Raw genomic sequence first — 47,273 nt, 5'->3', positions numbered from 1 at the left:
CGACGGCTGGCAGACCCTCGCCAGCAAGCCCATTGCTCAGCCGGTTGATCTTGCCGCCTGAGCAGATATCATCCGTTCACCGGAGACTCGCGACGGACAAATTCCAACCAAGTTCGCGACGGCACCCCTGCTCTGCCAATCCGGGGTTTTCACGTCTCTGATCCAGCAATTGCAGATAGTCCACCACCACCAGGGTGCCGCGAGCCGCTGTCGCCAACATCCTTGTGATGTAATCGGCACTTATCGCGTCGGAGCAGTCGAGCTCGAACAGTCCGTCGAACCGCGCGTACTCCGCCCCGATTGCCTGGAAGCGATCCAGAACGTCTTTTTCCGTATATTCCAGCGTGAAGAACACGGCGCGATTGCCGGCTTTCATGGCTTCGACGGCGAGCTCAAGACTCATCAGCGTCTTGCCTTGGCCCGGGCGCGCGCCCACCAGCACCAGGTCACCAGGCTTCAATCGCGCAAGCAGCTTGCCAGCAGGCCTGGACGCGGACAGCTTCGCCGCAAGCAGGCTCCAATCGCTATAGCCTTCCTGAAGGGCTATGCGATTCAGCGCGACATGGAGTGGAATACCTTCCCCGCGGGATAGTCGTTTGGCTTTGTGCTTCAAATGGTAAATCGGCGCAGACAGCTTCATCGGCAACCTCCTATTGCGAGCAATCTTCGCAATCCCTCCTTATGCTTGGCGCTCGAACAGTCGGTTCGATGATCAGGTGGCCCGGTATGAGTGATACTTTCCCGATCGGAGGGGGGAGGCGTGGGCCGCGCTCGAATCGGATGATAGCTTAATCCGTGGGGGACGGAAATCGCATGCGGCCGGTCCGGCGAACGCGGTTGGCTCGCGATCAATCGTCGGCAAGCGCGGCTTCGGCACTCTGTGGCGATTAGCGTTCGCCACAGATCTGTCCTAAAATTGGCACCTGTTGTAATGAATCCGACCGTAACCGGGAGCCAGATGCTGTATCGTCGATCGTCATTTCTTATCGCCTGCTTCGCGACAATTTCTACACTTGTGGCCGCGCCATCAACGGCAAGTGCCGAGGTGGCTTCCGATACGGCGCAAAGCGTGCTCTTGGATCAGACAACGGTCAGAAAGGTGATCGGCGGCATCGCTGTCGAGTTGCGCGAGGGTTATGTGTTCCCGGATGTGGGCATGCAGGCGGCGGATGCGCTAGAGAAGGCATTGAGAACGAACGCCTATGCCGGCGTAACCGATCCAGCTCAGTTTGCGCTGCAACTGACCGAGCAACTCCGTGCGATCACCAACGACAGCCATATGAGGGTGATCTTTGGCTCGCCGTTCCGTAACCAGCCTCCGCCGACCACGCCGCAGGATGCCGGCTTTGAGGTGAAACGATTAGACGGCAATATCGGATACATCCACTTGGCGCGGTTCGTTCCGCCCGAGGTCTTTAATCCGGCAGCCGACGACGCCATGCGTAACCTGTCGGACACCGCCGCGCTCATCATCGACATGCGGGACAATGGCGGCGGACATCCGGCGTCTGTAGCCTACCTTGTCAGTTTCTTCCTCGATCCCGGCAAGCGTGTTCATATCAACGACCTCATCTGGCGCAATCGTGGGACTTCGACTTTCAGAACGGAGTCGTTTTGGAGTTCATCGACGCCGGTGCACTATCTTGGCAAGCCCGTCTATGTGCTGGTTGGCCCAAAGACTTATTCGGCGGGTGAGGAGTTTGCCTACGACCTGCAAATGCTCAAGCGCGCAACTGTGGTTGGCGCAACAACACGCGGAGGAGCGAATCCAGGCGGTCTGAATGAACTAGGTTCCGACCTCTTCGTTGTCGTGCCGACTGGCAGGGCTGAAAATCCGATCACGCACAGCAACTGGGGAGGCGTCGGCGTGCGCCCTGACGTTCAGGCTGCGCTTGAGGCCACTCAACAAACCGCCGTAGCTCTGGCGAAGGGCCAGCCAGCGACGCCGTTGGCAAGATAGGGGAATGGCGTTGCCCTTTGGGCCGCGCTCTCGGCTCCGCCGGAATCACGCCTGCGGCGCGTTTCCGCCATTCGACTTCAATCGCCATATGGCGGAGAGAGTGGGATTCGAACCCACGGTACGGTTTCCCGCACACACGCTTTCCAAGCGTGCGCCTTAAGCCACTCGGCCATCTCTCCGGAAGCGCCCTCTCTTGAAGGGATGGGGCTGATTTTGCAAGGGAGAGAGGGGGCGGAAGCTGAAATTTCCTTAAGTTTTTGGAACAACTTGGGTTTTTGGCGGGTTGCCGGTCGGGATCGGGGCGCGGGTTCGGCCTGTTGAACCCGAATCCTTGCCGTGCCGACGACCGCAAGGCAAATCAGTGGTGGAGGGCGGCGTGAAGCGGACAATTGCAATTCTCGGCCTGGTCGTGGCGGCTATCGCGGGCGCCGGTCCGGCGCTGGCGCAGAGCTGCACCAAGGCGGGGACGGATGTGAGCTGCGACGACGGGCGGCGCGGGGTGCTTTCGGGCGATACCATCATCTGGAGCGACGGCACGCGCTCGAGCCTGACCTCGCCGCATCCGAGCGTGATCGTCGGCAACTGGTCCTCGGTCAGGGTCGGGCCAGGCGTGTTCGTCGGCAAGGGCAGCGGCGTCGTGCCGATGGAGAATCCAAGCGACCCGCGGCGGGCGCGCTGCCCGGTGCTCGATGGCGTGCCGTATTGCTATTGATCGGGTCGTCTATCCGCGCCGGCGCTGACGCGACCTGGGCATGAACGCCTCACCCCGAGAAGCCGCGTAAGGGGCGTCTTGAGGGATAGGTCGCGCGCCCCACGCCCGTCATTCCGCGGCATCGCGACGGGATGAGCCCGGAATCCATTTCGCCTCGCAGGGCGCGAAGCAATTAAGCTTGAACATACCAGTCATCAAAATACGAATGTTCGGTTAGCACCGTCTTATATCCGTGCGACGTCAAGAGGCCCTGTATTTTCTCCCTCCGGTCCGAATAGTTGTGCTCGCAGGTTATGCAGCCAAAGGACCAAAGGGAGAAGTCAAGCGCACTGAGAATATCGTGTTCGCTGCCTTCGGTGTCGATGGAAAGATAATCAATATGAGCTGGAGCACCATGTTTGAGCAGAAGGTCATGCAACGAAATCGTCGGGACGTTGTAGCATTTGCCTGATCGTCTACGACCGGAGTGAAAGTCGGAGTTTTCAAAAGCAGAGGCGGTGGAAAGCTCACCGTCCGGCGTCTCTTTGAATGAGATGGTCTCACCGCTTCGGCTCCATACGCACGCCGTCTCAATAACGGAACTTGGCCTGTTCCGGATCAGGCTACGATGCCAGACGCGCGCCGGCTCGGCGAGAATACCAGACCATCCGAGGCATGTTTCCAGTAAATGGCTGTTGTTGCGGTTAATTCCGTCTGTTGCTCCAAAGTCAACGAAGTACCCATCTCTCTTGTATTTGCTCGCATGAGCAGCGAAGAGATCTTGTCCTATCTGCGATTTGGCGTGTCTGATGAGAGCAAGAGCTGATGACAGCTCTTCTTTATCGAAGTTGGAAACAAGCTCTACGTAGTGCCGGAGCCGATGATAGGCCTCGGCATCTTCAATGGCTGTATTGATGAAGTTGGAATTGCCAATCTTCAATCCCAGGGATTCTAAGGCGCTCTTAGCGGTTCTTTTGGCAAATGAAAGCATCGAAGTGCCCTCAGAACGCTTTGACTGTACAGCGTTATTCTCGGGCATCAAGCTTTGTTTTCCATCGCGGATAACGGCAAGAGATTTGATCGAGTGAGAAGGGAGCTGCTTCAGTGTTACACCACGAGATCGCTTAAAGCAGCGGCAGCCGTAACAGCTTTTCCTGTTTAGGGCAGCAGCGCGGCGGCGAAGGCCGTGATCAGAACTGTCGATACGTTCAGGACTGTAAGAAAAACGCGTCCTGCGAAGGCGAAGAAACGCCACGCTGGCGCTGACGCGACCGGGCATGAACGCCTCATCCCGAGAAGCCGCGCAATGGGCCTCTGAGGGATAGTCGCGCCTTGCCGGTCATTGCCGGGCATCGCGAAGCGATGAACCCGGAATCCATTTCGCCTCATACGCAAGTGGACGAATGGATTGTTGCGAAGCCGTCGCACCACGGAATGACGGTGGAGAAAAATTCGCCAGCGTTTCCAAAGCGATTTGCCCCGTCCAGCCCTCGCGCGAAAAACACTCCGCTTTCGCTGTCGGGCAAATCAGTGATTTAACTCCCCGCGTCTCACCCGAATGAGGGGCGGCTCGCGATCGTCACGAACGTTGCGGTGAGATGCGGTGGACGTGGATGTCACGACTGACGAGCGTGGCATCAGCGGACGGCGAAGTCGTGTGGTCCTGGCGCCCCGACGCTGGCGCTAAGTTTTTTGCGCGAAGAAGTTCGCGCTTGAGATGACGGTGGCAAGAAAGCCCGGTCACCGGGGAGAGCACGAAATAAGCCGTAACACCATCGCGCAGGGAAAGCCGGAATGCTTCGGTTGAACCTGTGGTCCTACCCCCGTGCTTTTTGTTGCACGGGACCCATGGGTGCAACCGGCACCCGGCTTTCCCTGCGCCCTCTGATCGAGAAGAGGGTGAAACGAGACGCAAAGCTCGGACGCAATGCGCCGCGAGAATGCGGACTCACATCCTCACGCTGTTTGAAATTTGAATCAGAACCAGCCACGTAATTGCGAGCGGAGCGAAGCAATCCATCGCGCCACTTGCGGAGACATGGATTGCTTCGCTCCGCTCGCAATGACGGCGTCGTCCTGGCGAAGGCCAGGACCCATAACCCCAGGCGCTTGTCCTATGCTCCGCTGCGACCGCTTGCTCGCGCCACAACACCTCCCTGTGGTTGGGTCCCGGCTTTCGCCGGGACGACGGAGATGTGCCAAGAAGAGCGGCTAATGAATGCGTGCGCTGCGATAGGGCCAGTGCGTGGCTTCGGCCAGTGGCGGCGAGCGCTCGGGCTTTTCGTCGGCGCCGGTGTCCTGCAGCGCCTCGACGAAATTGGCGAACCATTGCTGGATGGTGCCCGTGCAGATCTTCTCCATCATCGCTTCCCAGCGCAGCCGTCGCTCGGCGAGCGGCATCGAAAGCGCGGTGGCAATGGTGCGCGCCATGCCGTCGACGTCGTGCGGGTTGACGATGAGGGCAGCCTCAAGCTCGTTGGCGGCACCGGCGAATTTCGACAGCACCAGCACGCCGGGATCGGCCGCGTTCTGGGCGGCGACATACTCCTTGGCGACAAGGTTCATGCCGTCCTGCAGCGGCGTCACCACGCCGACCTGCGCGGTGCGGTAGAGACCGGCGAGCACCGCCTGGCTGAATCCCTTGTTGAGGTAGCGGATCGGCGTCCAGTCGACCTCGCCATGGATGCCGTTGACGTCGGAGACGAGTTTTGCGACCTCGCTCTGCAGATTGCCGTAGGCCTCGATGCCGCCACGCGATGGCGTTGCGATCTGCAGCAGCGAGATCGTGCGCTTCAGCGAGGGATGCATCGTCCACATCCGGTCGAAAGCCTTGACGCGGTTGATCAGGCCCTTCGAATAGTCGAGCCGGTCGACGCCGATCGCGAGCCGCTCGCCGTTCAGGCTGCGGCGCAATCGCGAGACGTCGGGATGGGTCATCGCCTTGGTGGCCTGCTGCGCGAATTTGTCCGGATCGATGCCGATCGGGAAGACCGCTGCGCGGCTGCGTCCGTAACGCGACGTCACGCTGCCGTCCCGCACGACGAGCCCGAGATCGGCTTCGACGTAGCCGAGGAAATTCTCGCAATCCTCCTCGGTCTGGAAGCCGATGAGATCGTAGGCAAGCATCGCCTCGATCAGCTCGCGATGATGCGGGACGCCTTCGATCACCGCGCGCGTCGGCCACGGCGTGTGCAGGAAAAAGCCGATCGGCTTGTCGATGCCGAGATCGCGCAGCTCCGCGCCGAGCGCGAGGAAATGGTAGTCCTGAATCCAGAACACCGAATCGTCCTTGCGGAAGCGCAGCAGCGCACGCGCCATGAACGCGTTCACCTCGCGGTAACTGGCATAATCCTCCTCCGAGGCGCGGATCAGGTCGGCGCGCGAATGCAGCGCCGGCCACAGCGCGGAGTTGGCAAAGCCTTCGTAGTAGCCTCCGTAATGCGCGGCCGGCAGATCGAGCATCGCCAGCGCACCGGCGCCAAGCGCTTCCACCTCCGCGAAAGGTTCCTTCTGGTTCCCATCGCGGACACGGCCGCTGGAGCCGACCCAGATCGCGCCGGACTTCTCGACAACAGGCAAAAGAGCGGCGGCCAGGCCGCCCGTCATGGGTTCATTGGGTTTTCCACGCGCTACGCGGTTCGACACGACAACGAGGTTCAAATGGTCCCCTCCCGTTGGGCATTCGCGTATTAACAACCATTCATCAATATGGTTCCTGGCCACGCTTTCTCCGAATTGAAACCAAATTCAGGCAGTCCCGCATGGAACCGGGGTGTCAACTCACAAAAAGAAAATTTTTTGCGAGGGAGCTGCCACCCGCAGCAGGAACTGCGGTTATTCCGCGCCAATTTGCGGTTGAGGTTTCGGCTAAGGCGCGGCGATTTCGCGCTCGTCATCGAGCAGATGCGCAAGGAATTCGCGCACGTCGCTCGGCGCGTCGAAATGACCGGCCACTCCCTTGGCGCGTCGGCCGACCGAGAAAGCGAGCCCTTCGAGCTCGGGCATGATCGCAAAAACCGTCTCGTCGGTGACGTCATCGCCGATGAAGAACGGCTTGCGGCCCTTGAACGGCGGATGCTTCATCAGTTCGAGCACGCCGGTGGCCTTGGTGAAGCCGGCGAGCTTGATCTCGCAGACCTGCTTGCCCGGCAGCACCTCGATCGGCGCCTCAGGCAGATCGGCGCGGATCAGCGACACGGCCTCATAGATCGCCCTTTCCGCATGCGGCGCAAGGCGATAGTGCAGCGCGAGCGAATAGCCCTTGTCCTCGAGCAGAATGCCCGGGCTCAATCTGGCGATGGCGGCCAGACGCCGCTTCAGCTCCTTGTCAAGCTGCAGCGCGTGGCCCGCATCGCCATCGCCCTGCGGATCGAGCCGCATCTCCGCGCCGTGGCCGCCGACCGCAGGGAAGACATCGGGGGCGAAAATCAGGTCAAGATCATTCACCGAACGGCCGCTGACCAGCGCCAATGCGCCATTGGTGCGTTCGAGCAGACGGTGGAGTGTTTTCGCCAGCCCCGGCGGCACCCAGACCTCGCGCGGTGTCGGCGCGAAGTCGAGCAAGGTGCCGTCGACGTCGAGCAGGACCGCGGTCTCGCTCAGATGCCCGACCAGCGCGCTCGGCACCGGCACGGTTTCCGGCGCGGCTTCATCTTCCGGCGAAAAGTCTTCGTCCAGCGGCATGTCAGCCAGTTCCTCAGTCATCTCATTCTACTCCACAACAGCAAGCGGCCGTGCGACAGATTCGAGCGATTTTCGCTCGGCGGCGACGGCATAGCGCCACGCGACCAAGGCCGCGACGATCATGAGCACCGACCCCAGGAGGTAGCCGGCGAAAACGGAATTGCGCGATCCGGTATCGATCAGCACGCCGAACAATGCAGGTCCGATCACGCCGCCGATGCCCGTGCCGATCGCGTAGAACAGCGCGATGGCGAGCGCCCGCACCTCGAGCGGAAACGTCTCGCTCACGGTGAGATAGGCGGCGCTCGCGGCGGGCGAGGCAAAGAAGAAGATCACCATCCACGCGATCGTCTGGCCTTGCGCGCTCAGCGCGCCGATCGAGAACAGATAGCCCGAGAGCGCCAGCAGCACGCCCGACACGCCATAGGTCAGCGTGATCATGACGCGGCGTCCCAGCGTATCGAACAGCCGGCCGAGCACGAGGGGCCCCAGGAAGTTGCCAGCGGCAAAGGGCAGGATGTACCAGCCGACATGGCTGGCGGGAATGCCGAAGAAGTCGGTCAGCACCAGCGCGAAGGTGAAGAAGATCGCGTTGTAGAAGAACGCCTGCGCGCTCATCAAGACGAGCCCGACCACCGCGCGCTGGCGATAGGTAACCAGCAGCGTATGCGCCACTTCGCGCAGCGGCGTATGGTCGCGCATCCGCAGCTTGATCTTCGGCAACGCCTGCGATTGCGCCTCGACATGACCGATCACCGAGCGCTCGATGTCGTCGACGATTTGGTGCGCTTCCTCGGGGCGGCCGTGGATCATCAGCCAGCGCGGGCTTTCCGGAATCCACATCCGCATCACGAACACGACGAGGCCAAGACAGGCGCCGGTGAGATACGCAAGCCGCCAGCCGAGATCGGGATTGATCACGGCGGGATCGAGCAGGACGATGGCGCTGACGGCGCCGATCGCAGCACCGATCCAGAAGCTGCCGTTGATGACGAGATCGGTCCAGCCGCGATAGCGCGCCGGCACCAGTTCCTGGATGGTCGAATTGATCGCGGTATATTCGCCGCCGATACCGGCACCGGTCAGGAAGCGAAACAGCGCGTAGCTTGCGACATTCCACGACAGCGCGGTCGCGGCGGTGGCGCTGAGATAGACCGCGAGCGTGATGAAGAACAGTTTCTTGCGGCCAATGCGGTCGGTGAGCCAGCCGAACCCGATCGCGCCCAGCACGGCGCCGGCGAGATAGGCGCTGTTGGCGAAGCCGACATCGAAGTTGGAGAATTTAAGCGTCGGACTGTCCTTCAGCGCGCCCGCCAGCGCACCGGCGAGCGTGACTTCAAGCCCGTCGAGGATCCAGGTGATGCCGAGCGCGGTCACCACGCGGGTGTGAAAACCGCTCCAGGTGAGACTATCGAGACGCGCGGGGATCGACGTCTCGATGATGCGGTCATGATCCGGCGGCGCGTCAGCGTCACGCGTTGCGGAAGCAGTTGCAGGACTGGGCTGGATCGGCTGCAAATCCATCACGGAACCAATAAGAAATCACCCCGGAACGCAGCTTACCCCAAGGTGCTCATCCCCAAAATTTGCGGCAAACGGATGCCCGCCACGCACGACAACGTCCGCGAAGGCACCTGGTTCCCGCATCGCGGCATAGGAACCCGGACGGATTTGCCGATGTTGCTAGCTGAAAACAGGAGCTTGCAATGGCACCACGTCGCAAAACCAGCGCACGAAAGACCACGGCACGAAAGGGCACGAGAAGAAAAGCAACCACCACGCGGCGAAAGAGCGGCACGCGCAAGACGTCATCGCGGCGCTGGTCGCAGCGGGTGACCGAGCGGAGCGATGCGCTCGATCTCGACCGCGGCGTGTTCAAGCAGACCAGCGCGAAGAAGATCGCGGTATCGCTGAAGCGCTCCGCCGAGCGAAGCAAGCGCCGCGAGGCCGGCGCCTACCGCTCGGCGCTGTCGATGCTGACCTTCTACATCAACCGTGCCGGCAAGACGCTGCCGCAGGCGCAACGTGCCCGGCTCGAACGCGCGAAGCTGGAGCTGAAGCACCAGTTCGGAAGGGAGTGACGGCGCGGCGTCACGCAGCCCGGATGTTCGCCATGAAGCGGTCGAGTTCGTCGCGCAGGCGCGTGCTTTCGGACGACAGCGAGCGTGCCGAGTTCAGCACCTCCTCGGACGCCGAGCCGGTCTCGGTGGCGCCGCGGTTGACGAGGGTGACGCTGGTGGCGGCCTCCTGCGTGCCCTGGGCGACATTCTGCACGCTGCGGGCGATCTCCTGCGTCGCCGTGCTCTGCTGCTCGACTGCGCCGGCGATGTTGGCGGCGATCTCGGAGATCTGGCCGATGGTGCCGCCGATCTCCTTGATGGCGGCAACGGATTCCTGCGTCGCCGACTGCATGCCCGAGATGTGAGTGGAAATCTCCTCGGTCGCCCGCGCGGTCTGGCTGGCGAGCGATTTCACCTCGGAGGCAACCACCGCAAAACCGCGGCCGGCATCGCCGGCGCGTGCCGCTTCGATCGTCGCGTTCAGCGCCAGGTTGGTCTGCTCGGCGATCGCGGTGATCAGCTTGACCACGTCGCCGATCTGTTGCGCGGCGAGCGAGAGCTTGCCGATGCGGGCGTCGGTCTGTTCGGCCTGCTGCACCGCAGCATCGGCGATCCGGCTGGACTCCTTCACGCGGCGTCCGATCTCATCGACGGAGGCCGACAATTCTTCAGTGGCGGAAGCCACCGACTGCATGTTGCTGGACGCCTCCTCGGAGGCACCTGCCACCTGGCTTGAAAGGTTCTGCGTGGTTTCCGCAGTCCGCGTCAGCGTGCCCGCCGCGGTCTCGAGCTGCACCGCCGAGGCCGAGACGTTGGCGACGATCGAGCCGACCGCCGTCTCGAACTCGTCGGCAAAGCGGATCAATTCGCCGCGCCGCGCCGCGGCGCTCGCCTTGTTCTGCGCCTCCTGGCTTGCGGCATCGCGCTCGGCCTTGGCGATCGCCTGGAGCTTGAATTCCTCCACCGCGCCGGCCATCTCGCCGAGTTCGTCCTTGCGGCCGAGCCCCGGCAGCACGACGTCGAAATTGCCGGCCGCAAGCTCGCGCATCGCGGCGCACATCGCCCGGATCGGGCGGGAAATGCCGGTTCCGAGCAGGAAGGCGAGAACAGCGCCGAGCACGAAGCCACCGGCGGCGAGCACCAGAATGAACCGCTCGGTCGCGCCGATCGCGGCGTCCGACTCGGTTTCCATGCGCTTCTGGTCGGCGAGCAGGTCCGATTTCATCACGCCGGAGCCCTGGTTGATGGCGGCCGCGGATTCCGTCATCTCGAGGGTCAGCTCGTCGATCGATTTCGAGTTCTCGATCAGTTTCGAGAGCGCCTCCCGATACTCTTCGAGCATCTTCGTCAGCTCTTTCAGCGCAGCGACGACCTTCTCGTCGGTCGAGGAAATCGCCTTCAGCGAGTTCTCGACGAATTTCAGTCGCGCCAGCCCGCTCGTGGCGGTGATCTTGTCGGAATTGACCACGAAGGTACTGGCGAGCGCGGCCGCCGCCTGGAACTGCGAGGCGACCTGCTTGGCACCCATCTCGACGGCGGACAGTCCGGCTTCGGCCGCGTTGGAGGCGAGATCGTCGAGTTTGTAGCGCAGCGAGTTGCCGCCGCGGGCGAGCTGGTTCTGCGCGAGCAGCCCGCTCTCTTCCTTGACCTTGAGGATCTCGGCAAAGATCTTGGTGAAGGCGCGGAACTCACGCTCGAGCTTGGTCACCTGCTCGACCCGCGCGGGGTCGGTGGTGCCCTTCATCGCCTGGAGGATGGCCTCTTTGAGGCTGGCCTCCGCCGCGAGCGCTGCCTTGCCGTCCTCTTCCTTGCCGGTCGCCACATAGTAGCGCGCCAGCGAACGGTAGGAGATCAGCTCACGGTCGATATTGCGCGCCAGATCGGCCTCCCGGACGCTCGCGCGGTAGGCGGCGACGCCGGCCGAGACACGCTCAAAGCCAAGATAGGCAAAGCCCATGCTGGCCGCCGTAATCGCCAGCACCGCGGCAAAGCCCAGGATGATTTTCGCACGAAATCGAAGGGTCGGCATTCGCGACCCCACACGCCCCAGTAGTCCCACCCCAACCCCCGTCTTCATTCTGAAAACAAGTGGCGTCCGGAAATCGTTGCCCGGACCCGACGCGCAAAGCTAAGGCAGAATGGATAAGAGCTAGTAAATTCAGCAGACATTTCGGAGAAGTTGTGGAGTCCCCCTCCGGGAAGCGCAGCTCGTCGCTGTCACCGATGTCATGGCCGTGACAAAGGTGGCCAAAATCGTAGTTGCCAAGTTCCTCGCCGCTGTTTCTAATTGGAATAATTAAAAGCATCCGGAGGAACGACGCGTGTCTACAGTCAAGCTGACGGTGAACGGCAAAGCGGTATCCGTCGACGTCGAGGACCGAACCCTCCTCGTCCATCTCCTGCGCGAAAACCTGAACCTGACCGGAACCCATGTCGGCTGCGATACCAGCCAATGCGGCGCCTGCGTCGTCCATATCGACGGGCGGGCAGTGAAGTCCTGCACCGTGCTGGCGGGCCAGGCGGCGGGTTCGAACGTCACCACCATCGAAGGCATCTCCAAGGGCGACGAATTGCACCCGATGCAGGCGGCGTTCCGGGACAATCACGGCCTGCAGTGCGGCTACTGCACGCCGGGGATGATCATGTCGGCGATCGACATCGTCCACCGCTATGGCGGCGAGCTCGACGAGGCGACCGTTCGCCACGAGCTGGAAGGCAATATCTGCCGCTGCACCGGCTACCACAACATCGTCAAGGCGGTGCTGGACGCCGCCGGGCGCATGAAGGTCGCGCAGGCGGCGGAATAGCCGCCGCCACATCTCGTCAAAAGCCGCCGGGCTTCGATGGAAGCGGCGGAACATCACATCTCCGGTCGGGAGGAATTCACAATGGGCATCGAAGGCATTGGCGCAAGCGTCGTCCGCAAGGAAGACCGCCGTTTCATCACCGGCAAAGGCCGCTACGTCGACGACATCAAACTGGTGGGCATGACCTATGCCCAGTTCATCCGCAGCCCGCACGCCCACGCCAAGGTAAAGAGCATCGATTCGAGCGAGGCCCTGAAAAAGCCCGGCGTGATCGCGGTGCTCACGGGCCAAGAGCTCGTCGACGACAAGATCGGCAACCTGATCTGCGGCTGGGCCATCACGTCGAAGGATGGCTCGCCGATGAAGATGGGCGCATGGCCGGCGATGGCGCCGGAGATAGTGCGCTTCGTCGGACAGGCGGTCGCCGTCGTGATCGCCGAGACCAAGAACCAGGCCCGCGACGCCGCGGAAGCCGTGGTGGTCGATTATGAAGAGCTGCCGGCGGTGCCCGATATCAAGGCCGCGATCAAGCCGGGCGCGCCGCAGCTTCACCCGGAAGCGCCGGGCAATGTGGTCTATGACTGGCATCTCGGTGACGAGGCCGCGGTCAAGGACGCCTTCAGCAAGGCGGCGAATGTGGTGACGCTGGACCTCACCAACAACCGCCTGGTACCGAACGCGATGGAGCCGCGCTCGGCGGTCGCCGACTATGACGCGGCCGAAGAGCATTTCACGCTCTATACGACCTCGCAGAACCCGCATGTCGCCCGTCTCGTGCTGTCAGCCTTCTACAATATCGCGCCCGAGCACAAGCTGCGCGTGATCGCGCCCGACGTCGGCGGCGGCTTCGGCTCCAAGATCTACATCTACCCCGAGGAGATGGTGGCGCTGTGGGCCTCCAAGAAGGTCGGCCGCCCGGTGAAGTGGACCGGGGACCGCACGGAGGCTTTCCTCACCGACGCGCATGGCCGCGACCATGTCTCGAAGGCTGAATTGGCGTTCGACAAGGACAACAAGATCCTCGGCCTCCGGGTGAAGACCCACGCCAATTTCGGCGCCTACATGTCGCTGTTCTCCTCGGCGGTGCCGACCTATCTCTATGCGACGCTGTTGTCGGGGCAATACGTCATCCCCGCGATCTATGCGGAGGTGGTAGGCGTCTATACCAACACCACGCCGGTCGACGCCTATCGCGGCGCGGGCCGTCCCGAGGCGAGCTATCTGATCGAGCGGATGATGGAGACCGCGGCGCGGCAGTTGAAGGTCGATCCGACGGAGCTGAGGAAGAAGAATTTCATCACCCAGTTTCCGTACCAGACGCCGGTGATCATGGCCTACGATACCGGCGACTTCCATGCCTCGATCGACGCCGCAATGAAGGCGATCGACTATGCCGGCTTCCCGGCGCGCAAGGCGAAGGCCAAAGCGGACGGCAAGCTGCGCGGCATCGGGGTATCCTGCTACATCGAAGCCTGCGGGATTGCGCCGTCAAAGGCGGTCGGCAGCTTGGGCGCCGGCGTCGGCCTGTGGGAATCGGCCGAAGTGCGCGTCAATCCGGTCGGCACGATCGAGATCCTCACCGGCTCGCACAGCCACGGCCAGGGTCATGAGACCACGTTCTGCCAGATCATCGCGGAGCGCCTGGGGGTTCCGATCAGCCAGGTCTCGATCGTCCATGGCGATACCGACAAGGTGCAGTTCGGCATGGGCACTTACGGCTCGCGCTCGATCGCAGTCGGTGGCGCGGCCATCGTGAAGGCGATGGAAAAGGTCGAGTCCAAGGCAAAGAAGATCGCCGCGCACGCGCTGGAGGCGTCCGAGAACGACATCGTGATCGAGAACGGCGAGTTCAAGGTCACCGGCACCGACAAGTCGATCGCGCTGCCGATGGTCGCGCTCGCCGCCTATACCGCACACAATCTGCCTGATGGCATGGAGCCGGGATTGAAGGAGACGGCATTCTACGATCCCACCAACTTCACCTTCCCGGCCGGCGCGTATATCTGCGAGCTTGAGGTCGATCCCACGACCGGCAAGACCTCATTCGTCAACTTCGTGGCGGCGGATGATTTCGGCCGGCTCATCAACCCGATGATTGTCGCGGGACAGGTCCATGGCGGCCTCGCCCAGGGCATCGGCCAGGCGCTGCTCGAAGGCGCGGTTTACGACAGCAACGGCCAGCCGGTCACGGCATCCTTCATGGACTACACCATGCCGCGCGCCGACGATCTGCCGTCGTTCCAGATCTCGCACACCACGACGCTGTGCCCGGGCAATCCGCTCGGCGTCAAGGGTTGCGGCGAGGCCGGTGCGATCGGTGCATCGGCCGCGGTGATCAACGCGATCACGGATGCGATTGGCAACAACAAGCTTGAAATGCCGGCGACACCCGATCGCGTCTGGCACACCATTCACGGCTAACGAGGAGCGTGAGCCATGTACGAGACCATTTATCATCGCGCTTCATCGGTCGACGAAGCCGCTGCCCTGTTCGCCAAAGGTGAGGAGCCGAAATATCTCGCCGGCGGCCACACGCTGATCCCCGTGATGAAGCAGCGGCTCGCTTCGCCGTCTGACGTCATCGACCTCGGCAAGATCAAGGAATTGATCGGCGTGGACGCGACGGCCGACGCGCTGACGATCAAGGCGGCGACGCCACATTGTGACGTGGCGCAGAGCAGCGCAGCGCAAAAGGCGATCCCCGCGGTCGCCTATCTCGCCTCACTGATCGGCGACCCCGCCGTGCGCCATCGCGGCACGATCGGCGGCTCGCTCGCCAACAACGATCCTGCCGCCGATTACCCGGCCGCGGTGCTGGCCCTCGGCGCCACAATCAAGACCAACAAGCGCACGATCGCGGCCGAAGACTTCTTCCAGGGCCTGTTCAGTACCGCCCTCGAAGACGGCGAGATCATCACGGCCGTGTCGTTCCCGATACCGGCCAAGGCGGGCTACGCCAAATTTCCGCACCCCGCCTCGCGCTTTGCGCTGACCGGCGTGTTCGTCGCCAAGACCAGGGACGGCGATGTCCGCGTCGCCGCGACCGGCGCGTCGCAAAGCGGCGTCATGCGCGTCAGCCCGATCGAAGCGGCGCTGAAGGCGAACTGGTCGGCGGCCGCGCTCGACAGCGTCCAAATTCCGTCCGCCGGATTGCTCAGCGATATCCACGGCTCCCCCGACTACCGCGCCAACCTCATCAAGGTGATGGCGCAGCGCGCGGTGACGGCGGCAGGCTGATCCGGCGGCAGGCCGATCCAGAACATGCTACCTACGCTTATGACAACGGCGCGCAGCGATGCGCGCCGTTCATGCGCTCGGCGAGGCGCTTTCCGAAAAAGGCGCTTGCCACGCAACGCGTATGGCGAGACAATTTAGCTAATCGGCTAATTAAAACACGGATGGAAACGTGCTCGATAAACCCGCCCCTCAGTCCGCTGTCCGCGCCTCCGGCCCGCTCGCCGGCACCCGCATCGTCGAATTCGCAGGCATCGGCCCCGGCCCATTCGCCTGCATGATGCTGGCAGATATGGGCGCCGAGGTCATCACCCTCGATCGCGTCGGCGCTGGCAAGAATCTCAAGGGCGTTTCGACGCGCGGGCGCAAGGTCGTCGAGCTCGACCTCAAGGACAAGGCCGCGGTCGCGCAGGTGCTCGATCTCCTCGCCAATGCCGATGCGCTGATCGAAGGCTTTCGTCCCGGCGTGATGGAGCGGCTTGGCCTCGGGCCTGACGTCGTGCTCGCGCGCAATCCGAAGCTGGTCTACGGCCGCATGACCGGCTGGGGCCAGGAGGGCCCGCTCGCGAACGCCGCCGGCCACGACATCAACTACATCTCGATCACCGGCGCGCTGGCCGCGATCGGCACCAAAGAGAAGCCGGTGCCGCCGCTCAACCTGGTCGGCGATTTCGGCGGCGGCGCGCTCTACCTCGTGGTCGGCGTGCTCGCAGCCCTCCTGGAAGCATCAAAATCCGGCAAGGGCCAGGTGGTCGATACCGCGATGTGCGATGGCGCGGCGTCGCTGATGTCGATGTTCTTTGACCTGGCCGCAAGCGGCCGCTGGGTGGAAGGACGCGACCAGAATATGCTCGACGGCGGCGCGCATTTCTACGGCGTCTACGAATGCGCCTGCGGCCATTTCGTCTCGATCGGTTCGATCGAGCCGCAATTCTACGCCCTATTGCGCAAGCACGCCGGCCTCACCGACGCCGAGTTCGACGCCCAGATGGACCGCAAGGCCTGGCCCGCGCTGAAAGAAAAACTCACCGAGATATTCAAGAGCAAGACGCGCGAGGAGTGGTGCAAGATCATGGAAGGCACCGACATCTGCTTCGCGCCGATCCTGACCATGGCGGAAGCCCCGAAACATCCGCATATGGCCGCGCGAAAGGTGTTCGTCGAACGCCATGGCGTCACACAGCCGGCGCCCGCGCCGCGCTTCTCGCGGACCCCGTCGGCGATCAGGGAGCCGGTGACGGCCGAGCTTGGCGATGTGCTGAGCGCGTGGAAGTCACGCGAATAGCTCCACACTCGTCATTGCGAGGAGCGCAAGCGACGAAGCAATCCATGCCTCCGCAAGCGGAAAGATGGATTGCTTCGCTTCGCTCGCAATGACGGGTTCCGTTACGCCGCGTGGTCCACCTTCAGCACGCCGCGGCGGATCTGGTCTTCCTCGATCGATTCGAACAGGGCCTTGAAGTTGCCTTCGCCGAATCCGTCGTCGCCCTTGCGCTGGATGAATTCGAAGAAGATCGGCCCGATCGCATTGGCCGAGAAGATCTGCAGCAGCACCTTGGTCTGGCCGCCATGAACCACGCCCTCGCCGTCGATCAGGATGCCGTTCTTCTGCAGCCGTGGCACGTGCTCGCCATGCCCGGGCAGGCGCTGGTCGATCTTCTCGAAATAGGTATCGGGCGGTGACGGCATGAACGGCAGGCCGGCCGCGCGCAGCGTCTCGATGGTCCGATGGATATCGCGCGCGCCGCAGGCGATGTGCTGGATGCCCTCGCCGCGATAGAGGTTGAGATATTCCTCGATCTGCCCGGAATCACCGGCATCCTCGTTGATCGGAATCCGGATCTTGCCATCAGGGCTTGTCAGGGCGCGCGAGAACAGGCCCGAGGCGCGGCCCTCGATGTCGAAGAAACGGATCTGACGGAAGTTGAACAGCTTGGCGTAGAAGCCGGTCCAGACATCCATGCGGCCGCGATGGACGTTATGGGTGAGGTGATCGATGTAATAAAGCCCCGAGCCCTCCGGCCGCGGGTCTTTCTCGCCGAGCCATTCGAATTCGAGATCATAGGCCGAGCCCTTCGCGCCGTAGCGATCGACCAGATAGAGCAGGCTGCCGCCGATGCCCTTGATCGCGGGGACATCGAGCGTCATCTGCACGGCAATATCGGCCGGCTCCGCGCCGAGCGACAGCGCGCGCTCATAGGCGCGCGTGGCATCGACCACGCGGAACGCCATCGACGGCGCGCACGGCCCATGTGCGGCGACGAAGTCATGGCCATGGGTGCCCGGCTCCTCATTGACGAGATAGTTGATGTCGCCCTGGCGATAGAGCGTGATCTGCTTCGTCTTGTGGCGGGCCACCGGCACATAGCCCATCAGCTTGAACAGGCGGTGCAGCTCTTCCGGATTCGGATGGGCATACTCGACGAACTCGAAACCATCAGTACCCATCGGATTGTCGGCGCTGATTTCGGCCGGCGGCTCATCGTGCGGAAACGGACCCATTGCGATTCTCCCTACTTGATTCACGAATCTCCGCCGACCGGCCCGCAAGGTGCATGCAAAATGGCGCGCGATGGGCTAGCATCTTGCACAATCCGTGCATCATAACGGCAAATGGCGCATGATTCAGTTAGACACGTTCGATCTCAAGCTGCTGGCCGCATTGCAGGACGACGGCCGGCTGACCAACCAACAGCTCGCCGATCTCATTGGTCTGTCGGCCTCGCAATGCTCGCGGCGGCGGATGCGGCTGGAGGAGGAGAAGGTGATCTCGGGCTATCACGCCGACCTCGCCGGCGAGGCGCTCGGCTTCGAGCTGATCGCCTTCATCCAGATCACGCTGGCGACGCACTCGCCCGACAACGCGAAGAAATTCCGGGAGCTGGTCAACCGTGTCGATGCGATCCAGGAAGCCTATTCGCTGACCGGAGACGCCGACTATCTGCTGAAGGCGGTGCTGCGCGACCTCAAGAGCCTGTCCGACATCGTCAACAATGTGCTGATGCCGCACCAGAGCGTCGCCCATGTGCGCTCTTCGATCGTGCTGGACAGGCTGAAGGAGAGCGCGAAATTGCCGTTGAAGGCGCTGCAGCGAGCATGATCCGGAAAAGTGGGAATCGGTTTTCCCTCGCGACAAACGCGGAGCGTTTGCGCGGAGATCATGCTCAAACAGAGTGTGGCGCAAATCGAGGGAATTCCGTCATTCGAATTGCACTGCGACTTTGCGATGATCCGTCCCGCTTCACCCTGAGAAACGACCATGGCGCTGCAACTGCGACCGAACTGCGAGTATTGCGACAAGGATCTGCCGCCGAACGCGACGGAGGCGATGATCTGCTCCTATGAATGCACCTTCTGTGCCGATTGCGTGGAGCACAAACTGTTCAACGTCTGCCCGAACTGCGGCGGCGGCTTCGCGCCGCGGCCGATAAGACCGTCGCAGGAATGGCGCGTCGGCGTGTGCGTGGTCAAGCAAACGCCGTCGGAGAAGCGGATGCATTTGAAGTACAGTCTCGAGGATGTCGCGGCGCATTCGGCGAAGCTACGCGGCATTCCGCCGGAGGAACGCTGACTGTCCTGTTGCCGTGAGCTGCGTAGGGTGGGCAAAGCGCAGCGTGCCCACCATCACGAGCGGAGTGCTTGAAGGTCGGCACGCTTCGCTTTGCCCACCCTACATGCTCCTCCGTCACTCCGCCGCGACGATCGTGCCTTCGACCTCGCCGAAGCCGATGCGGTAGCCGTCGCCCTGGCACCAGCCGCGCATGACGAGCGAATCGCCGTCTTCGAGGAAGGAGCGCTTGATGCCGCCGGCGAGTTCGACCGGCTCGGTGCCGTTCCAGCTTATTTCCAAGAGGCTGCCGCGCTGGTCTTTCTCTGGCCCCGAGATCGTGCCCGAGCCTAAGAGATCGCCGACATTCATGGCGCAGCCGGAGGACGCGTGGTGCACCAATTGCTGCACCGAGGACCAGTACATGTGTTTGAAATTGGTGCGGCAGATCCGCGCCGGCTCGTTCATCGCGCCTGCGCGCAAGGCGACGTCGAGCGTCAGGTCATAATTGTTCGGCTGGGTCTGGCGCAGATAGGGCAGCGGCACCGGCTCCTGTGTCGGCCCCTGCAGGCGGAATGGCTCCAGCGCCTCGCGCGTCACGACCCATGGGCTGATCGAGGTCGCGAAGGCCTTGGCCTGGAATGGACCGAGCGGGACATACTCCCATTGCTGGATGTCGCGCGCGCTCCAGTCGTTCAGGATCACGAAGCCGAAGATCATCTCCTCGGCCTGTTGCTCGCTCAGCATCTCGCCCATCGCTGACGGCTGGCCGACCACGACGCCCATCTCGAGCTCGAAATCGAGCCGCTTGCACGGACCGAAGCTCGGCGCCTCCACGTTTGGCGGCTTCAACTGGCCGCGCGGCCGGCGCACTTTCGTACCGCTCACGACGACGGTCGAAGCGCGGCCGTTATAGCCGATCGGCATGTGCAGCCAGTTCGGCTGCAGCGCATTGTCCTTGCCGCGGAACATGACGCCGACATTGGTGGCGTGCTCCTTCGACGAATAGAAATCGGTGTAGCCGGCGACCGTGATCGGCAGATGCAGCTTCACGTCGGCCATCGGCACCAGCGCACGTTGGCGCAGATGTTCATTGTCGCGCAGCTCGGGATGGTCGTGGCGCAGCAGTTCGCTGATCCGTGCGCGGGTGCGCGACCAGACCTTTGGACCAAGAGCCATGAACGGATTGAGCGAGGACGCGGCGAACACTGCGGGTTCGACGACATCGATGCGGCAGTCCTGCGCGAGCTGCCAGAGATCGAGCACGTAGTCGCCGATCGCAACGCCGATGCGCGGAGCAAGGCCGTCCTTGGCCGAGAACACGCCGTAGGGAAGATTCTGGATCGGGAAATCGGACGCAGGATCGACGTCGATGAAGGAGCGGAGCTTTGGGTCGTTGGGGTGGGACATGGTTTCCTGCCGAATGTTTCGACGCGCTATCCTTCGTCATTCCGGGATGCGCCGCAAGGCGCAGGCCCGGAATCCATTTCACCACGGGAGCCGGCGGAAAAATGGATTCCGGGGTCGCGCTTCGCGCGCCCCGGAATGACGGAGCGAGCTTATACTACGGCCTGCCCGGATCGAACCGCTTCTCCAGTCCCTTCCAGCAATCGGCATAGTCGTCCTGCAGCGTCGCGGACTTCGCCGCGAATTCGGTGACGCGCTGCGGGAAGCGGGTCTCGAACATGAAGGCCATGGTGCCCGTGAGCTTCACCGGTTTCAACTCGCTGTTGCTGGCGTGATCGAACGCCTCGCGGTCGGGACCGTGCGGCAGCATGCAGTTGTGCAGCGAGATGCCGCCGGGGACGAAGCCCTGCGGCTTGGCGTCGTAGACGCCGTAGATCAGGCCCATGAACTCCGACATGATGTTCATGTGGTACCACGGCGGCCGGAACGTGTTGTCCGCCACCATCCAGCGCTCCGGGAAGATGACGAAATCGATATTCGCGGTGCCCGCCGTCTCCGATGGCGAAGTCAGGACCGTGAAGATCGAGGGGTCGGGATGATCGAACGCGATAGCGCCGACCGGCGAGAAGGTGCGCAGATCGTATTTGTATGGCGCGTAATTGCCGTGCCATGCGACCACGTCGATCGGCGAATGCGGCAGCGTGGTCTTCCAGAGCACGCCGCCCCATTTCACATAGAGCTCGGTCGGCGTGTCCTTGTCCTCGTAGCTGGCGACCGGCGTCAGAAAGTCGCGCGAATTGGCCAGGCAATTGGCGCCGATCGGGCCGCGCTCCGGCAGCGTGAAGGCGCCGCCGTAATTCTCGCAGAGATAGCCGCGCGCGGGGCCGTTCGGGATCTCGGCGCGGAATTTCACGCCGCGCGGGATCACCACGATCTCGCCAGGCTCGGCATCGATGCGGCCGAACTCGGTGACGAGGCGCAGATTGCCCTCTTGCAACACGAACATCATCTCGCCGTCGGCATTGTAGAAATGCTGGTCGACCATCGATTTGGTAATCAGATAGACATGCGCGGCCATGCCGGCCTGCGTGTTCGCATCGCCAGCCGTGGTCATGGTCTGCACGCCCTGCAGAAAAGTCTGTTCCTGCGTCGGGATCGGAGCCGGATCCCAGCGGAGCTGCGCGATCGGCATTTCGTATTCGTGGCAGGGTGCGGTGCGCCACAGCCCGGCACCGACCTTGCTGAAGCGGCCGGAATGCTTCACCGATGGGCGGATCCGATAGAGCCAGGAGCGCTCATTGGCGCCGCGCGGCGCGGTGAAGGGCGAGCCGGAGAGCTGCTCGGCATAGAGCCCGTAGGCGCAGCGCTGCGGCGAGTTGCGCCCGACCGGCAGCGCGCCGGGCAGGGCCTCGGTCTCAAAGCTGTTGCCGAAACCGGACATGTAGCCCGGCGTGATTTGCGCGGAGCTCTTGCCGATCGCATCAGGCGAGGTGTTGATGTTCATGGTCATCCTCCTCCTTGCAGGGCGGCCCACATTTCGCGGTCGCGCTTGTCGGTCCAGATCACGGGATCGTCGATCCCGGACGCCTCGTCATAGGCGCGCGAGACGTTGAACGGCAGGCAATGCTCGTAGATCGCGAAGGTCGAGAATTTCGGATCCATCACGTCGCGCGTCGCCGCCATCGTCTCCTTCAGCGTGCGCCCTTTTGCCACCGCTGCTTCAGCAGCGCCGTAGAGCGTCGTGACGAAATCACGTGTCATCGCGATCGCCTCGCGACCGGTGGCAAGGCCTTTCAACGCATCGCCGCGGCCCGGCGCGATCGCCTTCGGGTTGAAGGCGCGGATCTCGTTCAGCGTCATCGGCCATTCGCGCAAATGCGCATCGCCGCAATAGCAAGCCGAGTGATATTCGATGAGATCGCCTGAGAACATCACCTCGGCATCGGGCACCCAGGCCACGATATCGCCCGACGTATGTCCTGCGCCGAGCTGCATCAGCCGCACCTCGCGCTTGCCGAGATAGATCGACATCTCGCCTTCGAAGGTCAGCGTCGGCCAGGTCAGGCCGGGAATGCTCTGCGCGTCCTGGAACAGACGCGGAAAGCGGCCATACTCCGAATCCCAATCCTGCTGGCCGCGTTCCTCGATCAGGCGGTAGGTCTCCTGCGAAGCGACGATGCCTTGCGCCTTGTAGGCGGAAGCCCCCAGCACGCGCACCGCGTGATAATGCGACAGCACGACATATTTGATCGGCTTGTCGGTCACGGTGCGTACGCGCTCGATCACCTTGTTCGCCATCGCCGGCGTCGCCTGCGCGTCGAACACGAGGCAGCCGTCGTCGCCGACGATCACGGCGGTGTTGGGATCGCCCTCGGCGGTGAAGGCATAGAGATCGGTGCCGATCTCGGAGAAGGTGATCTTCTTCTCCGAAAGATCCGTGGTGGACGCAAAGCCTTTGGCCATCGGGTGTCCTCGTTATTGTTGCTGCTGTTGTTGCTGCTGGCTCGCCTCCAGCATCCGCCGCTTGGCGAGCGCGATCGCCTCGTGCAGCACGTCGATGTCGCCGATATGGTTGGCGAGCACGAGCACCAGCGCGGCGTCGAGATCGGCGCTCTGCGCATCCGTCAGGCCGCGATGCGCCTCGACGATGGCGCGGAAGGCATCGTCCGGCTTTGCGAAGTTCGAACTGGTCGACAGCGCCATCACAGCACCTCAGTTCATTCCCGACGCCCGCGCCAGCGCCGCCTCTAACAGCGGCCGCGTCGGGCGACGGAAGCGCGCGGCAACATAGCCGTCGGGCCGTAGCAGATAGGCGGAGCCGGGTTCGGCGTCGTAGCGGTTGCCGACGAGCCCCGCGGCATCCGCGAAACCGTCGTCGCCACCGATGCGGATGGCCTTGATGCCATCCGGCACATCCACCACGGCGCCATTACCAAACTCCAGCAGCGTGAACCGCGTTCCCGCGCCGATAAACGCCTCGGTCAGGAACTGCGGATTGCTGTCACGCCCGGCGATCGGCGCATCCAGCAGTGAAGCGCCCGGCGGCGGCCCGCCGCGCCATACGTCACAGTCCCGCGTCGACAGCGGCGTGTCGTAAATCGACGGCACCGACAGCCGGCCGCCATTGACCATGCGCTTGCCGAACTCAGTCTCCTTCGCCAGCGCCAGCACTGCCTGGCGCAGCCGCGCTTCCTGCCGCGAGCTTGGCGCCATGAAATCGGTCGAGCGGGTGGATTCCCGGATATTCTCATCCGCCGCGGCGCTGCGCTCGATGTGATAGCTCTCGATCAGCGATTCCGGCGAAGTCCCGCGCAGCACGCGGTCGAGTTTCCACGACAGATTCTCCGCGTCCTCCAATCCGGAATTGGCGCCGCGCGCCCCAAAGGGCGAGACCTGGTGCGCGGCGTCGCCGGCAAAGATCACGCGGCCGTGGATGAACTTGTCCATCCGCCGGCACTGGAATTTATAGAGCGAGATCCACTCGAACTCGAACTTGTCGTGGCCGAGCATGCGCGCGATCCGCGGCCGCACATTTTCCGGCTTCTTTTCGTGCACCGGGTCTGCCTCCGGATGGAGTTGCAGATCGATCCGCCAGACATCGTCCGGCTGCTTGTGCAACAGCGCCGAGCGTCCGGCATGGAACGGCGGGTCGAACCAGAACCAGCGCTCGGTCGGGAACGCCGCAGTCATCTTGACGTCGGCGATCAGGAACTGATCCTCGAACACCTGGCCGGCGAATTCCGCGCCGACCAATTTGCGCAGCGACGAGCGCGCACCGTCACAGGCGATCACGAAAGCCGCGCGAATAGTGTATGAGCCTTCCGGCGTCTCGATGGTCAGCGCGACACCATCGTTGCGGCTCTCCAGCGCGATCACCTTGTTGCGCCAGCGCAGGTCGATCGCAGGCAACTCGCGCACGCGATCGACCAGATAGGCTTCGGCATAGAATTGCTGCAGGTTGATGAAGGCCGGCCGCTTGTGACCATCCTCCGGCAGCAGGTTGAACTGATAGAGCTGGGAGGCGCCGTGGAAAATCTTGCCGACACTCCACACCACGCCCTTCTCGACCATGCGGTCGCCGACGCCAAGCCGGTCCCAGAATTCCAGCGAGCGCTTCGAGAAGCAGATCGCGCGCGAGCCTTCGCCGATCCGGTCGGCGTCGTCGAGCAGCACCACCGGTTGTCCGCGCTGGGCGAGATCGATTGCGAGCGACAGCCCGACGGGGCCCGCCCCGACCACCACGACCGGATATTCAGCCGTATCGGCTGCCACCCGATCCTGGTCGGGATGCCTGCGATAGCCGAACTGGGTGTTGGTCTTGGCCTGCGCCATCCGCTCAAACCCTTGTCAAACCCTTGCCGCTTCCTCGTGGCCTTGTTAAATTAGTCTCACTTGCAACGATCTTAAACTCCCTGACGGCACCGCCGTCAACTCCCCTCGGAGGCATTTTGACGAAATCGGCTTCGAGCAACGGCACGGCGGAGACGCGATCCGAACCGGACTCGGTCGCACCGCAGGAGGACGCGGCGGCCAAGAAAAGGCTCGACCTCTTCCACTTCATGCCGTTCCGCCTCAACCGATTGGCGGCGGAGGTGAGCTCGGCGCTTTCCGCCGAGTATCAGGCGCGCTACGGGCTCGACATCCCCTCATGGCGCGTGCTGGCGACGCTCGGCTTCCGCCGCGAAGCCTGCAGCGCACAATACATCGCCGATTGCACGCGGACGCATAAGTCCACCGTCAGCCGCGCCGTCACCACGCTGATGGAACGGCAGATCATCGAACGCGTCGAGAATGCCGACGACCGCCGCGAATTCCGCCTGCAGCTCACGCGCAAGGGCAAGGCGCTGTACGAGGAACTGATCCCGCGCCTGCTCCGAAGGGAGCAGGAGATTTTTTCATGTCTGTCCGCGCAGGAGCGGCGGCAGCTCGGAAAACTGCTCGGCAAGATCGAGCACAGCCTTGAGCTGGTGCAGACCAGCGAAGAGGCGGACGCAAAAGAAGCGTATTAGCGATTTCTCTCACCGTCATTGCGAGGAGCGGAGCGACGAAGCAATCCATGCCTCCGTGCGCGTGGAGCGATGGATTGCTTCGCGGAGCCTGTCATCGGGCGCGCATTCGCGCGACCCGGTGGCTCGCAATGACGGCTGAATCAGCTACTGACCTACTCCGCAAACGAGCGCGAGGGCGCCAGATGCAGGGCAAAGGCGTCGACCTTGTCGCTCGCGCGCGGATAGATCTCGGCGACGATTGGATCATGCCCGGGGATAAAACGATCGGGATGCCCGGCGAGCCGCTCGACGGTTTCCCAGCCGATCGCCATGTCGCCGATGTTGTAGACGATCGGGAATGGGCTGCGCTTCTGCAGATTGGCGTAGTAATGCGCGGCGTCGGATGCCAGCACGACGGGACCGCGCGCGGTCTCGACCCGCACCACCTGCAGGCCGTCGGAATGGCCGCCGACACGGTGCACGGTGATTCCAGGCGCGACCTCGCCATCTCCAGAGTGGAACGTGACGCGCTCGCCATACACGTGGCGAACCATCAGCGTCACATGCTCGATCGAGAACGGGTGCCGCAGCATGCCGTTGCACATGCACCGTCCGGTCGCGTAGCTCATCTCGCGTTCCTGCAAATGGAAGCGCGCGTTCGGGAAGCGATCGAGATTGCCGGCGTGGTCGTAATGCAGGTGGGTGACGATCACGTCCCGGATCGATGCCACTGACACGCCAAAGCGATCCAGCGCATCGACCGGATTGAGAGTCAGCTTGCGGGCGCGCAGCTTGGCCTCCTCGGCGTTGAAGCCGGTATCGACCAGGATGTCGCGGCCAGCTCCCCGAACGAGCCAGACGAAGTAGTCGAGGTCCTGCGCCGTGGTCTCATGCGGATCGGGCGCAAGAAAGTTCATGTTCGGGGTGCGCGGCGACATCGTCGCATAGCGCAGTGCATAGATCTCGTAGGCATTTCCCATTGGCTTCGCTTTTCTTGTTAGGTGGCCGCTTGCGCGGCAAGCAAGCCATTGTCATCGGCAAAGGTCAAACCTTACAAGCCTGCTGCGGCTGCATGACAGGATCGTGCGAGCCAATGTGAGTGTCATAGTGAGAGGGTGTCACAGTGAGAGGGTGTCACGGCGTCGTCGACGGAACCAGCTCTGCCGCCGGAACAGCCGCGCTTCATTCCCCTGCCGGAAGCCGCCGTTTCGCGCTTGATTGTCGCAATTAACGATGACAGCGCAAGTGGTTGACGGCCTATAGGCGCGGTTTGATAATGCCGGTTGCGTAGAGTAAGGTCGCCGCGGCGCAGACCGGGATCGGCGTCTTTTTGGCTGGACTGCCGCGACTATGAACATCCGCTTTGCTTTACTCCTCACATTGATTTTCGCCATCGCCTCGACCGCCCCCTCCTTCGCTGCGGGCGACCGTTTTGCCCTGGTGATCGGCAACGCCAAATATCCGGACGCGGATGCGCCGCTGAAGGAGCCGATCAATGATGCGCGCGATGTTGCCGACGAGCTCAAGCGCGACGGCTTCAGCGTGGACATCGGAGAAAATTTAACCGGCGAACAAATGCGGCATGCCTTCGATCGGCTCTACGCTAAGATCAAGCCCGGTTCGGTCGTCCTCTTGTTCTTCTCGGGCTATGGTATCCAGTCCAGCCGCCAGAGCTACATGATCCCGATCGACGCCCAGATCTGGAGCGAGGCCGACGTCCGCCGCGACGGTTTCAGCCTCGAGACGGTCCTCGGCGAGATCAACAGCCGCGGCGCCGGGGTCAAGATCGCTTTGATCGATGCTTCCAGGCGTAACCCGTTCGAGCGCCGATTCCGCAGCTTTTCAGCCGGCCTCGCGCCGGTGATCGCGCCGAACGGAACGCTGGTGATGTATTCGGCGGCGCTGTCGTCCGTGATCTCGGACAATGGCAGCGACCACAGCCTGTTCGTGCGGGAATTGCTCAAGGAAATCCGGACCCCCGACCTGATGGCGGAGGAGACGCTGAACCGCACCCGTGTCGGTGTCACCCGCGCCTCGCGCAGCGAGCAGGTGCCGTGGATTTCGTCTTCGCTGGCGGAAGATTTCTCTTTCATTCCGGGTTCAGCGGCGCGGCCGCAGAGCCCGCCGCCGCCTGAACCTCCTCCGCCACCGCCGGCTCAGACGGCGGTCGCCCCGCCGGCGCCACCTGCCCCACCGTCGCCGCCGCCCGCTCCTCCCGCGCAGACCACCACCGCGGCGCCGCCCCCATCCGAGCAGTTGCCACTGCCGCCACCGACGACGCCGCGCCCGGTGGACATCGCCACGCCGCCAACGCCGACCCCGAAGCCGGCCGACACGCTGGCCGATGATCCGACCATCAAGACCCTGACGGCCCGGCTCAACGACAACCCGGATGATGCGGCCGCGCTTTACCGCCGCGGCCAGGTCTATGCCAGCAAGGGCGCCTACGACCTCGCGATCAAGGACTTCAACAACTCGCTTCGACTAAACCCCAAGGATGTCGAGGCCTACAACAACCGCTGCTGGGCCCGCACCGTCATCGGCGATCTGCAGGCTGCGCTGAAGGACTGCAACGAGGCGCTGCGGCTGCGCCCGAATTTCGTCGATGCTCTCGACAGCCGCGGCCTTTTGAATCTGAAGAGCGGGCAGACCAAGAACGCCATTTCCGATTTCGATGCGGCGCTGAAGCTGAACCCCAGATTGACATCCTCCCTCTACGGGCGCGGGCTTGCCAAGAAGCGTAACGGCTCGGTCGCAGAAGGGGATCTGGACATCACCAACGCCAAGGCGATGGACCCGAACATCGTCAAGGAATTCGCCGATTATGGCGTGCAGTGACGATAATTTGGATAGGTAGTTCCGTCCGGCCTCGAACCTCGGGTGGAGGTGCTAGACTAAGAATTTAAGATGGGCCGGGATCAAGCAACCGGCAGTGATTTGGCAAATTGATTTGAAACCGCGCGAACGGCGCAAGAGGGGCTGACAATGTTCGACATCACTGCGAAGAAGAATCTTGCTGCGATGCTTTCGGTTGCAACGATCAGCGCCTCGCTTGCCCTTGGCATGGTGGCCGCCCGAGCCGGCGACAATGTCACCGAAGAGCAGATCCTCAGGGCGCTGACGCCGGAGAAGAAGCCGTTGACCCGCGGCCTGTCGATCGGACCGAAGGTCGAGCCGGCCGCAAACCCCGCCGAAGACAAGTTCGTGCAGACCATCCGCGGCCGCTCCACCCGCTCGCTGTCGTCGGCCGAGCGCGAGGAGATCGCGACCATCGTCCAAGACAAGCCCAAGATCGATCTGGAAATCAACTTCGACTACAACTCGGCCCAGATCAACGCCAAGTCGCTGCCGTCCGTGCAGGCCTTGGGCCGCGCTCTGTCCAATGCCGACCTGAAGGGCTCGACCTTCGTCGTAGCCGGCCACACCGACGCCGCTGGCGGCGAGGCCTTCAACCAGGACCTGTCCGAGCGCCGCGCCGAAGCGATCAAGCGCTACCTCGTCGACAAATATGGCATCAACGGTTCCGACCTCGTCACCGTCGGCTACGGCAAGAGCAAGCTGAAGGATCCGAGCCAGCCGCTGGCGGAAGCGAACCGCCGCGTGCAGGTCGTGAACATGGAAAACAAGGCAACCGCGTCCAAGTAGCCCGTCCAGGTAAACGGCGTAGCGCCACGTGGTATTTTAAGGGTAAGATGCGTCTCGCACCCCTGCGGGACGCATTTGTTTTAGCAATAGACTTCAAACAATTCGAAGCGTTCTGCTTCAGCTAAACTTCAGGTCTGGATCGATCCGGCGATGAAATTCTCCGAATACCTAAAGCCTGTGCTCGGAACAGTTTTTGTCGTCGCACTTGGCGCCGGCTACTACTGGTTCGAGCATCGCCCGCGTCCGGAGGAGAAGGAGACGCCAGGCCAGGCGCTCGTCGTCGTCACCAAATCCACCAATGCCTGCTTCTCCGACATGGTCCGCGTCACCGGCTATATCGTGCCGCGTCGCGAAGCGCAGGTCGGCGTCGATCAGGAGGGCTCCAAGGTCACCGATGTCTTTGTCCGTGAGGGCGACACCGTGACCGAGAACCAGGAACTGGCACGGCTGACCCCGCCGCCGCAGCAACAGCAACAGACAGCCCAGGGCGGCGGACGCGCAGCATCGCTTTCCCTGCGCGCACCGGCCGCGGGCCTGGTCACGGAGGTGCGGACCGCCGTCGGCGCCCCAGCCTCGCCGCAGGCCGGACCAATGTTCCGGATCGCGATCAACAACGAGATCGAGCTGGAAGCCGAGGTGCCGAGCATTCACCTGCTGAAGCTCAATCCGGGCGCAACCGTCCGGATCAGCCGCGACGATGCGCCCGACATGGTCGGCAAGGTGCGGCAGATCTCGCCGCAGATCGACCGCAACACCCAGCTCGGCCGTGTCAGGATATCCCTCACCAACAATCCCTCGCTGAAGGTCGGCATGTTCGCCCGCGCCAATATCGACGCCAAGCGCTCTTGCGGCGTCGCCGTTCCCCGCACTGCGATCGACCGCCTCACCTTGCAGGTCGTCAAGGGCAACACGATCGAGACGCGAAAAGTGCGGGTCGGGCTGACCTCGGACACGTCAACGGAAATCCTTGAGGGCCTCGACGTCGGCGAAACCGTCGTCGCCGATGCTGGCACCTCGCTGCATGACGGCGACCAGATCAAGATCATGTTCGCCGACGAACTCGAGCGCACGCGGACACGCTAATGGCTTTGAATATCTCGGCTTGGTCGATCCGGAACCCGCTGCCGTCGATCGTCTTCTCGATCATCCTGCTGGTGCTGGGCTGGGTCTCCTTCACCAAGCTTGCGGTGACGCGGCTGCCGAGCGCCGATATCCCCGTGATCTCGGTTGCGGTGTCGCAGTTCGGCGCAGCACCGTCGGAACTGGAAGCGCAGGTCACCAAGACGATCGAAGACGGCGTCTCTGGCGTCGAGGGCGTGCGCCACATCTCCTCTTCGATCACCGACGGCCTCTCAGTGACCACGATCCAGTTCGCGCTGGAGACCAATACCGACCGCGCGCTGAACGACGTCAAGGATGCTGTCACCCGCGTCCGCGCCAACCTGCCGCAAAACGTCACCGAGCCGCTGATCCAGCGCGTCGACGTCATCGGCCTGCCGATCGTCACCTATGCCGCGATCTCACCCGGCAAGACGCCGGAGCAGCTTTCCTATTTCGTCGACGACGTGGTCAAGCGCGCACTGCAGGGCGTGCGCGGCGTCGCCCAGGTCGAGCGCATCGGCGGTGTCGAGCGCGAAATCCTGGTCTCGCTCGATCCCGACCGGCTGCAGGCGGCGGGGCTGACCGCCGTCAATGTCAGCCAGATCCTGCGCGGCACCAATGTCGACCTCGCCGGCGGCCGCGCCGAGATCGGCAAGAATGACCAAGCAATCCGCACACTCGCCGGCGCCAAGACGCTGAACGAACTCGCCGGCACCATGATCCCGCTGTTCGGCGGCGGAGAGGTGCGGCTCGATGATCTCGGCACGGTGACCGACACCATCGCCGACCGCCGCACCTTCGCCCGCTTCAACGGCGAGCCGGTGGTCGCGCTCGGCATCAAGCGCTCCAAGGGCGCGAGCGATGTGGTGGTCGCCGCCGCGGTGCAGAAACGGATCGATGCGCTGAAGGCCGCCTACCCCGATGTCGATCTCAAGCTAATCGACACCTCGGTCGAATTCACCAAGGGCAATTATGAGGCGGCGATCTCGACCTTGTTCGAGGGCGCGATCCTCGCCGTCATCATCGTGCTGTTGTTCCTGCGCGACCTCCGCGCCACCATCATCGCCGCGGTCTCGCTGCCGCTATCGATCTTCCCGGCGTTCTGGGCGATGGACCTTCTGGGCTTTTCGCTCAACCTCGTCAGCTTCCTGGCCATCACGCTCTCGACCGGCATCCTTGTCGACGATGCCATCGTCGAGATCGAGAATATCGTGCGCCACATGCGCATGGGCAAATCGCCCTACCGCGCCGCGCTGGAGGCAGCCGACGAAATCGGGCTTGCGGTGATCGCGATCTCGCTTACCATCATAGCGATCTTCGCGCCGGCAAGCTTCATGTCTGGTATCGCCGGCCAGTTCTTCAAGCAGTTCGGCATTACGGTGTCGGTGCAGGTGTTCTTCTCGCTGCTTGCAGCGCGCTTCGTCACGCCGATGCTGGCTGCTTATTTCCTCAAGCATCAGGCGCACGAGGAACCGCCGCCGGGTCGGGTGCTGCGGACCTATCACAGCCTGGTCACCTGGTCGGTGAAGCATCATTACATCACGGTGGTGATCGGCTTTGCCGTCTTCGCGGCATCGATCTGGAGCATCAAGCTGTTGCCGCAGGGATTCCTGCCGGCGCAGGACACCGCGCGCTCGCTGCTGGCGATGGAACTGCCGCCGGGCTCGCAGCTTGCGCATACCGAGAAGGTGACGGAGGAGATCGTCGCGCGCCTGCGCAAGCGGCCGGAGGTGAGAAGCGTGTTCGTCGACGGTGGCCGAGTTCCGCCGGGCACGCAGGAAGTGCGACGTGCCGCGCTGATCATCAACTACACGCCCAAGAGCGAGCGCAAGATCACCCAGCGCGAGCTCGAGCTCTCGATCAGCAACGAGCTCGAGAACGTTCCTGACATCCGCTACTGGTTCCTCGACGAGAACGGCCTGCGGGCGATCTCGCTGGTCGTGACCGGCGTCGACAGCAATATCGTCAACAATGTCGCAAGCGAGCTGGCGACGCAGATGAAGCGGATTCCGATCATCGCCAATGTGATCTCGGAAACCGCGCTCGATCGTCCCGAACTGCGCATCCGGCCGCGCGCCGAACTGGCGGCGCGGCTCGGCGTCTCCACCGAGAGCCTGTCGCAGACGATCCGCGTGGCGACCATCGGCGATGTCGGCCCGGCGCTGGCGAAATTCGACGCCGGCGACCGCCAGGTGCCGATCCGCGTCCAGCTCGAGGATAGCGCGCGCAGCGACCTGCAGATGCTGCAGCAACTGCGGGTGCCGCTCGGCCAGCGGGGCGAACGCGGCGGTGTACCGTTGTCTGTTGTCGCAGACATCCAGCTCGATCAGGGCCCGACCAGCATCAACCGCTACGACCGCGAGCGGCAAGCGACGGTCGCGGCCGACCTCGTCGGCAATGCCGCGCTCGGCGATGCCACCAAGCAGATTTATGAACTGCCGGTGATGAAGAGCCTGCCGAAGGGCGTCAAGGTGAGCCCGTCGGGTGACGCCGAAAGCCTCAACGAGCTTTCGGATGGCTTCGCCACCGCGATCACCGCCGGCCTGATGATGGTCTATGCCGTGCTGGTGCTGCTGTTCGGCACCTTCCTGCAGCCGATCACCATCCTGTTCTCGCTGCCGCTTTCGATCGGCGGCGCGATCGCTGCGTTGCTGCTCACCGGCAAGCAGCTCACCACCCCGGTCTGGATCGGCATCCTGATGCTGATGGGCATCGTCACCAAGAACGCGATCATGCTGGTGGAATTCGCCATCGAGGCGATCCGCGCCGGCCAGCGGCGCGAGGAAGCGATGATCGACGCCGGCATGAAGCGCGCGCGCCCGATCGTGATGACGACCGTTGCCATGGTGGCCGGCATGATGCCGAGCGCACTGGCGGTCGGCGCCGGCGGCGAGTTCCGCTCGCCGATGGCGCTCGCCGTGATCGGCGGCCTGTTGTTCTCGACGGTGCTGTCGCTGGTGTTCGTGCCGGCAATGTTCATGGTGATGGACGACGTCGGCAACGTGATCTGGCGCTTCGGCAAGCGGCTGATCGTCTCGCACGCCGACGAGGAACCGCCCTCCGATCACCACGGCGAGCCGCCGGCCAAGCAGCCGCCGACGATGGTCTCGCCCGCAGCGGAGTAGTTCTACTCATTTCTCGCCATCGCGGTCAGCTTGGGCATGTCGTGCAGCAGGATCCGCCCGCGCTGCAGGTCCAAGATGCCGTCCTTGCGCCAGAGCTGGAGTTGCCGGTTGACGCTTTCGCGCGCGGCGCCGACGACGATGCCGAGCTGTTCCTGCGAAATGTGGACTTCGGAACCGGAGTCGGACGCCAGCGCGCAGAGCCGCTTGGCGAGGCGCACCGGCAAGGGTTGCTGCACCGATTCCTCCATGCGCTCGCTCATCCAGCGGATGCGCTGGCAGAGCAGCTCGATCAGCTTCACGGCAACCTTCGGCTCGCGCTCGAGGAAAGAGAGAAAATCCTCGCGGCGCAGCACGAACAAGTCGCTTGCTTCACCGGCAGTTGCGTCCGCGGTGCGGTCCTGACCGTCGAGGACGGCGACCTCGCCAAAGAGGTCACCGGGGCCCATGAAGTTGAGCGTCAACCGGTTGCCGTCGGAGGCGCCGGTCTCGATGCGGATCTGGCCGCGCCGGACTCCGAACAGGGCATCACCGGCATCGCCCTTCTGGAACAGCGCCTCGCCCGCCTGAAGGTGCTGGGTGTGACAAAGGCCCGCAAGTCGCTGCAATTCGTCCGCCCCCAAATCGGCAAACATCGGATTCATCTTCAAAATGACCGCAAATTCGGCCTGTTTGCTCATTGTAATGCCTCCCACAATAACCTCCCGAGCGGCTTGCCTGCAGCCCGGATTAACAAAATTCACCCCCATGGAAGTGTGCCATAAGTCACATATGTTTGCAGCTGCGGCGGATTATTTTCGGCCGCTTTGAGCGGAAACCTGTTTCCGGGATAAACTTGGGGCGCCGGCTGCGCGGTGGCGCGGCGAGTAGCGTGAGGTTTGCGCGGTCTGGAATGTCGAGATGAGAGCACTGAAAATCGCAGGCGCCGCGATCGGAGCCGTGATCGTCGTCATCGCGCTGCTTGCCGTGGTCGGCATCCCCTCCAGCTTCCTGACGTCGGCGATCCAGGACCGGGTCGAGCGCGAGACCGGCTATCGGCTCGCCATCAATGGCGTCGCCAAGATCAGCCTGTGGCCGTCGCTCAACATCACACTGAACGATATCGCGCTGCAGGATCCGAAGGACCGCGAGATCAACAACCGCCTGACTGCAAGCAGCATCCAAGCTGACGTCACGCTGGCGAGCCTGTGGTCGGGCCAGCCGCAAGTGACCGACCTCCTGATCGTGCGGCCGATCCTGACCATGCCGCTGCAGCGCGTGCGCGAGCCCAATCCGCCCGCAAAGGGCACAGCCGCCGGCACCGGCGAGGCCAAATTCGGCATCGCGCATGTCAGCGTCACCGGCGGCACGATCGTGTTCTCCAATGTGCGCGACCGCGTCGAAGGCCGGATCGAGGCCGTCAATGCGGATGCGACCGTCGGCAGCGACCGCAAGATCGTCATCGGCGGCAATGCGCGCGGCGGCGGCCAGCCGCTGAAATTCGAGATCAAGGCGACCGCGCCGGCGGCGCCGATCGAGCGGCAGAACATCCCGACCGAAATCGCCTTTGAGGCGCCCGGTCTGTTGCAGGCGCCGCTGTCGGCGCGAACCGAGGTGCGGCTCAACGGCACGGTGGTGATGTTCAACGGCGTCACCGGCACGCTCGGCGATGGCGCGTTCAACGGCTGGGCCTCCGTCGATATCGCCAGCAACAAGCCGCTGGTGAAACTCGATCTCGACTTCCAGCGGCTGTCGGTGGCGATGCAGCGCGGCCAGCCGGGCACGGCCGCCCAGCCCTGGAGCAACGCCTCGTTCGACCTCATCGGGCTGAACTATGTCGACGCGCAGGCGAAGATTTCGGCGGGCGAGCTCAACATCGGCGATGGCCGCTTCGCGCCGGCTGCAATCGAGGCGACGCTGATGAGCGGCATCTTGAAGGCGCGGCTCGCCAATCTCGGCGCCTATGAAGGCAACGCCAATGGCGATCTTGCCATCGACGTTTCCACCAGCAATCCGACCTACGCGCTCGACGCCGATCTCAACAATGTGCGGGCGCTGCCGCTGCTGCGCAGCCTTGCCGATTTCGACAAGATCGACGGCAGGATGCAGGCGAAGATCGCGGTGCGCTCCTCCGGCAACAGCCAGCGCGCGATCATGGGGAATATGAGCGGCACGGCCTTCACCGTATTCCGGGACGGCGCGATCCGCGGCCTCAACATCGCGCAGATGATCCGCTCGCTGACCACAAGCCCCCTCTCCGGCTGGCAGGAGGGCGATCAGCTCGCGACGGATCTGAGCCAGCTCTCGGCCTCCTTCAAGATCGACAAGGGCCAGGCGGTCACCACCGACCTCAATTTGATCGGCCCGCTGGTGAAGATGACCGGCGTCGGCACCATCGACCTCGGCACCAAGATGATCGGCTTCCGCGTCGAGCCGAAGCTGGTGCTGACCACCGAGGGCCAGGGCCGCAGCAGCGATCCGGTCGGCCTCGGCATCCCCGTGATGATCGAGGGGCCGTGGGATGGCCCGCGCATCTATCCGGAGATTAAGGGCATCCTCGACAATCCCGAGGCCGCCTATGCCAAGCTGCGCGAGATGGGCAAGGGCCTGTTCGGGCCGAACGGTGTCAATCTCGGCGGACTGTTCGGCGGCGGCCAAGGCAGCCAAGACAGCGGAACCGACACCCAGGGCGGCAGCACGAACGGCCAGGGCCAGTCCGGCCAAGGTGGCGGGCTGCTCGGCGGCCAGCTTGGCGAGACCATCGGCAACCTGATCCAGCAGGGCCTGAACAGCGGAGCGCAGCCGCCGCGCCCGAGCCGCAGCATCCCGCCGGCCTCGGCCCAGCCGCCCGAGCCGCAGCCCCAATCCGCCGCGCCTCCGCCGCCGAGCGATAGCGGCGAGACGCAGGATAGCCAGGCGATGAACGAGGTGCTGCGGCAGCTCTTCAACCGTTGAGGCGCCCCGAGATTCGATGTTCAAACAGCCACTCCGTTGTCATCGTCCGGCTTGACCGGACGATCCAGTATTCCAGAGACGCCGGAGCTTAAGCACAAAGGCCGCGGCGTACTGGATGCCCCGCAGGAGCCTGTCATCGGGCTCGCCAAAGGCGAGACCCGGTGACGGGGCATGACGAGCAGAGTTTGAGGAAACATGCATCCGCATTCTCGCGGCACGAACTGCCCGAGCTTTGCGTCTATTTCACCCGTCTCGTGTAAGAGAGGGCGCAGGGAAGGCCGGGTGCCGATTGCACCCGTGGGCCCCGTGCAACAAAAAGCACGGGGGTAGGACCACAGGTCAACCGGAGCAACGCCGGCCTTCCCTGCGCAATGGTTTTAACGGTTTCCTTCGTGCTCTCCCCGGTGACCGGGCTTTCTTGCCACCGTCATCTCTCGCGCGAACTTCTTCGCGCAAGAAACTTAGCGCCAGCGTCGGGGCGCCAGGACCACACGACTTCGCCGTCCGCGCTGGCCAGGCGTTCGTCGTTCGCCAACCCTCGCGTCCACCGCATCCCGCCGCGCGTTCGTGACGATCGCGATCCGCCCCTCTTGCCGGGCGGGACGGCGGATTTATAGGGGTGATTTGGGGTGAAACCGAAGCGGTTTATTTTCCGCTGATGGCCTGGACGAGGCAAATCATATTGATTCAATTGCGATAATTCGCTTCGCCGCGCAATGCGCAGGGAACTTTTGGTCGCCTCGCGCGTTGTAGCTGCATGTCAGACTCATACACACCCCGTGAGAAGCCAACGCCGGAGCAGCGCAAGGCCAGAGAGGCCGAGCGACGGCGCGATGCAGAGCAGGCCATGCGGGACCATCAGCTCGCGCAAGAGGCCTTTCAGAAAAATCGCGAACGGCTGAAAGCCGAGCGACTGGCGCGCGAAGCGGCGGATGAGAAATAGCGCTAGAGCTTCGCTTCTGATCAAATCAGAACCGAAGCTCTAGATTTTTGTTTTGACGCGTTTTCTGCGCAGCTAAGTCTACGCAATCTGCGTAAACTTGATTGCTATGCGAACGGGTGTCCACCTTCGGATCAAGTCCGAGGGCATGCTTCGCTCGAAAACGCTCTAGGCGCTAATCGCGAGCGCCAGATAGATCGCGGTCGCAGCCAGACCCAGCGCCGTGCGCACCGCATGCATCCAGCCCCAGGAGACGACGAGCGCACGCGACTCGCTACCAGCCTGTTCGGGCGGCCATGCTTCGATCCGCTTGTTGGTCGGCATCATCACGATCAGCGTGTAGGGCCAGTTCGCCAGCATCAGCACCGCCGCGGCCGACCACCGCCAATCCTGCAATTGCCAGCTCGCGAGAAACCCTGATAGCGCCGAGACGACGGCAAGGCTCGCCTGCATCGCAAAGCCGCGCGCATAACTCGGCTTCCATTGCCGCAGCAGGCTCGCATCGTCGAGCAAGAGCCGCGCCGGCTGCTCGGCGACATTGATATAGAACGCCGCCCCGGCAAACGCCGCCGCGGCGACAAGGGCGAATAGTCCGAGCACCATCGCTCCCTCCCCAGCAAAGCCAACGCACTCTCTCAATATGGATGCATGCTGGCATGCAGCAAGCAAGCTCCCTCGTCGGATCGCGAAACCGACGCGCTGACGCAACTGATCCTGGAAGTGCTCCGCCTGAATGGCAGCCTGATCGCGGCCGGCGACCGCCTCGTCGCCGACCTCACACGCTCCATGGGCTTGCACCGCCAGGGCGTGCAGCGCATCGTCAACGAGCTCGTCGAAGAGGGCATCGTCACCCTCGACGACAATCCCCACCACCGCTGCGCCAAACTGGTGCGCATGTCGAAAAAGGGCGAGGCGCTTTATCGCGCGGCGGAGCGAAGGCGGAAGCCGTCGGCGAGGCGGCTAGCGAAGGGGATTGGGGGAGGGCGACTGTCTCAGCGCATGCGATGCTCAACACGATGCGGGACAGATTGGAAGATAGACACGTGCAGGGTGAGAGCTTATTCGTCGAATGTATCTTCATCCAACCGCTTAACCTGAATAACGCGCTCGATCCGGACACCGATTTGATAGCGTATCATCAGTTGAGCCAAATCATCGCCGTCGACAAGGATGATTTGCTTCTGAATGCCTTTAACATAGTCGATGCTGGCCTTGCTGAACCTCGCAGTTGTAATGAAAACACCTCTGCTGGTCTTCTTGTCGTCCAAGCTACCCGAAAAATCACGCACTTGGCTCGGCTGGATCAGCACATCTCGATCATAACACTTTGCCTGAACGTAAACGCGATCCAAGCCAAGCGCATCCAAGTAAATCACTCCATCAACTCCCCCATCGCCACGCCCACCCAAGTGATCTGCTTCGCCTAGTCCGTATCCCATCGCGACCAACAGCTTTAAGACAAGTCGTTCGAAGAATAACGCGCGCCGTGATGTTGGCTGGATGGCGAAAATCCGGTCGAGTAGTTCTTCGCGCAACGCCAATTCAATCTCTTTGACCGCGTTGTCGATCTGTTCATCCGGCGCAGTCGCTTGAAGTCCATCTTCGGCATTTGCGCCGACAGAAGCAGCTCTGGGATGGGGCATTGTACCACTCTGCGGGACCTGGGTTGCCGCTGCATCCTCAGTGTTCCGCTTGTGCAAAAAGGCTATGAACTCCGGAAATTGCGAAAGCAATTTATTATCAATCCGACTTGGATTCCTCGACAACACTTCTAGCCCGCGCGCAGTTGCACGAAATACTCCGCGACGGATGCGCTCCAGCAATCCTGCCTTCGTCAAATAGGTACACGCCCAATGCGTCCTATTTCCAATGACGGTCTGTCCGCCGCTGGGAAGCTGCTTCGCAAGTTGATCGTCGGTAAGACCATATTCTTGCGCTACACGCTCGATAACCTGAGGTACGGTCGTTTCGCCCTCCGCAGCAGCGCGCAAGACGGGCATCATCAGCGTTTGATAGTCGGGAATTTCAGACATGGTAGTCCCTACAGATCGGGGAGCAGCCTGCCCTTTTCTGCAGAACGTGTTCTTGAAGGTTTGGTCGAACACGTTGCTCCCCAAGAGCCGCTCAGCACTACCAAGACGAGCAAGAGAACGCCACATGAACATCCGCAATGACTGCGACTAGCTCCGTTGCTGTCGGTCTGATATCGATGAATTCGATTTTGGGAACGATTAGCCGATGTCCAATCTCTTTGATCGAACCAGCTTGAGGCTTTTCACCCTCTTCGCCGCCATCCTCTCCGAGGCCGCCATCTCCCCCACCCTCGCCGCCGAAGAGCCCGAGTCCCCCAAAGGCGCCACCGTCACGGTGCTGAAAGCCTCGAAAACCTGCTTCGGCAATATCGTCGAAGTCTCCGGGATCATCATGCCGCGGGAGGAGACGCAGGTGCGGCCGGAGCGGTTCGGGCTGAAGGTGGCGGAGGTGATGGCGGATCCGGGGGATAATGTTACCGCGGGGCAGATGCTGGCGCGGCTGAACCTGCCGGAGGGCGGGCAGCTCAACATCACCGCGCCGGTGGCGGGGACGATCTCGGCCTCGAGCGCGATCGTCGGCACGATCGCCGGCGGCAAGGGCGAGGCGCTGTTCTCGATCATCGCGCGCAACGAATTCGACCTGATCGGCATGGTGCCGACGCGGGACCTCGGCAAGCTGCAGGCGAACCAGACGGCGCAGATCAAGGTCATCGGCGCCGGCGACATGGACGGCAAGGTGCGGCGGGTGGCGCCGACGGTGGAGCCGAACAGCCAGCTCGGCCAGGTGGTCGTCGGCATCAACGCCCCCCGGCGGCTCCTGGTGAATTCATCCGGCCGCGCGCAGATCAAGACCGGGCAGAGCTGCGGCGTCGCGGTGCCGCTGACCGCGATCCTCTATGGCACCGCCGGCACCGTGGTGCAGGTGATCAAGCGCGACCGCGTCGAGACGCGGCGGGTGGAGACCGGGCTGATGCAGGCCGGACAGGTCGAGATCCGCGAGGGCGTGCAGGAAGGCGACATCGTGGTGGCGCGCGCGGGGGCCCTGCTGCGCGAGGGCGACCCGGTGCGGCCGGTGATGGCGAGCGCGGAGGGGAAGTAGGGACGGATAGAGGCGAATGGCGAATAGGGAGTAGCGAATAGGGAAGAAGCGTCAGCCTCTTCCTTCCCTATTCGCTACTCGCCACTCGCTATTCGCCACTTAGCCACCTAAGCGAATATCTTCCAGCAGCGACGACGACACTGACGGGACCTGCTCGCCTTCGCTGGCGCGGGAGATCGAGGCGCGGGTCTTGTTGAAGGCGGCCTCGATGCCGGGTTGGGTCTTCAGGTTGCCCAGGAGCTCAGTGACCAGCACGCTGTTGGCGACCGCGGGCTCGTCGATGACCTTGCCTGGCGTCGCCGACGATATCACCAGCGTGTTCTCGGGCGGGCTGATCGGGGCGAGGCCGTGGCTGTAGGAACGGAAGCGGCGCTCATAGGGATTGCGGCGGGAAGCATCGAGTACCACGAGCTTGGCCTTCGCGCCCTTCTCGTCCATCGCGGCCAGCACCTGCTCGACGCTGAGGCCATCGCGGCGGACGTCGCCTTCCTTCCAGATCGCGGCATCGACCGGGAGCATGAAGCTCTCGCGGCCGGCCTGCACGCCGAAGCCGCCGAAGAACAGCATGACCACGGTATCCGGCCCGACCTTCGCCTTCAGGCGGTCGACGGCGCGGCTCATGTCGTCCTTGGTGGCGTCCTCGACGACGTCGACATCGAAGCCGCTTGCGCGCAGCGCCGCGCCCAAATCGCGGGCGTCGTTGATCGGCTGCTGCAGCGGGTGGTTGGCATCGGGGTAATGGCCGTTGCCGATGATCAGCGCGACGCGGGACGCCTGCACAGGCACGATGCTCTGCTCGGTCGCGACAGCCTTTGGCGCTTCCAGCGGCCGCTTGTTCAGCGCAGCATGCGCGCCGATCGCCAGCGACACCATCGCAACGCAAGCGGCGGCGACGATGAGCGTGCGATCGGAAAGGGAGAGCTGCCTGAGCTTCATGCGTTTCTGATCCCAATCGTTGACGAAGGCGCGACTGTATAGTCGCGTCAAAACCGTCTGTGGTTTTAGGGGTTGCCTGATCGAGTGCCGTCAGATTGTGCTCAATTTGCGGCACCGCAACACAGAAACCCTTAACCTGCGAAGCCTTCCGGGGCAACCTGATTCGGCCTTCCGGTCCTAACCGTAATGCGCCGGAGGTAGGATTGTGCCAAAACACGGCGATGTGTGTGATCTGCGTCACATTTGTGTTTTCCGCGATTTTGTGGTGCGATTCAAAGGTTTGCAGGGGGCTTCTGGGTGGGGCCTCCTTGGATGCGCAGGATTTTTCGGAAACGCCCGGTTCCGGGCTGTTCCGGATCATGCGTGCCAGAAAGGGGTGGCATGGGTTTTCATGACATTGCCGGGGCCGTGTGCCGGTCGCTCACGGTGCGCAAGGACGCGCCGTCGCTTTATGACGTCTGCGACCCGCTGCTGCTGAAGTATCGCGGCGGGGATGCGCATTTGGGGAAATTCTACCGGACCGCGATCGGCAATCCGGCACTGCGCGGCCTGCTGCGGCGGACCGGCCTGCCAGCTCTGCGCGACGGCGCGCGGCTCGGCGCGCTGCAGGCAGCGCTTAAGGAGGCGCGCGATGCCGAGGCGCCGGATTGGGCGGCGATCGGCTCGCCCATCGCTGCGCTGATGGAAGGTATCGACGTGGGGCACCCCCTGCCCGCTGCGGCAGCGCCGGCGCGAGCGCCTGCGGCCACCGAGATCGAGCGCGTGATCCGGGCCTGCGGCGCACATCTGCTGCGGTCCTATGCGAGGAACGGCTTCATCCCGACCTATGCGGCGTTCAACCTGATCGGCGATGCCGACATGGGCGGGCGCGAACTGTTGATGGCGCTGACCGGGCTGAACTCGCGCGGCTACAAGAATTCGACTCTTCTCTTCAACCTCGCGCGCATCTTCATCGCGCATTCGCCGGCGCGCGCGCTGATCAACCCGCCCTGGCGCGGGATCGCCGAGCCGATGTGGCAGCCGATGCAGATCCGCCACCGCTCGGCCTATTACGATGCGTTCTTCACCGAGGCGCTGCTCAGCTTCGTCGAGACCGGGCTCGCCTCCAGTGCGGAGACCAGCGCGGCGCGCGGGGCGATCGCCGAAATGGTCGACTTCTGCTTGCGGATCAGTGCCGAGGAGGTGCCCTCGCATGACGGCTCGACGGTGAACGTGATCACGGCGCTGGCGCCCCTGCCGCATCCGCGCTTCTCGCGCTTCTTCGCCCAGATCAAGCAGGATCTCGGCTTCGGCATCTATGTGCCTGATTGCGACACCACCGCCTGCTCGTTCTCGGCGGCGACGCAGGCCGGCAGCGAGCATCCGATCCTCAAGCAGCCGCTCCTGGATTTCTACCGCGGCTACCAGGTGCGGAGCGGCGCGAACGAGCCGCGCGTCACCGTGCCGCTGAACGACAATATCGATTACGAGGGCGGCGTCGTCACCTGGATCGACAATCTCGCCGGCGACCGCCCCTATGGCAACGACCTCGACCCGACGCTGAATCTCGATATCCTCGAGGTCAGCTTCCGCAATCTCAAGCGCTGGCGGATTCTTGAAACCCCGCAGCGATTGGAGACGGTGCACCGCATCATCGACTTCCAGCGGCGATTGGTGGAAAGCGGCGCGTTCAGGAAGCCGCGCTCGCATATCTATTATCTGCCGGAGCTGTACTCGGCCTATTTCGGCCGCTGCTACGCCGCCTTCATCGCGCTTCCCTTGGCGGCGCAGCGCGTGATCGACCCGGGTGGTGTGTTCGCGATGATCCGCGCGCAGGTGCTGCTTTACGTCCAGCAGGAATTGATCGCCTATGAGATGAACGCGTTCGACGCCGCGCTGGCGCTGATGGCGCTGGCGCATCTTGGCGCCGAGGTCGCGACGTTCACGCCGGCGCTGCACTGCATCGTCGCGAGCTTCGGCGAAGGCGGCAGGCGCTCCCCGTACAAGGCCTATGAGTGGAACAAGATGAAGACGCCGACGCGGATCCTGGTCGGCGGCCCCGAGGTGACCTCGGCCTTCGTGCTAATGGCGCTGGCGCTGGCAAGACGGCGAATGGCGAGTGGCGAGTAGCGAATAGGGAACGTGGCGCATGGTTGGACCTTCCCCTATTCGCCATTCGCCGCCAATGACGCGAAGTTGAAATGGCTGCGGCGTTCGCGCTACTGGTTTGCTTGCCCGAATCTCCGCACAATTGCTCGCCAATTCGTGAACCTGCCGATGCGATCGCTGCTCCTCACCGCCGCCCTCCTGCTGTCGCCCGCGCTGGCGCAGGCCGCCGAGATCACCGGCGTGCCGAAGATCCGCGAGGGCGACCAGATCCAGATCGGCACCACCCGCATCCGCCTCGGCGGCATCGACGCGCCCTCCACCGACCAGCTCTGCCTCAACACCCACGGTGAGCGCTGGACCTGCGGGGTCGCCGCGCGCGACGAGCTGATCAAGCATGCCGGCGGCAAGAGCTGGACCTGCCATCCCCGCGGCACGACCGACCGCCGCGGCCGTGTCCTGGCGCGCTGCGAAGTCGAGGGGCAGGACATCCAGAGATGGCTGGTCGCCAATGGCTGGGCGCTCGCCTATACGCGCTTGACGCACGATTATGAGGCCGACGAGAAAGCCGCGCGCGAAGCCAAGGCCGGGATGTGGCAGGGCGCCTTCATCGCACCCTGGGACTGGCGCGTCCGCAACAAGAAGACGCCGATCCTGGGCGCCGTGAAGCCGCCGGAGAACGCCCGCAGCATCCTGCTCGCCTCCGCGTCCGGCCCCGTCGCCCCCTCGCCCGACTGCACCATCAAGGGCAACGTCAACACCTCGGGCGAATGCATCTATCACACGCCGCAGAGCCGCTGGTACGCCAAGATCCAGATGAAGATCGCCAAGGGCACGCGCTGGTTCTGCTCGGTCGAGGAGGCCGAAGCCGCCGGCTGCCGCGAGACAAGGCGGTGAGCAGGCTCTGGATTCTTGTTTTGACGCGTTTTCTTCACGCGAACCGGTGTCCACTTCGCTCGAAAACGCTTTAGACTAGCCGTGCAACCTCCGTTCGAGAGCGCGGCACAGTGACAGAGCTCGACAAGGCGCAACCTTCGGCGCGGCGGGGACGGGTCCGGCGCATCCAATTGCTGCTGGCGCTGACGCTCGCGATCTACGCCCTCTCCGCCTATCTCGTGCTGCCGGCATTGTGGACCCATCACGAGCACCAGAAGGGCCTCGCCAACCTGCCGATGGTGACGCGCACCGCGCAGGGGATTCCCGGCGATCCCATGAATATCGGATTGATCGGCGACAAGTATGACGTGGTCTGCGCCATGCACGCCGCCGGCTGGTATCCCGCCGATCCGATCACACTGAAATCATCGATCGAGATCGTCGGCAGCGTGCTGCTCGACCGCCCCTACCGCGACGCGCCGGTCAGCAATCTGTTCTATCTCGGCCGCCGCGAAGACCTCGCCTTCGAGAAGCCGATCGGAAACAGCGCCGATCGCCGCAACCATGTCCGCTACTGGCAGGTGCTCGACAAGGGCGAGGAGGGCCGGCCGGTGTGGCTCGGCGCCGCCACGCAAGATCGCAGCGTCGGCGTCAGCCACTATACCGGCGCGATCACCCACCACATCGGTCCCGACCTCGACGCCGAGCGGGCCCTGCTCGCCTCCGACCTGGAAAACGCCCGCATGGTGACGGCAAAATATCAGGTCACCGGCATCGGGCCTACGATCGCGGGCCGCAACGGCGGCGGCGACCTCTATTACACCGACGGCGAGATCTGGATCCTGACGCTGGTGGAAGCATGCAAGCCGCGCGACGGCCCGGCGACGACGATCCCGAGCCCGCCCGCGGTCGAGATTAAGGATCAGATCTGGCATGTAGTCGCCAACGCGATCGGAAAATAACGCTTCTCGCACCGTCATTGCGAGGAGCGAAGCGACGAAGCAATCCATGCCGCCGCAAGTGGCGAAATGGATTGCTTCGCTTCGCTCGCAATGACGGCGTCGATCAAATATGATTGTCGCTCTTGAATCTCCCGTCGCCATCCTGCATTCACAGCCTGTCTCCGTGACGCAGCCATAAGGAACCCAACAATGACCGTTCGCGCGGGCCGGGAATTTCTGGCCATCCCCGGCCCCACCACGATGCCCGACGAGGTGCTGCAGGCGATGCATCGCCCGGCGCTCGATATCTACTCGGCAGAGATGGTCGAATTGACCGAGAGCCTGCTGCGCGATCTCTCAAAACTGTTCGCCACGAAGGGCAAATCGTACATCTATATCGCCAACGGCCATGGTGCCTGGGAGGCCACGCTCTCCAACGTGCTGTCGCGCGGCGACAAGGTGCTGGTGCTGGAGAGCGGCCGCTTCGCGATCGGCTGGGGTCTTGCCGCATCCGCGATGGGCGCCGAGGTCGAAGTGTTGAAGGGCGACTGGCGCCGCGCGATCCGCCCCGCGGAAGTGGAAGAGCGGCTGCGGCGCGACAAGGAGCACACGATCAAGGCGATCCTCGCGGTGCAGGTCGACACCGCCTCCGGCGCCTATAACGACATCGAAGCGATCGGCAAGGCGATCAAGGCGAGCGGCCATCCGGCGCTGTTCATGGTCGATACCGTGGCTTCGCTCGGCTGCATGCCGTTCGAGATGGACGCCTGGGGCATCGACGTTGCGATGTCCGGCTCGCAGAAGGGCCTGATGACGCCGCCCGGCCTCGGCTTCGTCGCCGCGAATGCTCGCGCGCAGGAGGTGCACAAGAAGGCGAACTTGCGCACGCCCTATTGGGACTGGACCGAGCGCGAGGGCACCGAGCACTATCGCAAATATGCCGGCACCGCGCCGGTGCATCTGTTGTTCGCGCTGCGCAAGGCGATCGACATGCTGAATGCCGAAGGGCTGGAGAATGCGTTTGAGCGCCATCGCCTGCTTGCGGAAGCCGTGCGGCGTGCCGTGGCGGTATGGGCCGAGGGACAGGTGCTCGGCTTCAACATCACCGAACCCGCCGAGCGCTCGAACACGGTGACGACAGTCACCATGAACGGCCACGACCCGGCGGCGCTGCAGCGCTATTGCAAGGAGAAATGCGGCGTTGTGCTGGGCACCGGCATCGGCGACCTGCAGGGCCAGGCCTTCCGCATCGCCCATATGGGCCATGTCAACGCGCCGATGATTTTGGGCACCCTCGGCGTGGTCCAAGTCGCGCTCAACGCACTCGGCATTCCCCACGGCAAGGGCGGAACCGAGGCCGCGATCGAATGGCTCGGCGAAAGCGTGCGCGCCGATTGACCTTGTAGCCCGGGTGAAGCGAAGAGACTGGGTAAGAATTTTTTCCGCCCGGATTACAGGGCACAGTCGAATGCCGGGCGGATTTTGGCTCGGAGACGCGGCCTGCGGGTTTGGAGCCGGTCGACGATGACGGCGAGGACGGTCACAAGCAAGATCGTCCAGTTTGGACGGCGCTTGGCCAGATAGGCCATGAACCGATCCAGGCCGAGGATGCTGAGCACGCGAGTGAGGTTGTAGCAGAGCGCCATCAGGCTCCATTCGCCGCGGACCTTGTCGAAGCCGCGGACGAGGAAGTGGCGGTAGCCGGCCCGGCATTTGAGGGTGCCGAAGGGTGTTCGGCGAGTTCGGCCCGGCGGCGCATCTGAGCTTTGGCGTCCGTCATCCGCGCACGATGCCGTTCGAGGACGGCTTCATGCTCCCAGCGATAGACGGTGCGCGTCGGCGTCTTGGCGGAGAGGCAGCGCGCACGCAACGCGCAGGCGTCGCAATCGGCCTTGCGGCTGACATACCTGATCTCGCTGCGGCCGCCGTTGATCTTGCGGCCCTCCGTTGGGCTCAGGAGCTTGCCGGCGGGACAGCGATAGACATTTGCTGTGGCTTCATAGGCGAACTCTTCGTGGCTCATGCGGTCCTGCGCTTGCAGCCTCGCGGTGCGCTTGGCTTGCGGAACGTAAGCCACGATCCCATCCTCCTCGCAGGCCTTGAGCGCGTTGCCGTTGTAATAGCCGGTGTCGGCCAGCGCCGTTAAGGTCTCGACGCCGAGTGCGTCCTTCGCGGCCTTGGCCA

At 63.4% G+C, this 47,273-nt stretch carries 41 protein-coding genes, 1 tRNA gene and 1 pseudogene; 23 read left to right on the top strand and 20 right to left on the bottom strand.

Going from position 1 to position 47,273, the window contains the following annotated elements; translation table 11 throughout:
• Positions 1-127 precede the first annotated feature (127 nt).
• Positions 128-640: pseudogene (locus ACZYOF_RS21210) on the bottom strand (DNA helicase); the annotation flags it as partial.
• Between the two features lie 291 nt (positions 641-931).
• On the opposite strand from ACZYOF_RS21210, the gene ACZYOF_RS21205 reads away from it, so the two are divergent.
• Positions 932-1,960 carry a S41 family peptidase gene (locus tag ACZYOF_RS21205; RefSeq protein WP_463717002.1) on the top strand — a complete coding sequence of 343 codons (1,029 nt, stop codon included), beginning with the start codon at positions 932-934 and terminating at the stop codon, positions 1,958-1,960.
• 89 nt (positions 1,961-2,049) lie between these two features.
• Here ACZYOF_RS21205 and ACZYOF_RS21200 read toward each other — a convergent pair.
• Positions 2,050-2,139: transfer RNA gene (locus tag ACZYOF_RS21200), tRNA-Ser, on the bottom strand.
• Positions 2,140-2,336: 197 nt separating this feature from the next.
• On the opposite strand from ACZYOF_RS21200, the gene ACZYOF_RS21195 reads away from it, so the two are divergent.
• Positions 2,337-2,672, top strand: a complete 336-nt coding sequence (locus tag ACZYOF_RS21195) for a hypothetical protein (RefSeq protein WP_463717001.1) — start codon at positions 2,337-2,339, stop codon at positions 2,670-2,672.
• A gap of 172 nt (positions 2,673-2,844) precedes the next feature.
• Here the strand turns inward: ACZYOF_RS21195 and ACZYOF_RS21190 are convergent, their stop codons facing one another.
• The gene (locus ACZYOF_RS21190; protein WP_463717000.1) at positions 2,845-3,930 is read right to left on the bottom strand and encodes an FkbM family methyltransferase; all 1,086 of its coding nucleotides are present in this window, start codon (positions 3,928-3,930) and stop codon (positions 2,845-2,847) included.
• Positions 3,931-3,983: 53 nt separating this feature from the next.
• On the opposite strand from ACZYOF_RS21190, the gene ACZYOF_RS21185 reads away from it, so the two are divergent.
• Positions 3,984-4,190: a hypothetical protein gene (locus tag ACZYOF_RS21185; protein ID WP_463716999.1), complete on the top strand. Its 207-nt coding sequence runs from the start codon at positions 3,984-3,986 to the stop codon at positions 4,188-4,190.
• A gap of 672 nt (positions 4,191-4,862) precedes the next feature.
• On the opposite strand, the gene ACZYOF_RS21180 is transcribed toward ACZYOF_RS21185, so the two are convergent.
• The 3 genes from ACZYOF_RS21180 to ACZYOF_RS21170 all read right to left on the bottom strand — a co-directional run bounded on the left by ACZYOF_RS21180 (position 4,863) and on the right by ACZYOF_RS21170 (position 8,858).
• Positions 4,863-6,311, bottom strand: a complete 1,449-nt coding sequence (locus tag ACZYOF_RS21180) for a trehalose-6-phosphate synthase (protein ID WP_282528209.1) — start codon at positions 6,309-6,311, stop codon at positions 4,863-4,865.
• A gap of 207 nt (positions 6,312-6,518) precedes the next feature.
• Positions 6,519-7,355 carry a trehalose-phosphatase gene (gene otsB, locus ACZYOF_RS21175; protein ID WP_463716998.1) on the bottom strand — a complete coding sequence of 279 codons (837 nt, stop codon included), beginning with the start codon at positions 7,353-7,355 and terminating at the stop codon, positions 6,519-6,521.
• Positions 7,356-7,361: 6 nt separating this feature from the next.
• Positions 7,362-8,858, bottom strand: a complete 1,497-nt coding sequence (locus ACZYOF_RS21170) for an MFS transporter (protein ID WP_463716997.1) — start codon at positions 8,856-8,858, stop codon at positions 7,362-7,364.
• A 182-nt stretch (positions 8,859-9,040) separates the two neighbouring features.
• On the opposite strand from ACZYOF_RS21170, the gene ACZYOF_RS21165 reads away from it, so the two are divergent.
• Positions 9,041-9,415: a DUF3175 domain-containing protein gene (locus ACZYOF_RS21165; RefSeq protein WP_463716996.1), complete on the top strand. Its 375-nt coding sequence runs from the start codon at positions 9,041-9,043 to the stop codon at positions 9,413-9,415.
• Positions 9,416-9,425: 10 nt separating this feature from the next.
• Here the strand turns inward: ACZYOF_RS21165 and ACZYOF_RS21160 are convergent, their stop codons facing one another.
• Positions 9,426-11,471, bottom strand: a complete 2,046-nt coding sequence (locus ACZYOF_RS21160) for a methyl-accepting chemotaxis protein (RefSeq protein WP_463716995.1) — start codon at positions 11,469-11,471, stop codon at positions 9,426-9,428.
• Between the two features lie 244 nt (positions 11,472-11,715).
• Here ACZYOF_RS21160 and ACZYOF_RS21155 point away from each other — a divergent pair, with 244 nt between their 5' ends.
• The 4 genes from ACZYOF_RS21155 (at position 11,716) to ACZYOF_RS21140 (ending at position 16,720) form a co-directional block, all read left to right on the top strand.
• Entirely contained in the window at positions 11,716-12,201 is a 486-nt protein-coding gene (locus tag ACZYOF_RS21155) for a (2Fe-2S)-binding protein (RefSeq protein WP_282528176.1), read from the top strand.
• An 81-nt stretch (positions 12,202-12,282) separates the two neighbouring features.
• Complete coding sequence (locus ACZYOF_RS21150) at positions 12,283-14,622, top strand: xanthine dehydrogenase family protein molybdopterin-binding subunit (protein ID WP_463716994.1); 2,340 nt, start codon at positions 12,283-12,285, stop codon at positions 14,620-14,622.
• Between the two features lie 15 nt (positions 14,623-14,637).
• The gene (locus ACZYOF_RS21145) at positions 14,638-15,438 is read left to right on the top strand and encodes an FAD binding domain-containing protein (protein WP_463716993.1); all 801 of its coding nucleotides are present in this window, start codon (positions 14,638-14,640) and stop codon (positions 15,436-15,438) included.
• A gap of 169 nt (positions 15,439-15,607) precedes the next feature.
• On the top strand, positions 15,608-16,720 hold the full coding sequence (locus ACZYOF_RS21140) for a CaiB/BaiF CoA transferase family protein (protein WP_463716992.1): 1,113 nt from the start codon (positions 15,608-15,610) through the stop codon (positions 16,718-16,720).
• Between the two features lie 101 nt (positions 16,721-16,821).
• Here the strand turns inward: ACZYOF_RS21140 and hppD are convergent, their stop codons facing one another.
• Entirely contained in the window at positions 16,822-17,937 is a 1,116-nt protein-coding gene (gene hppD / locus ACZYOF_RS21135; protein WP_463716991.1) for a 4-hydroxyphenylpyruvate dioxygenase, read from the bottom strand.
• Between the two features lie 118 nt (positions 17,938-18,055).
• Here hppD and ACZYOF_RS21130 point away from each other — a divergent pair, with 118 nt between their 5' ends.
• Complete coding sequence (locus tag ACZYOF_RS21130) at positions 18,056-18,535, top strand: Lrp/AsnC family transcriptional regulator (RefSeq protein WP_130584322.1); 480 nt, start codon at positions 18,056-18,058, stop codon at positions 18,533-18,535.
• A 159-nt stretch (positions 18,536-18,694) separates the two neighbouring features.
• Entirely contained in the window at positions 18,695-19,006 is a 312-nt protein-coding gene (locus ACZYOF_RS21125; protein WP_394565974.1) for a DUF1272 domain-containing protein, read from the top strand.
• A gap of 114 nt (positions 19,007-19,120) precedes the next feature.
• Here ACZYOF_RS21125 and fahA read toward each other — a convergent pair whose 3' ends face one another.
• The 5 genes from fahA to ACZYOF_RS21100 all read right to left on the bottom strand — a co-directional run bounded on the left by fahA (position 19,121) and on the right by ACZYOF_RS21100 (position 24,721).
• Positions 19,121-20,392: a fumarylacetoacetase gene (gene fahA, locus ACZYOF_RS21120; RefSeq protein ID WP_463716990.1), complete on the bottom strand. Its 1,272-nt coding sequence runs from the start codon at positions 20,390-20,392 to the stop codon at positions 19,121-19,123.
• A 154-nt stretch (positions 20,393-20,546) separates the two neighbouring features.
• Positions 20,547-21,893: a homogentisate 1,2-dioxygenase gene (hmgA, locus tag ACZYOF_RS21115; RefSeq protein ID WP_463716989.1), complete on the bottom strand. Its 1,347-nt coding sequence runs from the start codon at positions 21,891-21,893 to the stop codon at positions 20,547-20,549.
• A gap of 2 nt (positions 21,894-21,895) precedes the next feature.
• Complete coding sequence (locus ACZYOF_RS21110; RefSeq protein WP_463716988.1) at positions 21,896-22,852, bottom strand: MBL fold metallo-hydrolase; 957 nt, start codon at positions 22,850-22,852, stop codon at positions 21,896-21,898.
• A 12-nt stretch (positions 22,853-22,864) separates the two neighbouring features.
• Positions 22,865-23,092, bottom strand: coding sequence for a DUF2783 domain-containing protein (locus tag ACZYOF_RS21105; RefSeq protein WP_282528185.1), 228 nt, complete (start codon positions 23,090-23,092; stop codon positions 22,865-22,867).
• 9 nt (positions 23,093-23,101) lie between these two features.
• Complete coding sequence (locus tag ACZYOF_RS21100) at positions 23,102-24,721, bottom strand: FAD-dependent oxidoreductase (protein WP_463716987.1); 1,620 nt, start codon at positions 24,719-24,721, stop codon at positions 23,102-23,104.
• A 227-nt stretch (positions 24,722-24,948) separates the two neighbouring features.
• On the opposite strand from ACZYOF_RS21100, the gene ACZYOF_RS21095 reads away from it, so the two are divergent.
• Positions 24,949-25,398: a MarR family winged helix-turn-helix transcriptional regulator gene (locus ACZYOF_RS21095; protein ID WP_463717004.1), complete on the top strand. Its 450-nt coding sequence runs from the start codon at positions 24,949-24,951 to the stop codon at positions 25,396-25,398.
• A gap of 152 nt (positions 25,399-25,550) precedes the next feature.
• On the opposite strand, the gene ACZYOF_RS21090 is transcribed toward ACZYOF_RS21095, so the two are convergent.
• On the bottom strand, positions 25,551-26,357 hold the full coding sequence (locus ACZYOF_RS21090; protein WP_463716986.1) for an N-acyl homoserine lactonase family protein: 807 nt from the start codon (positions 26,355-26,357) through the stop codon (positions 25,551-25,553).
• Between the two features lie 370 nt (positions 26,358-26,727).
• On the opposite strand from ACZYOF_RS21090, the gene ACZYOF_RS21085 reads away from it, so the two are divergent.
• The 4 genes from ACZYOF_RS21085 to ACZYOF_RS21070 all read left to right on the top strand — a co-directional run bounded on the left by ACZYOF_RS21085 (position 26,728) and on the right by ACZYOF_RS21070 (position 33,248).
• Positions 26,728-28,215 carry a caspase family protein gene (locus ACZYOF_RS21085; RefSeq protein WP_463716985.1) on the top strand — a complete coding sequence of 496 codons (1,488 nt, stop codon included), beginning with the start codon at positions 26,728-26,730 and terminating at the stop codon, positions 28,213-28,215.
• A gap of 147 nt (positions 28,216-28,362) precedes the next feature.
• Positions 28,363-29,022: an OmpA family protein gene (locus tag ACZYOF_RS21080; protein WP_282528189.1), complete on the top strand. Its 660-nt coding sequence runs from the start codon at positions 28,363-28,365 to the stop codon at positions 29,020-29,022.
• 150 nt (positions 29,023-29,172) lie between these two features.
• On the top strand, positions 29,173-30,105 hold the full coding sequence (locus tag ACZYOF_RS21075) for an efflux RND transporter periplasmic adaptor subunit (RefSeq protein WP_130581981.1): 933 nt from the start codon (positions 29,173-29,175) through the stop codon (positions 30,103-30,105).
• Entirely contained in the window at positions 30,105-33,248 is a 3,144-nt protein-coding gene (locus tag ACZYOF_RS21070) for an efflux RND transporter permease subunit (RefSeq protein WP_463716984.1), read from the top strand. Before ACZYOF_RS21075 ends, ACZYOF_RS21070 begins: the two co-directional genes overlap by 1 nt.
• Positions 33,249-33,250: 2 nt before the next feature.
• On the opposite strand, the gene ACZYOF_RS21065 is transcribed toward ACZYOF_RS21070, so the two are convergent.
• Positions 33,251-33,925 carry a Crp/Fnr family transcriptional regulator gene (locus ACZYOF_RS21065; protein ID WP_463716983.1) on the bottom strand — a complete coding sequence of 225 codons (675 nt, stop codon included), beginning with the start codon at positions 33,923-33,925 and terminating at the stop codon, positions 33,251-33,253.
• Between the two features lie 220 nt (positions 33,926-34,145).
• On the opposite strand from ACZYOF_RS21065, the gene ACZYOF_RS21060 reads away from it, so the two are divergent.
• Positions 34,146-36,179 (top strand): AsmA family protein, encoded by a 2,034-nt coding sequence (locus ACZYOF_RS21060; RefSeq protein WP_463716982.1) that lies wholly within the window; start codon positions 34,146-34,148, stop codon positions 36,177-36,179.
• 757 nt (positions 36,180-36,936) lie between these two features.
• Positions 36,937-37,122: a hypothetical protein gene (locus ACZYOF_RS21055; protein ID WP_463716981.1), complete on the top strand. Its 186-nt coding sequence runs from the start codon at positions 36,937-36,939 to the stop codon at positions 37,120-37,122.
• 165 nt (positions 37,123-37,287) lie between these two features.
• Here ACZYOF_RS21055 and ACZYOF_RS21050 read toward each other — a convergent pair whose 3' ends face one another.
• Positions 37,288-37,719, bottom strand: a complete 432-nt coding sequence (locus ACZYOF_RS21050) for an anthrone oxygenase family protein (RefSeq protein ID WP_463717003.1) — start codon at positions 37,717-37,719, stop codon at positions 37,288-37,290.
• A 48-nt stretch (positions 37,720-37,767) separates the two neighbouring features.
• Here ACZYOF_RS21050 and ACZYOF_RS21045 point away from each other — a divergent pair, with 48 nt between their 5' ends.
• Positions 37,768-38,217: a MarR family transcriptional regulator gene (locus ACZYOF_RS21045; protein WP_394565985.1), complete on the top strand. Its 450-nt coding sequence runs from the start codon at positions 37,768-37,770 to the stop codon at positions 38,215-38,217.
• On the opposite strand, the gene ACZYOF_RS21040 is transcribed toward ACZYOF_RS21045, so the two are convergent.
• Complete coding sequence (locus tag ACZYOF_RS21040; RefSeq protein WP_463716980.1) at positions 38,178-39,152, bottom strand: restriction endonuclease; 975 nt, start codon at positions 39,150-39,152, stop codon at positions 38,178-38,180. The genes ACZYOF_RS21045 and ACZYOF_RS21040 overlap by 40 nt on opposite strands.
• Positions 39,153-39,357: 205 nt before the next feature.
• Between ACZYOF_RS21040 and ACZYOF_RS21035 the strand changes: the two genes are divergently transcribed.
• A complete protein-coding gene (locus ACZYOF_RS21035) occupies positions 39,358-40,251 on the top strand; it encodes an efflux RND transporter periplasmic adaptor subunit (protein WP_394565987.1) in 894 nt (297 codons plus the stop codon).
• Positions 40,252-40,350: 99 nt separating this feature from the next.
• On the opposite strand, the gene ACZYOF_RS21030 is transcribed toward ACZYOF_RS21035, so the two are convergent.
• Positions 40,351-41,187 (bottom strand): caspase family protein, encoded by an 837-nt coding sequence (locus ACZYOF_RS21030; protein WP_463716979.1) that lies wholly within the window; start codon positions 41,185-41,187, stop codon positions 40,351-40,353.
• Between the two features lie 381 nt (positions 41,188-41,568).
• On the opposite strand from ACZYOF_RS21030, the gene ACZYOF_RS21025 reads away from it, so the two are divergent.
• The 4 genes from ACZYOF_RS21025 to ACZYOF_RS21010 all read left to right on the top strand — a co-directional run bounded on the left by ACZYOF_RS21025 (position 41,569) and on the right by ACZYOF_RS21010 (position 46,487).
• Positions 41,569-43,296: a hypothetical protein gene (locus tag ACZYOF_RS21025; RefSeq protein ID WP_463716978.1), complete on the top strand. Its 1,728-nt coding sequence runs from the start codon at positions 41,569-41,571 to the stop codon at positions 43,294-43,296.
• Positions 43,297-43,443: 147 nt separating this feature from the next.
• On the top strand, positions 43,444-44,169 hold the full coding sequence (locus ACZYOF_RS21020) for a thermonuclease family protein (RefSeq protein ID WP_463716977.1): 726 nt from the start codon (positions 43,444-43,446) through the stop codon (positions 44,167-44,169).
• A 110-nt stretch (positions 44,170-44,279) separates the two neighbouring features.
• Positions 44,280-45,110 carry an LssY C-terminal domain-containing protein gene (locus tag ACZYOF_RS21015; RefSeq protein WP_463716976.1) on the top strand — a complete coding sequence of 277 codons (831 nt, stop codon included), beginning with the start codon at positions 44,280-44,282 and terminating at the stop codon, positions 45,108-45,110.
• A gap of 189 nt (positions 45,111-45,299) precedes the next feature.
• The gene (locus ACZYOF_RS21010) at positions 45,300-46,487 is read left to right on the top strand and encodes a pyridoxal-phosphate-dependent aminotransferase family protein (protein WP_463716975.1); all 1,188 of its coding nucleotides are present in this window, start codon (positions 45,300-45,302) and stop codon (positions 46,485-46,487) included.
• 53 nt (positions 46,488-46,540) lie between these two features.
• Here ACZYOF_RS21010 and ACZYOF_RS21005 read toward each other — a convergent pair whose 3' ends face one another.
• Positions 46,541-46,735, bottom strand: coding sequence for a hypothetical protein (locus ACZYOF_RS21005; protein WP_463716974.1), 195 nt, complete (start codon positions 46,733-46,735; stop codon positions 46,541-46,543).
• Positions 46,735-47,273, bottom strand: a 539-nt coding sequence (locus ACZYOF_RS21000) for a transposase (RefSeq protein WP_463716973.1), incomplete at its 5' end; no start/stop codon positions are given. The genes ACZYOF_RS21000 and ACZYOF_RS21005, both read right to left, overlap by 1 nt.

The sequence above is a fragment of the Bradyrhizobium sp. LeoA1Lang genome (assembly GCF_055413685.1).
This window is presented reverse-complemented; position numbering and strand designations above follow the sequence as displayed.

Excerpts from the sequence above, each read along its gene's own strand:
- ACZYOF_RS21205 (WP_463717002.1), top strand. The coding sequence starts at position 932 with ATGAATCCGACCGTAACCGGGAGCCAGATGCTGTATCGTCGATCGTCA.
- ACZYOF_RS21190 (WP_463717000.1), bottom strand. The coding sequence starts at position 3,930 with ATGCCCGGTCGCGTCAGCGCCAGCGTGGCGTTTCTTCGCCTTCGCAGG.
- otsB (WP_463716998.1), bottom strand. The coding sequence starts at position 7,355 with ATGACTGAGGAACTGGCTGACATGCCGCTGGACGAAGACTTTTCGCCG.
- ACZYOF_RS21170 (WP_463716997.1), bottom strand. The coding sequence starts at position 8,858 with ATGGATTTGCAGCCGATCCAGCCCAGTCCTGCAACTGCTTCCGCAACG.
- ACZYOF_RS21165 (WP_463716996.1), top strand. The coding sequence starts at position 9,041 with ATGGCACCACGTCGCAAAACCAGCGCACGAAAGACCACGGCACGAAAG.
- ACZYOF_RS21160 (WP_463716995.1), bottom strand. The coding sequence starts at position 11,471 with ATGAAGACGGGGGTTGGGGTGGGACTACTGGGGCGTGTGGGGTCGCGA.
- ACZYOF_RS21150 (WP_463716994.1), top strand. The coding sequence starts at position 12,283 with ATGGGCATCGAAGGCATTGGCGCAAGCGTCGTCCGCAAGGAAGACCGC.
- ACZYOF_RS21145 (WP_463716993.1), top strand. The coding sequence starts at position 14,638 with ATGTACGAGACCATTTATCATCGCGCTTCATCGGTCGACGAAGCCGCT.
- hppD (WP_463716991.1), bottom strand. The coding sequence starts at position 17,937 with ATGGGTCCGTTTCCGCACGATGAGCCGCCGGCCGAAATCAGCGCCGAC.
- ACZYOF_RS21130 (WP_130584322.1), top strand. The coding sequence starts at position 18,056 with ATGATTCAGTTAGACACGTTCGATCTCAAGCTGCTGGCCGCATTGCAG.
- ACZYOF_RS21125 (WP_394565974.1), top strand. The coding sequence starts at position 18,695 with ATGGCGCTGCAACTGCGACCGAACTGCGAGTATTGCGACAAGGATCTG.
- fahA (WP_463716990.1), bottom strand. The coding sequence starts at position 20,392 with ATGTCCCACCCCAACGACCCAAAGCTCCGCTCCTTCATCGACGTCGAT.
- hmgA (WP_463716989.1), bottom strand. The coding sequence starts at position 21,893 with ATGAACATCAACACCTCGCCTGATGCGATCGGCAAGAGCTCCGCGCAA.
- ACZYOF_RS21110 (WP_463716988.1), bottom strand. The coding sequence starts at position 22,852 with ATGGCCAAAGGCTTTGCGTCCACCACGGATCTTTCGGAGAAGAAGATC.
- ACZYOF_RS21105 (WP_282528185.1), bottom strand. The coding sequence starts at position 23,092 with ATGGCGCTGTCGACCAGTTCGAACTTCGCAAAGCCGGACGATGCCTTC.
- ACZYOF_RS21100 (WP_463716987.1), bottom strand. The coding sequence starts at position 24,721 with ATGGCGCAGGCCAAGACCAACACCCAGTTCGGCTATCGCAGGCATCCC.
- ACZYOF_RS21095 (WP_463717004.1), top strand. The coding sequence starts at position 24,949 with ATGCCGTTCCGCCTCAACCGATTGGCGGCGGAGGTGAGCTCGGCGCTT.
- ACZYOF_RS21090 (WP_463716986.1), bottom strand. The coding sequence starts at position 26,357 with ATGGGAAATGCCTACGAGATCTATGCACTGCGCTATGCGACGATGTCG.
- ACZYOF_RS21085 (WP_463716985.1), top strand. The coding sequence starts at position 26,728 with ATGAACATCCGCTTTGCTTTACTCCTCACATTGATTTTCGCCATCGCC.
- ACZYOF_RS21080 (WP_282528189.1), top strand. The coding sequence starts at position 28,363 with ATGTTCGACATCACTGCGAAGAAGAATCTTGCTGCGATGCTTTCGGTT.
- ACZYOF_RS21075 (WP_130581981.1), top strand. The coding sequence starts at position 29,173 with ATGAAATTCTCCGAATACCTAAAGCCTGTGCTCGGAACAGTTTTTGTC.
- ACZYOF_RS21070 (WP_463716984.1), top strand. The coding sequence starts at position 30,105 with ATGGCTTTGAATATCTCGGCTTGGTCGATCCGGAACCCGCTGCCGTCG.
- ACZYOF_RS21065 (WP_463716983.1), bottom strand. The coding sequence starts at position 33,925 with ATGAGCAAACAGGCCGAATTTGCGGTCATTTTGAAGATGAATCCGATG.
- ACZYOF_RS21060 (WP_463716982.1), top strand. The coding sequence starts at position 34,146 with ATGAGAGCACTGAAAATCGCAGGCGCCGCGATCGGAGCCGTGATCGTC.
- ACZYOF_RS21055 (WP_463716981.1), top strand. The coding sequence starts at position 36,937 with ATGTCAGACTCATACACACCCCGTGAGAAGCCAACGCCGGAGCAGCGC.
- ACZYOF_RS21045 (WP_394565985.1), top strand. The coding sequence starts at position 37,768 with ATGCTGGCATGCAGCAAGCAAGCTCCCTCGTCGGATCGCGAAACCGAC.
- ACZYOF_RS21040 (WP_463716980.1), bottom strand. The coding sequence starts at position 39,152 with ATGTCTGAAATTCCCGACTATCAAACGCTGATGATGCCCGTCTTGCGC.
- ACZYOF_RS21035 (WP_394565987.1), top strand. The coding sequence starts at position 39,358 with ATGTCCAATCTCTTTGATCGAACCAGCTTGAGGCTTTTCACCCTCTTC.
- ACZYOF_RS21030 (WP_463716979.1), bottom strand. The coding sequence starts at position 41,187 with ATGAAGCTCAGGCAGCTCTCCCTTTCCGATCGCACGCTCATCGTCGCC.
- ACZYOF_RS21025 (WP_463716978.1), top strand. The coding sequence starts at position 41,569 with ATGGGTTTTCATGACATTGCCGGGGCCGTGTGCCGGTCGCTCACGGTG.
- ACZYOF_RS21020 (WP_463716977.1), top strand. The coding sequence starts at position 43,444 with ATGCGATCGCTGCTCCTCACCGCCGCCCTCCTGCTGTCGCCCGCGCTG.
- ACZYOF_RS21010 (WP_463716975.1), top strand. The coding sequence starts at position 45,300 with ATGACCGTTCGCGCGGGCCGGGAATTTCTGGCCATCCCCGGCCCCACC.
- ACZYOF_RS21005 (WP_463716974.1), bottom strand. The coding sequence starts at position 46,735 with ATGGCGCTCTGCTACAACCTCACTCGCGTGCTCAGCATCCTCGGCCTG.